Genomic DNA, 57,671 nt, shown 5'->3' with positions numbered 1-57,671 from the left:
GCAGGGGGCTCAGCACCGTGAGCAACTTGCGGTTCATCTCGGCGAGTTCGTCCAGGCTGAGCCAGAGCGTGCCCTGGCGGTAGGCGACCGCGTCGGCGACCGGGTCGGCGCCAGCGCACCAGCTTCAAGCACTGGATCGACGCCGACCGGGACGGCTGCTCCACCCGCGCCGAGGTACTGATCGCCGAATCCCGGAAGCGCCCGGAGGTCGGGCCGAAGTGCACGGTCATCTCGGGCCGCTGGTTCTCGTACTACGACGGCGTGACCGTGACGAACCCCAAGGGCCTGGACATCGATCATATGGTGCCCCTCGCGGAGGTGTGGGACTCCGGGGCCTCCCAGTGGACCGCGGCGCGCCGCGAGGCGTACGCCAACGACCTCGGCGCCGACCGGTCGCTGGTGGCGGTTACCGCGAAGACCAACCGGTCCAAGGCCGACCAGGATCCGGCGACCTGGCTGCCGCCGCTTGCCGACGCGCGCTGTACGTACGCCGCCGACTGGATCAGCACCAAGCTCCGCTGGGCGCTCACTATCGACCGTGCCGAGCGGGACGCCCTGCGCCGTCTGGCCGCGGGCTGCGGCCACACCACCGTCGAATACCAGCGCGTGTAGAGACGGTCCGCCTGCCGGCGCTGCTGGCCGGGGTAGCGGTCCTTCGCACGTCCGCGCCGTTCGGGTTGTGCCTGCACCAGCGGCGCCCCTGCTCGGCCTTGTACGCCCGCCGCGCCTCCGCTTCGGCCAAGACTGATTGGGAGGCGCACCTCGCCCACGTCACCGCGGCCGAGCCCCCGCGCAGCGTCGCCGAGGAGAGAGACGATCTGCTCTCGCGACTCTGTCTGCCTGGGATCCGGACTCTGTCGTGTGTGTAACCGAGCGGGCGAGCTCCCTGTCTCAACATCGTCGGCAGCGAGGCTCTGAGTGCGTAACCTCCGTCTACGCTCGAACGCTCATTGTGATCTAGGAATAGAAGGGTGACCCGAAGTGAAGGACAGGCGAGTCGTCATCGTGACCGGTGGGGGCACGGGCATTGGGGCAGCCACTGCCCGGTTGCTTCGCGAGGGTGGACACCGCGTGGTCGTCTCGGGACGGCGACCGGAACCGCTAGGGCGCCTGGAACGGGAGACCGGGGTGCTGGCATATCCGTCCGATGTGGGTGACCCGGAGGCCGCCGACGGTCTCGTCCACACCGCCTTGGACGCCTACGGGCGACTCGACGGGCTTGTGCTGAATGCGGGCATCGGGCGCGGCGGAGCGGTCGGCGACCTGTCGATGGAGGATTGGGAGGACGTGATGCGCACGAACGTCACCGGTCCGCTTTTTCTCCTGCGCGCGGCGATCCCGCACCTGTTGGAGGCACATGGGTCGGTGGTTGCCGTGGCGTCGGTGTCCGCACTCCGCAACGGCGCGAGCAACGCCGTGTACGCCACATCCAAGGCAGCCTTGCTGCAGCTGTGCCGTTCCCTTGCCGTCGACTACGGACGTCAGGGGCTGCGTGCCAACACCGTATGTCCCAGCTGGGTACGAACCGAGATGGCCGATCGACGTATGGAGCGCTTTGCCGTGGAAGCGAAGTTGAGGGAGGGCAGTGTGGAGTCTGCGTATGAGGAGGCAACCAAACTCTTGCCCATGGGTCGGCCGGGCGACCCGCGTGAAGTGGCGGAGGCGATCAGCTGGCTGCTCTCTCCAGCAGCATCCTATGTCAATGGCGCAGTACTCACCGTAGACGGTGGGGCCACAGCACTTGATCCGGGAACTCTCGCGTTCGACTTCCATATCGCACCACGCGGCGATGCAGCACTCTGATAGTCCCGGGCATTAGCCTTATTCTGGTCTGCTGTGCCCGAGTGCCGCTGGTCAGGAGCGATGGGCCGGAGGCGGCTGACAGCAGGAAGGGCCGTACCAGATCGCGGCCGTCTACGCGCAGGCTGTACACCAGGCAGTCCTCGTCGGTGACGGTGTCACCGACGAGATGGCTGGCCAGCTTCGAGGGCTCGTCGTGCGGCAGTTTGACGCGGCCTGCATAGGTCACAGGCCGTCGGAGCTGGATGCATGCTGCGAGTACCGAACTGCAACGGCTAGGCCGTTTCGTTTGGATCACCTGATCGTTGGTCTGGGGGTGCCGTTGACTGACGTGCAGTGGGCGTGGATCGAGCCGTTGTTGCCAAACCGGACACCGCAGCGGGGCGGCCGGTGGCGGGATCACCGTGAGGTGATCGATGCGATCGCCTGGAAATTCCAGACCGGATCGCAGTGGGTCCACCTGCCCGAGAAGTACGGGAACTGGAGGGGCGTCTACAACAGGCTGCGGATGTGGGCCATCGACGGCACCTGGGAGCGGGTGTTCACCGCGCTCATCGCGCAGGCCGACGCCGAGGAAGACCTCAGCTGGGCCGTCTCGGTCGACTCCACTGTCGTGCGCGCTCACCAGCACGCAGCCGGGGCCCGCAAAAAGGGGCCCCGACCGGCGAGCCCGATGACAATGCCATTGGCCGGTCTCGCGGCGGACTGACCACGAAGATCCACCTCGCCTCCGATGCCCACTGTCGGCCACTGGCCTTCGTGCTCACCGCCGGACAGGCCGGTGACGCGCCCGTCTTCGATCACGTCATGGCCCGCCTCCGCGTCCCTCGGCAGCGAGGACGTCCCCGCACGAGGCCGGACGTGGTCCTGGCCGACAAGGCGTACTCCTCCCGCGCGATCCGTGAGCACCTGCGCAAGCGCGGAATCCGCGCTGTGATCCCGGTTCCGGCGGATCAACTCGGCCACCGGCTGCGGCGCGGCAGTCAAGGCGGCAGGCCACCCGCCTTCGACCGCGAGGCATACAAGCAGTGCAACACCGTCGAACGCTGCATCAACCGTCTGAAGCAGTGGCGGGGCATCGCCACCCGTTACGAGAAGACCGCAACCATCTACCTGGCCGGACTGCACATCGCGGGCATCTTTCTTTGGTCTGCCAGGCCAACGGCTCAGGAGCAGGAGTGAAGCGCATCGTCCCAGGCACCAGGGCTGCGGTAGTGGTTCTTGTGCCCGGCGGCGAGTACGTGGCGCAGTTCGGCAAGGTGCTGAGTGTCCGTGGGGAGATCCAGCTGGCAAAGGAAGGTCAGTGCGGCAGCCGGCTCCAGGTCGCCGTAGACGTCGTGGAAACTTGCCAGGAGGCCGCGGAAGACAGCCGAGTGCAGGGCAGGAAGCCGTATGGCGGTGCGGTATGTCAGCTCCTTCACCGTCCAGCGCACCGGCCCCGAACACTGCAGAACCCGACGGGCTCGGCGGAGCAGGGCTTCCGATCGCTCGGTCACCACCCGATCGATGTCGTTACCGAGAACTTCGGCGAAGGCCGTCGCGGACGTGGCGTGGTCCTTGAACCAGTCCACCCACAGCGAGTAGGTGATGGCCCCGGCGTCCCGGTCTGCCTCCAGCCGCTGACGGTAGCCGTCCCACAGCACGTCAGCCGGCAGGGGGCCCTCCGTGTCCTCATTCGCGAACCGGATCTCGCACGTGACCCAGTACTCGTCGAGGAGGTCCAGCAGCCCGAAAGCCAACCTCACCTGGTCGGCCGCATCCAGATTTTCGGCAAACACATCACCGGCCCAAGCGTGCGCTACCTCGTTGGCGGTGAGCAACGCGTCCGGCTTCTCGTCGCTCACCCACCCGTCGCGCACCTGGCTGACACCCTGATCAGCCAGCCAACGCTGCGCTGCCTCCTCGGCTTGCATCTCCACTCGGGAAGTATGACAAGCCTCGCAAGATCCAAACGAAACGGCCTAGGTCCGAGCGCCGCGCGTCGGGCATGCTGCCTATGCCTCCCACAGACAGCCAAAGTGTGGAGGCATTGGGCTATCTGGAAGAATTTGCCAAGTCGAAGTCGCTACAGCAACCGGCCAACGGTCCTGGTGGGCGTGATGCCTGGTTTCGAGGCAAGGCGGGTGGCCAGAGCCTGGACAAGGTCATCAGCGCGCTGATCCCCCAGGTCGCAGAAGTGCTGCTTTGCCTCATGCCCCAGTCAAAGTTCGCGCCTGGCGGATGCCGCAAGCGCTCTGCCCTCATCGGTACGGACCTCCGCTTGGGCGAGGACGTTCGCAGTGGGTGTGACACCGCGTAGTGCGGCGATGCTCGGGAACGTCGCGCTGCCTGTAGGGCCACATGTAGTGGCTGAGACGACCGCCACGTCATGTGCGGCATGGTTCCCGGCATGGCCAATGGCGCGGATCGCGCCATCCAGGCAGCGTCCAGTGCGGCCGCCTGTGACCAGGAGCCCAAGGCCCAACTGCGAGGCAGATGGGCCTGCTGAAAAGGTATTGATTCGCGCCAACTCCGCCCGTCCTCCTTTGCTTCTGTTGACGCACGACGCAGACGCCAGCGTATGCTCACCGATCAGTTCATCCGCTTCAGCGAATACTCCTGGTCGAGGAAGCCATGTCTCACACTCAAGAGTTATGCATCGTGGCCGTCGGTGACGTCTTCGTGCACCGGGAAGAGCCGCAGGAGGCGTTTCAGCACGTCAGCCAGTCCTTTCGCAGTGCAGACGTAGCGTTCGCGAACCTGGAGGGGGTCTACAGCAAGACACCGGAGCGGGCGCCCAGCGCGGGCGTCCCTGTCATCGCCGACCCACTGCACGCCTCCAGCATCGCCAGCAGTGGCATCAATGTGGTCTCCCTGGCAAACAACCACAGCGTCGACGGAGGCACGCTGGCTTTGCTTGAGACCCGCAGTCTCATGCAGGCCAGCGGGGTCGCCACCGCGGGCGCCGGAGAGGACAGCGCCGCAGCACACGCCCCCGCGGTCATCGATACCGACAGGGGCCGGGTGGCCGTCCTCGCGTACGCCTCGGTCTTTCCCCACGGTTACGAAGCCCGTCCCGGAGCACCCGGGCTGGCTCCCCTCAGGGCGCACACGCTGTACTCCCCCTGGGAAACGAACGAATGGAACCCAGGGCTGATGCCCCGGGTCAGCACCGTTCCCGACGACGAGGACATGGCGGACCTGCGGGGAGACATCGCGAGGGCCCGCGAACAGGCGGACCTGGTCATCGCGAGCTTCCACTGGGGCGACTTCACCCGGCCGTTCGTCCTTACCGACCACGAAACACGCACTGCCCGTGCCGCCGTGGACGCCGGCGCCGACGCGGTACTCGGACATCACCACCACCTTTTGCGCGGCATCGAATTCCACCGCGGAAAGCCCATCTTCTACGGTCTCGGCCACTTCGCGTTCGACCTGCCGGACCTGGAAGAACGGCTTCAGAAGTCGGCCTATCTCGGTCGCGGAAGCGCGCGGCTGCGGCGGGAGAGCTCCCGACGCTTCGGCGAGCACCGCATCGGCGCACGCGAGGGGTACCCCCTCCTGCCCTTCCATCCCGACGGCAGGCTCACCGGGTTCGCAGTCATGTCGTACGGCGAGGGCGGACTGCAGGCCGGTTTCGCCCCCTGTGTCCTCGGCCCGGACAACAACCCGCGGCCCGTGGCCGCCTCGACTCCCGAGGGCAAGGAGGTCGTGGACTATCTCGAGCGCGCCTGTGCCGTCGAGGAACTCTCCACTCGCTTCCAGCGCGATGCCTTCACGATCGAAGACATCGCGGTCACCGCGGTCACGCCCGGCTCCTGAACCTTTCGCCACCGAAGACCGTCGGCGGACAGCCCCATGTCGGCCAACGCCCCCTCACACCCACGTACCCAACGAACACCAGAAAGGTCGTGCCATGTCGGAACGCAAGCGTTACGTCGCGACGGAAACCGATGAGCAGTACTACTGGCAGCGGGTGCATCGCAACCTTGGCTGGCTGGGCAACACTCTCGAGGAGCAGAAGGCGCGTCAGCTCAAGCTGAAAAACGCCGTCATCGGAATCGCCGGCGTCGGCGGCATCGGCGGCGCGACCGCCGAGCGACTCGTCCGAATGGGCGTGCAGAACCTCAAGCTCGCCGACCCGGACACCTTCGAGATCTCCAACATCAACCGCCAGTTCGGTGCCACCATCGACACGGTGGGCCGCAACAAGGCTGAGGTCGTCGCCGAGGCCGTGTACAACACCACGCGGGACGTGAACATCGAGGTGTACCCCGAGGGCATCACCGAGAAGGTGGTGGACGAGTTCTTCGAAGGGTGCGACTACGTCCTGGACAAGATCGAACTGTACGAGATCAAGGCGCGGTACACCCTGCACCGTGCCTTCCGGCGCTCCGAGCGCTGCCAGTTCATGATGCTGACGCCGGTCTTCGGCCACCGCACATTCTTCTTCAAGTGGACCCGCGACTCGATGACGGCCGAGGAGTACTTCGGTGTCCCCGAGGATGAGGAGATGAACGAGAAGAACGCCGAGCAACTCATCAGCCGGTTCATTCCGGAGATGCCCGATTACCCGGATCGGCCCATTCTCAACGAGTGGTTCATCAAGAACCGTGAGTGCCCCATCTTCGCGGGCACCCCGCCGCTGGCCCAGGGCATGCTGGCGTCGCGCCTCGGTCAGGCCATCACCGGCCTGGACCAGCTGCCCGGCGCCGTGCCGCTGCCCGTGACACCCGGGTACGCCATGCTCGACACCCAGAAGTGGGTGGCCAAAACCGTGGTGGGCCAGTGGTGGTAGCCAACGGCCTCGTTGTCCCGCAGGCCCGGGCGGAACGGCGTGACGACACGGCACGGCCGCGCTTGCCCCGGCACGCCGTCTCGCTGCGGAACTGGCGGCGCTCCGACTACGAGAGCGTCTGGGGACGAGCAGAGTGGATGCTGGGCCAGTCACCCGAGCGCGTGGCCAAGTCGGCTCCCGGCATGCTGCTCGGTGTCCTCTTCTACCAGAACAGCACCCGCACGCGGCTCAGTTTCGAGGCGGCGGCGCACCGCATCGGCGGTGCGGTCATCGGCTTCTCCGACGTGACAAGTACCAGGGCCGGGGATTTCTACCGGGAGTCCCTGGAGGACACGGTGCGGGTCGTGGGCGGCTACGCCGACGTCCTGGTGCTGCGCCACACGGACGACGATGCGGCGGAACGGGCGGCTGCCATCTCGCAGGTCCCCGTCGTCAGTGCGGGCACAGGTGACCGCGAACACCCCACACAGGCCATGTTGGATCTGTGGGTGCTGCGGTCGAAGCTGGGCCAGCTCTCGGGCGTGACCCTCGGCTACGTCGGTGATCCCGCCTGCCGGCACGCGCGTTCCCTGGTGTACGGGCTCGCCGCCTTCGGTGCGTCCGGGATCGTCTTCCTGGCCCCGGACGGCGCTCGGATCCCCGACGACATCCAGCGCACGTTGTCGGCCGCCGGAATGTCCTCGCACCGGGCGGAATCCGCGACCGAGGTGATGCACAAGGTCGACGCGGTCAGCATCATCCCGTTCGAGCTCTCAGACTTTCACGAGAGTGCCGTGCGTTCTCACACCCGGTCCGCCGAGCTCGACCGGCGGTTCGTCTTCGACAGTGCGCTGCTCAGCCGGACCGGCACCGGAGTACCTGTGGTCCACACGGGGCCTCGCGGTCCCGAGCTGCCGCCCGACACGGACGACGTGCCCAACGTGCACTATTTCGAAGGCGTGACCAAGGGCGTCTATCTGCGGGCTGCCCTGTTGGCAGAGCTACAGGCCCACCGACGGCGTAGCTAGCGTTCCTTGTCGGGCCCGGTGCGTCGCTCACAGCTGTGGTTCGTATCGGGCCCCACACCCGATACGAACCACCAGGCGTGCCCGTCCTTCTTCCGCCGTGGCCGGCCCCGCGCCGCCCGCCCTTCGAGTTCCTTCCTCAGCGTTCTTCCTCTGTCGTCAGGAGACCGTTCGTGCGCCACGACCCTTTGGTTCAAGCCCTCCGGGCCGGTACACCGCGCGCCCGCGTCCTGGCACGGGAGGACATTCCGAGCGGTCTTCTGCACGACGAGGCCGCCGGAGCACGTCATGGGCAGGCTCGCGCGCTCGTGCTGCCGACGGAGACACCTGAGGTGCGCGAAACCGTCCGCACGTGCGCGCAGTTCGGCGTGCCGGTCGTGGCCCGCGGGGCGGGCACGGGGCTGTCTGGCGGCGCCAATGCCGTCGACGGATGCGTGCTGATCGGCACCGAGCGGATGAACCGGGTCCTTGAGGTGGACACCGACAATCAGACGGCCATCGTGCAACCCGGAGTCGTCAACGACGACCTCAAAGGCCTGTGCGCCGAGCGAGGACTGTGGTACCCGCCCGACCCCGCGAGCTCTGCCTGGTCGACTATCGGCGGCAACGTGGCCACCAACGCGGGCGGTATTTGCTGTGTGAAGTACGGAGTCACCCGCGATTATGTGCTGGGCATCGAGGCCGTCGTGGGTGACGGAACGGTGGTGCGGCTCGGCGGCCGTACCGTTAAAGGTGTGGCCGGGTACGACCTGCTCGGGCTGTTCGTCGGTTCGGAAGGCACACTCGGGGTGATCACCGAGGTCACCGTGCGGCTCCGCAGCCGCAACAGCAGGCCACCGGTAACGGTGGTCGGCTTCTTCGACAGCCTGACCGCCGCCGGCGAAGCGGTCGTTTCGGTGACCGCCTCCGCAGCGACGCCCGCTGCCCTGGAACTCGTCGATCGGCACTGCCTCAGGGCCGTCGAGGCGTGGAAGCGGATGGGCATGGACCCCAACGCCGCGGTTCTCCTGCTGGCTCGCAGCGATGCACCGGCCGACGCCGCGGAGGAAGAAGCAAGGGTACTGCTCGACTGCTTCAGGAGCGCTGGCGCCTCCTGGGCCGAGAGGTCCACCGATCCCGTGGAGGCCGAAGCGCTCTTCGAGGCCCGTCGACTCGCCTACCCGGCGCTGGCCCGCCTCGGGCCCGTGCTGACGGAAGACGTCTGCGTGCCACGCGGCCACGTGCCCGAGATGCTGGCTCACATCGAAGAGATCTCAGCCGCATGGGGCACGCCGGTCGCCAACATCGCCCATGCGGGCGACGGCAATCTGCATCCGTTGATCATGACGCCCGGTTCAGACGCCGTGGCCATGGACCGCGTGCATCACGTCTTCGACGCGATCATGGACGCGGCCATCGCCCTCGGCGGAACCGTAACCGGCGAACACGGGATCGGCCTGCTCAAACGAGACGGAATGCGGCGCGAGATGAGCAGTGCCGTCCTGTCACTGCAGCGGAGTGTGAAACAGGCGCTGGATCCCCAGAGCCGGTTCAATCCGGGGAAGCTCGTGCCCTGACGCGCCCTGCGCAGCAATCGCCCCACTCAATCAGTTGTCGTGGAGGAAGAGTTGCAACCGCACCTGGACACGCTCCCGCTCCGGACCATCGCGGTGGTCGGAGCAGGGCCACGTGGGCTGTCGGTCGTCGAGAGAATCTGTGCCAACGCGGCTGCGGTGGCTTCGGAAAGGCGCATTCGCGTGCACGTTGTCGACCCGTTCCCGGCGGGTGCAGGCCGCGTGTGGCGCACGGATCAGGCCCGGGAACTGCTGATGAACACAGTGGCCTCCCAGATCACCGTCTTCACGGACGATTCGGTCGCCTGTGAAGGACCGGTGGCCGAAGGACCGAGCCTCTACGAATGGGCGCGCTTTTTCTCCTTCACCGGTCAGCTCGATCACGACCTCGGCCTGCACCAGGAAGCCAAGCGTCTCGGGCCCAACTCGTATCCGAGCCGGGCCTTCTACGGCGCCTACCTGCGCTGGGCCTTCAAACATATCGTCAGTACGGCACCGAAGCAGGTACAGGTCACTGTCTGGCGGACCACTGCCACGCGGGTCATGGACGGGCTCGACAGTAGCCAGACCCTGGAGCTCGCCGAGGGCGGTCCCTTGACCGGGCTGGATGCGGTGATCCTTGCCCAAGGACATCTGGACTGCGAACCGACCGAGGACGAGGCACACCTGGCCGGCTTCGCACAGGAGTGCGGAAGCCTGTACCTGCCACCGCAGAACCCGGCCGAGGCCGACCTCTCCGCCGTCTTCCCGGGTGCCGTTGTGGCGTTGCGCGGGCTCGGACTGAACTTTTTCGACTACATGGCGCTGCTGACCGAAGGACGGGGCGGCACCTACCGGTCGCGGGGCGGCCATCTGGTCTACGAGCCCTCCGGTGAGGAGCCGGTATTGATCGCCGGCTCGCGCCGCGGCATCCCGTACCACGCACGTGGTGAGAACCAGAAGGGGGTATCCGAGCGTCACGTTCCGCTCTTCCTGACCCCCGACGTGATCGGCTCCTTCCAGCGGCGGGCCAATCAGGGCGATGGGGTGATCTTCCTGCGCGACGTATGGCCGCTGATAGACAAAGAAGTGCGGGCGGCCTATTACGCCGCGCTGCTTGCCCAGCGCAGATGTGGGTGTGCGGCGGCGAGGTTCCTCGAGCAGTACGCCAAGGTCGCCGGAACCGAGGACGAGCGGCTCGTCCTGCGTGAGCACGGCATCGGAGCCGGGGACCAGTGGGATTGGCGCCAGGTGAACCTTCCGCACTCCGGTCTGTCCTTCGACGGCGTCAAGGAGTTCAACCGGTGGCTCGTCGGCCATCTGCGCCTCGATGCCGCCCAGGCAGCGCAGGGCAATGTGTCCAATCCGCTCAAAGCAGCTCTCGACGTGCTGCGCGACCTGCGCAACGAGATCCGGCTCATCGTCGACCACCAAGGCATCACCGGCCCGTCGTACCGGGACGACCTCGACCGCTGGTACACGCCCATGAACGCTTTCCTCTCCATCGGCCCACCTCGTACGCGCATCCTTGAAATGGCCGCGCTGGTAGAGGCAGGAATCCTGTCACTGGTGGGGCCAGGCATGCGCATCAGTGCCAACTCCGCCACCGGCCGCTTCGACATCACGTCCGATCTGACAGGCGACCGCCCGGTGTCTACCTCCGTCATCATCGAAGCGCGTCTGCCGGCAACCGACCTCCGGCGCACCCGGGATCCCCTCTTACGTGAGCTACTCGACTCGGGCGGCTGCCGCCCTTACCACATCGGTGAGCCGTCCGGGCCCGGCTACCTCACGGGCGCGGTCGCGGTTGGGCCACGTCCCTATCCCCTGCTGGACGCAGCCGGCCAGCCGCACCCGGCCCGGTACGCCTTCGGCGTGCCGACGGAGCAGGTGCACTGGGTTACGGCAGCGGGCATCCGCCCCGGCGTCAACTCGGTCACGCTCGCCGATGCGGACGCCATCGCGCGTGCGGCGTTGCGCAGCGAGGACCGGCAGCCGGTTGGCCATGCCCCAGTTCCGTTCTCGCCCGGTGTGCCCGGGGGCGCGCTGTGATGCCGGAGGAGCGTAAGGAGACACCGGAGCACCCGGGGCCGGGGGCCGGCGGGCCGGCCGGCGCCAGGGACGCCGGGCTGATGTCACCTATACGGGCAGGAACACCGGTCGAGGCCGCGCTGACGGACGAGGCGTGGCTGTCCGCCATGCTTGACGCCGAGGTCGCGCTCGCCTGCGCCCAGGCACGGATCGGGATGATTCCCTGGAGTTCGGCCGATGCGATCGCGGCCTCGGCGCGCGGGTGGCGGTGCGATCCGGTGATGCTGGCCCGCCGGGCCCGTGAGGCCGCCAACCCGGTGGTCGCGTTGGTGCAGGAGCTCACCCGCGAGGTGGCCGGGCGGTATCCGGACGCCGCGGACGACGTGCACCTCGGCAGTACGAGCCAGGACATCCTTGACACTGCGACCATGCTGCTCGCAGCACATGCCCTGGACCTGATTTCGGACGATCTCGACCGTGTCTGCTCGGCGCTGGAAGGGCTTGCGGAACGTCATCGGGATACCCCTATGGCGGCTCGTACGCTCACCCAGCATGCGGTGCCCACGACTTTCGGTTTGAAGGCCGCCGGTTGGCTGCACGCAGCGGACGGGGCCCGACAGCGGCTCAAGGCGCTACGGACCGAGCTGCCCGTCCAACTGGGAGGGGCAGCCGGCACGTTGGCGGCCTATCACGAGTACGCCACGCTGGATGGAGTGAAGGGGCGCAACGGCGAATCGGCCGCCCTGGAGCTGATGTCGGTATTTGCCGAGGAGGTGGGGCTGGCGGAACCCGTCCTGCCGTGGCACTCCGCCCGAGAGCCCGTGGCCCGGGTGTGCTGTGAACTCGCCGTGATGGCAGGGGTATTGGGCAAGTTCGGCACAGACGTACAGAACCTCGTGCGGACCGAAGTGGCGGAGGCAGTCGAACCCGGTGCCGAAGGGCGGGGGGCGTCTTCGGCGATGCCGCAGAAGAGGAACCCGGTCCTGTCGGCACTCCTGGTGTCAGCCGCACTGCAACTGCCCTCCCATGCGACTGTGTTGTTGCACTGCATGGCAGCCGAGGGGGAGCGTTCGGCAGGCGCGTGGCACGCGGAATGGCAGCCGCTGCGCGAGGCGCTCCGGATCGCGGGGGGCGCGGCATACACGGCCGCCGAACTCGCCGAGGGGCTTGTACCGCTGTCCGGTGCCATGGCACGCAACCTTGCACTCACCCAGGGACAGATCGTCGCCGAACGGCTTGTCGTGCATCTCCGGAGCGCTGTTGGCAAAGCCGAGGCCAAGCGGCATCTGGGCAGGATCGCCGCCTCGTCGGCGGGGGGTGAGTCCTTCGCCTGCGCGGTCAGGGCCGACCCGGTCGTGCGAGAGAGCCTCTCTCCCGATCTGCTCGACGAGATCCTCGACCCGGCCGGTTATCAAGGCGCCGCCGGCGAACTCGTGGACCGGGCATTGACGCATCACCGCCTGCACACCCGCTCCGCCAGCGAAGCGGCCGCCGAGCGTGGCGGCACCAGGCCCGAACCCTGCGAGAGGACACCACAGTGATCGACAGAATCGACGCAACGCAGGCCGTACGCGCGGCCAAGGCGCGACGACCCGATGTCAGTTGGCAGGACATCGCCGACGCAATGGGCCGGCCCCTGGTATGGACCACGGCCGCACTGCTGGGATCTCACCCCCTGGCACCCGCCGAGGCCGAAGCCGCCGGAGCTCTGCTGGACCTGGAGCCGAGCGTCATCGAAGCCCTGCGACTGCCCCCGATCCGCGACACCGGCCGGTCCGGCAGTTCCCCGGTGGATCCCACGGTCTACCGGTTCCACGAAGCCATTGGCCTTTACGGCTCCGCTCTGCGGGAGCTCATACACGAGCAGTTCGGAGACGGGATCATGAGTGCGGTCGACTTCCGCCTCGACCTGCGGCGGGTGCCCAACCCGGAAGGCGACCGCGTCGTCATCGTCCTCGACGGCAAGTTCCTCGCCTACCGGTGGTGAGGTGACGCGCGGCGGCGCGCGTCACCGTTGATCCTGACCTTGCGCAGTATGGATCATGCGGCGGCGCGCGTGCGCAGGTCGTCCATCTCTACGCCCAGCCACTCGCGCAATCCCTGGGCTCCCTCGTCCGGTACCTGGATCACCCTGCTGCTCCGCGCCCGCACGACCCATCCGATCTCCACCAGCCGGTCGAGCAGCGCGGCGCCCACGGCACCGGCCAGATGATGGCGTTGTTCCGTCCAGTCGACGCAGTAGCGCACGAGCGGACGATCCGTACGCGGGGGCTCGACGCCCACGTCAGCCAGCACCGTCCAGCCGTGTTCGGTGACCTCGTAGGTCAGGTCCCAGCCGGGCGCGGACAGCCGGTCCCGCACCGATCGATCCGGGTCGTGCACCCCGTCCCCGCCCGCCAGAACTTTCCGGTCGATCAGCGCGCGCATCACGCTGACCCCCAGGTGGCCGGCGAGATGGTCGTAGCACGTGCGCGCCAGGCGCAGGGCGCGGGCCCGGGTGCCGGAGCGCAAGGATCGGGGGGTGAACGGCGGGGCCAGCCTGGCGAGCGACTCGAGCGCGGTGGCGACCTCGACCGATGCGAGGCTGTAGTAGCGGTGGCGGCCCTGGCGCCGGACTGTGAGCAGGCCTCCCTCCACCAGTTGCGACAGGTGACTGCTGACTGTGGAGGGCGCCACACCAGACTCCGCCGCGAGCATCGTCATCGGAAGCGCCCGGTGGTCCAGCAAGGCGAGCAGGATGCGCGCCCGAGTCTGGTCTCCGATCAGGGCGGCCGGGGTAAGGAAATTGGCGTCTCCCGCTAACTCGCGCATAGCTCTCCAAGAAATTGACAACCGTCTGTTCCCGATGCTGCCACGGTTCCGTGTACGCCGCACCCACTGGGCCGGCCGGTTCTGGGCGGCAGCACATTTCGACCTGGCTCGAAGTCTTCCGGGGCTACGTTGGGACCCGTCGCTCTCCCGCTTCACCCGCAGGGCGTGTCCCGGCGCGCGTACTGCGGTGCGGGAGGGCGGGGATTCATGCCCATGGCAGTTATGGAGGTAATGGTGGGACGCGAGCTGATCACCCGAGGAAAGCTTCCCGGCTATCGCTACTCACCCGGCGTGGTGGTGGGTGACACCGCCTACCTTGCCGGTCATTTCGGCGTCGACACGGACGGAAAGCTTATCGCGGAGGACATTGCGTCCCAGGGCCGACAGGCGCTTGCGAACGTGCGTGCGACTCTCAAGGCCGCGGGAATGACACTTGAGGATGTGGTGAGCATGCGGGTATGGCTCACCACCTATGATGACATGCCTGCGTTCGACGAAGTATACGGCGCTTTCTACCCGGTTGATCCGCCTGCCCGTACGGCGTTCATGGTGGAAAGGCTTCCTCTGGGCGCGGCAGTCGAGCTCGATGCGATCGCGGTCCGCGACTCGTCGGAAGTGAAGGCGCGGCTGGCCTGATGTCACACATGGAACGAAGTGGCGAAGCACCCACGTCCCTGCAAGAGTTAGGGAGTCCGAATGGTGCGGCCACCACTGCCCGGGCCCGACCGGACGTCACCTCGCGGCTTCCCCTGATCGCGTTGTGCCTGGGCTTCTTCATGGTGATGCTGGACGCGACGGTGGTCACGGTCGCACTGCCGCCCATCGGCCAGGACTTCGGGACCGGTGGCGACCTGGCGGGCGCCCAGTGGGTCGCGGACGGTTACACCATCGTCTTCGCCGGGCTGCTCCTGTCGGCCGGCTCGCTCGGCGACCGGTTGGGCGGCAAGTCCGTCTTCCAGGCAGGGCTGGGGCTGTTCGTCGGCACCTCGCTGGGGTGTGGCCTTGCCCCGTCCTTGTGGTTCCTGATCCTGATGCGTCTGTTGCAGGGCCTTGCCGCCGCGCTGGTGGTGCCCACCTCACTGGCGCTGATCCGCGCCTCGTACACCAACAAGGAGGACCGTGCCCGGGCCATTGGCGTCTGGGGCGGCATCGGCGGCATCGCAGCCGCTTCGGGCCCCGTGCTCGGCGGGCTGCTCGTCTCCGCACTCGGCTGGCGCTCCGTGTTTTGGGTGAACCTGCCGTTCGGATTGCTCGGCATAGCCCTGACGGCCCGGCACGTGCTCGCACCGAGACCGCAGACGGTACGCGGCGCGGACCTGCCCGGGCAGCTCCTCGGCATCCTGACACTCGCCGCCGGGACGTACGCCGTCATCGAAGGCGGCCATCGGGGCTGGACCTCATCGGTGGTCATGGCCGCCACCGCGCTCTTCGCGTTGTGCGGGGTGGCCTTCGTCCTCGTCGAGCGGCGCAGGGAGCACGCGATGCTGCCGCTGTCGCTGTTTCGGCACCCGACATTCTCCAGCGCCACCGCCGTCGGGTTACTGCTCAACATCGGCTTTTACGGACAGCTGTTCGTCGTCACCTTCTACTTCCAGCAGTACCGCCACTACGCGGTGCTGTGGGCCGGCCTGGCGATCCTGCCGCAGACGGCGATGGCCGGACTGGCCTCCGCCCTGGGTGGGCGGATGACCGCGCGTACCGGCCCCCGGACACCCATGACACTGGGTCTGCTGATCGGCGCCGCCGGCTTCCTGGCTCTGCTGGTTGCTGGGCGCTCGACCCCGTACTGGGCGCTGGTACTGCCGCTGGCTGCCATCGGTTTCGGTACGGCGTTCACGATGCCCGCGGCCGTGGCAGCCGTGGTCGAGTCGGCACCGCCGAACCGGTCGGGGATCGCGTCGGGAGCGCTCAACGCCAGCCGACAGGTAGGGAGCGCGGTGGGAGTGGCCCTGCTCGGTGCGCTGGTCGCCGGCACCGCAGACTTCGAGTCGGGCATGCGCATCGGTTCGCTGGTCAGCGGCGGCTGCTTCGTTGTGGGCGCACTGATCGCCCAGGCGGTGGGCCGGGGCCAAGGAGAGCGGCTCCTGGCCTGACACAGGCACCACGCAGATCTCAAGCTCTTCGGCACCCGTCCGCACAAGCGGACGGGTGCCGGGTAGATACCGGTAGCATCGGCCAACACAGCGGACGGCCCGGTGGCGGGCCGAGTCTCCAGCAGAGGACGGCTGATGAACGAGAGCGAACTCCCACGCGGTCAGGGAGGCCGGCGTCTGATCGCCAGGTTCAGCCAGCGGCTCAACGAACTGATCGCCGCTCTCTACCCGGACGAGCGACACCGCCCGGGCTACGCGAAACTGGCCGCGCAGATCAGAGAGACCACGGGTGGCACGATCTCGGCGACCTACCTGTGGGAGCTGGCAACCGGCAAGAAGCGCAATGTGACCCTGGAGCAACTCGACGTGCTCGCCGAGTTCTTCGGGGTCCCACCGGAGTACTTCTTCGACGATGACGCCGCGGAACGCATCGCCTCGGAACTCAAGCTGGCGACCGCGCTGCGAGACGTGCGGGTACGCAACCTCGCCCTGCGCGCCGACGGCCTGTCTTCCGAAGCGCTTGACGCACTGCTGACCATGGTGAACGAAGCCCGACGAATTCAACACCTTCCGGACGCCGCCCCACCTGCCGAACAGGTCGCGGGGGACAGTCCGAGCCCATAGAAATGCCTGCCCGCCGAACCTCGCCGTGGCGGGAAAGCAGAAGATCTTGGCCGGATCGCGTCGGCGCAGCCGGTAAATGGTTGACGCGGCACGCGGCATACCGAACCATTCTCAGGGTCTTATACGAGCCACGACAGTGACACGTCGGACAGTGCGCGACTGTACCACTGGCGCCAAGTCAATGAGAATGAAGGCACCCGCATGCCCCTTCGCTTCAAAGAACTTCACCGGCGCTGCCGGCTGATAGTGGACAGGCTGGATCTGCCCCAGGACTTCTCGGTGGAGTCCTTATGCAAGCACCTCTCGCAACAGCGTAAGCGCCCTATACACTTGCACCCGCTCCCATCCACCGCCATTGGTAAATCGACCTGCGGAGTGTGGATCTCCACGGACAGTGACGACCACATATTCTTCGAATCACAGACGACAAGGCTCCATCAGGAGCACATTATCCTCCACGAAATCGGCCATCTCCTCTGCAATCACTATTCACTTCGATCGCCACGCACCCCCGATCTGACCGTACTGTTCTCCGGCCTCACCCCGCGGACAGTACGACGGCTGCTCGCCCGGACGAGCTACACCACAGTCCAGGAGCAGGAAGCGGAGATGCTGGCGAGCCTCATCAAAACGGAGACCGCCCATCGACGGACGGCTCCGTCGGCGGGTGTCCTCGGCGAACTGCAAGCCGCTTGGGGAGTCGGAGGTCCGCATGCTCTTTGAGCTCACGGAATGCAGTGGGTTCATTGAGGACATGGGAACGGGGGCTATCTGGATCGCGGTGCTGCTGCGCATACCGGCGGCCCGCCGAGACCGGCGCCAGCGCGGGCTGTGCATCGCAGTTGCGGCGGCAGCGGCAGCCATGACCCTTCGTCTCCGTCCGGTCGACGGGGCCCTCGATGTCGTGACCCGTGATCCGCACATGACCCAGCTGGCCATGCATCTGTTCGGGGCCTTCTCCGCCGTCGTGGTGCTCGACTTCCTCCGCGTCGTCACGGGCAGCGGACCACCGAGGAAACGCCTGCACCTGCTCGGCGCGGCACTGCTGCTCTCGCTCGTGGTTCTCGACGCGATGGCACCCCCCCACGCGCAGGACACGATCGCCCCGCACGGCGCGCCGCTGCCGTCCCTGGAGTTCTGGCTCACTCTGCAGGGCATGCACCTCGCAGCCGACACCACATGCGCCGTCGTGTGCTGGCGCCATAGCCGACGCAGCGTCAAGGGCCCCCTACGGACAAGCCTGGCGCTCTTCGGCCTGGGAACCGCCTTCGCCGCACTTTTCTGGGTCGGGTACCTCCTTTACATACCGCTGCGGGCGCCGTGGATCCCGCCGCTTCTGTCCCTCGCCATGGGCCTGCACGGTCTGCTCCGGGCGGCCTCGATCGCCATCCCGACCCTGCTCGACACCCGGCGAGCCCTCGACGACGCCAGAAAACTGCATCAGTTGTGGCCACTGTGGCGCGACCTCGTCGATGCCGTGCCCTCCGTCGCGCTGTGCAAGCCGCGCAACTACCTAGGAGAGATCCTGCGGCCGCAGGGACCGCGGGACCTGATCATCTACCGCAGGCTCGTGGAGATCCGTGACGCGATCCTCGTCCTGCGCGAGTACGTGCCGGCGGACCGCGCCGCCACCCGCGCACCGGGGTCATCCGGCTCCTTCCCTGGGGATGCCCACGCGCTCGCCCGTATGCTCAAAGAAGCCCGCCAGGCCAAACTGGCGGGCGTAGCGCCCCACACGGACCCGGCCAGGCTGACCCACTCAGGAGGCCCGGACCTAGCCGCGGAGACCGCGTTCCTCATCCGGGTGGCCACCGCGTACCGCAGCCCCACGACTCCGTGCACATCCCGCAGGCATATGGTGACGCCTTCCGGATCCGGCTGAACTCCCGGTTTGATCCGCTTCGACGGACATCTGAGAAGGGGTTCTGTCTCGGATGGGTGTAGCTCTGCTGTAGTGACAGTGCTGATCAGGCCATAAGTCTGTATCGGTTTTGGTCGTCGGCTAGGTGGATGCGGTGGTGATCTTGGGTGAGGTGGTAGCGCCAGTAGGTATCGAAGTCGCCATTGTTGATCAGCGCGGAGTTTCAGTACGGCTTCGGCGCCGTTGATATCGAGTCAGTCAACAGTCAGGCGCCGGCAGGCGCCTTCGATGACGCCGGTCGCGAGCGCATGGTCGTAGCGGAGGAAGGGTTCTTTGCTGGTGAGGTAGCGGATGCAGGCATCCACCCTCGGCGAGCGGGGCTCGTCGCTCGTGATGCTCATGGCGAAGTCGCGGCACAAGAAGCCGGAAAACGTCTGCCGCTACTTCAAGCCGTCCCCGGAGGCGATCTCCGAGCTCACGAGCCTGCTCGCTCCCGGCGATAGCAGCCGATGAGCCTCATTCCTTGATCGTTTTCAGCGCTGCCTGTGCCGACCCCATTCCCCTCGCGGGGCTGGTCCCTTGACACCGCTGCGCCTTTTTGGCCTTTTCGCCCCTCGGTCATAGTCGGCGCCATGGACTATGACGACTATGACGTAGTGGTGGCCGGAGGCGGCCCGGTCGGCCTGATGCTGGCCTGCGAACTGCGGCTCGAAGGCGCGCGGGTGGCCGTCCTGGAGCGCCGCACCGAAATGGACTCGACGATCAAGGGCGGGGCGATCACCACACCCAGCGCCGAGGCGCTCTACCGCCGTGGCATGCTGCCCGCGCTGGCCGAGGTACAGCGGCAGGCGATGAACCGCTTCCAGGCGTTCATACGCGAACGGAACAGCAGGGACGCAGGCGGGGCCGCGGGCCAAGGGCTCGGGATCGTCGGGCACTTCTCCGGAATCATGCTGCGCGCCGACCTGGTCGACCGTACGGAGCCGGGCCTCGGCGACGCCGGACCCGCCGCCGAGATCGCTTTCGTCGCGCAGCAGGACATCGAGCGGCTGCTCGGCGGGCGGGCGGACGAGCTCGGCGTCGACGTGCGCCGGGGAGTGGAGCTGACCGGCTTCGACGCGGACGACGAGGCCGTCATCGTGCGGACCAGCCACGGGGCCATACGCGCCGGCTGGCTCGTGGGCTGCGACGGCGGCCGCAGCACGGTCCGCAAGCTCGCGGGGTTCGACTTTCCCGGGACGGAACCGGAGGTCACCTGTCACCAGGCGGTCGTGGAGCTGACCGGCGCCGAGGACCTGAAGATCGGCTGGACCGCCACGGACACCGGGGTGTACGCCTACGGGCCGATGCCGGGCCGCGTCGTCACCGTGGAGTTCGACGGCCCGCCGACCGACCGGGACGCGCCGGTCACCGCCGAGGACCTCCAGGCGCGGCTGCGCCGCCTCTCCGGCGTGGACGTCACGATCACCGGTGTGCGGACAGCGACCCGCTTCACCGACCACGCCCGCCAGGCCACCGACTACCGCAAAGGCCGGGTGCTGCTGGCGGGCGACGCGGCACACGTGCACTCCGCGTTCGGCAGCCAGGGGCTGAGCCTGGGCATCGGGGACGCGATGAACCTCGGCTGGAAGCTCGCCGCGGTGATCGGCGGCCGGGCACCGGAAAGGCTGCTGGGCACCTACACCTCCGAGCGGCACCCGGTCGGTGCGTGGGTCCTGGACTGGACCCGGTCCCAGGTCGCAGCCATGCGCCCGGATGCACAGTCCCGGGCCCTGCGCGAGATCGTCAGCGACCTGGCGGGAACGGTCGCGGGCACCACGTACCTCACCGCGCGACTCAACGGCGGCGGGGTGCGCTACGAGCTGCCGGGCGAGCACCCGCTGACCGGCCGCAGCACCCCGGACCTCGAACTCACCGACGGCAGCCGCCTCGCGGACCACCTCCACAGCGGCCGGGCACTCCTGCTCGACCTCACCGACGACCCAGAGCTCCGGGCCCTGGCTGCGGGATATGCCGGCCGCGTCGACACCCTGACGGCCGGCTGCCCGTCCCGCCCGGAACTGGCGGCGGTCCTCGTCCGTCCGGACGGTTTCACGGCCTGGGCAGCCGATGCGAGGGCGAAGGCGCCGACGTCGACGGCCGGGCTGGCGGAAGCGCTGGAGGAGTGGTTCGGAGTGCCTGAGGGTGCAGTGACGCCGGGCTGATCCGCCGCTCTGCTGACTGACTCGAACCACGAGCCGATGCCACCCACGGCCGCCGCACCCACCCGGTGTGGCGGCCGCCCGCACCCCTGCCCGGTCCCGCAGCAGCCCGGAACCCTCGCCGGCCGCCTACCGCCCTCGCCGCTACGCATAGCCGCCACGCCCTCCACCGGCGTTACTGCTCCCGGCACCCTACGAGCCGGTGACCAGTGCAAACGCCACCGCCGGGACAGCCCTGGCAGTGGCGGTCACCCGCACCGGGGTGACACCTCTTCGGCCGAGCCCGGGTCGCGCAGCGGTCGCAGGCCGCCCGTCAGTTCGGGGAGCTGGAACGAGTACCGGCCGAGCATGTTGACGTGGTGCCGTACGAACGGGGAGAGGCGGGCCACCTCATTGTTCCTCCCGGTGAACCTACCCGACCACAGCAGATGTGCTGTCTCATATCGGTTGGTGCCGCCTCAGCGGCGAGCGACAGCCCGTCGGCAGACGGGAATGTCGTCGTCCAGCAGGCACGCGGCGAGCTCGGGCAGCCGGTACTCCCACAGCGCGGCCGCGGCCGTCTCGGCCCAGACTGCGGCCTGCTCGGTCTTGTACACCCGCTGCGCCTTCCGCCTTGGCTTCCTCGGTCCGGCCCTGGCGCGCGAGAGCGCTGCTGCGGTACCCCGGCAGGACCTGCTGCACGACATGGAGGGCGCTGAAGGCGAGCGCGAATGCCGCCGCTGCCGGGGCCGCCTCCAGCTCGCCCGGCTCCTCCAACTCCAGGAGCTGCTGGCGAGCGGCCTCAATGCTGGTGCTCAGCGACACGCGGCCCTGATCAGTGACGGCAACGACATTGCCCGGGTCGGTCAGGCCGGCGGATCAGGTGGCCGCAACCAGCTCGGCTTCGGTGATCACGACGTCGGACCGGCGCCGGTAGCCGCACGCCTCGCACAGCCCGCCCGCCCGCCACCGTCGATGTGGTCCCCGCGCGTGCGGGTTGTTCAAGCGCGGTCGCGACCTCTACCCGGCATTTGCGTCAGGCCCCGCTCACGAACCCCTCCTCCAGTCGGTGGTGACTGGTGCAGCTTCGTCCCGCCACGATGGACCTGCACACAGACGCCGCTCCACGGTCGCACGGGCGCGTACCGTACGACCACAGTCCTCAGCTCACACAGCGGGTCGCCGGCCTCGTCACCACGACCGCATTCGCACCCCACCCGCCCATGCCGGCCAGGGCAGCCAGCCACGCCGCCCGGCTGACTGGTGCGGGATCTGACGGACGAAGAACGGAGACCGCCATGCCCCACCGCTTCCCCTACCAGGCGCTGATCCTGGACTTCGGCGGCGTGCTGACCGACGGCATCCGCGAAGCCCACGATGCCTGGTGCCTGGCCGAGGGGCTTTCCGCCCGCGCCTGGGAACACACCCTCGAACAGCACCCCGAGGGACGTCGCCTGTACCGCGCCCTGGAGATCGGCGAGATAGCCCAGCACGAGTGGAACCGGCGCACCGCGCGCCTCCTCGGCCTGGCCGAGGACCACGACCTGATGGGCCGGGCCTGGGGAGCCGTCCGCCCGGCCACCGCCCTGCTCAGTCTCGCCCACTCCGCCCGCGCGGCCGGGCTGAAGCTGGCACTGCTGTCCAACAGCTTCGGCCTCGACCCGTTCGATCCCTACCGGCACTACGGCGTATGGGACCTGTTCGACGTGCACGTCATCAGCGAACAAGAAGGCCTGGCCAAGCCCGACCCCAGGATCTACCAGCGCACCCTGGACCGCCTTGACCTGCCAGCCCAGCACTGCCTGTTCGTCGACGACAACCCGGTCAACCTCCCTCCGGCCAGAGAACTGGGCATCACCGCTCTACAGGCCACCACCCAGAACGAAACCGTCACCCGCCTCATCGCCGCCCTCGCACTCCCCCTATCTCCACAACCGCCCAACGCCGCCACCTGATGGGTGGTCCCCGCGCGCGGGGACCACCTTCGGACGAGCTCCGACACCTCCCGGCCGTACGCAACAAGGCGGCGCGGCGCGCACGCGGGGCAGGCCGGAATACGGGGCGGCCGACGACGCTGACGACACAGACTCTCAAGGGGTTATCGTCCAGGCTGTGCGCTGCTGTCGTGTGTCCTGCTGTCCAGGTAGTCGAGCAACGCGGTCTCGCTTCGCTGCAGGTGCTCGCATCGGTCACGGGGCAGCGAGGCGAGGGCGTCCTCGAGGACCGTCTCGCGGGAGACGTGCACCATCGATCCGCAGTAGACCCGGCAGCCCGCACACCAGGCCAGCCCGATGCACCGCTCGAACAGCGAGGATTCGGGTGGGTGGAAACGGTACTGGTAGGAATGCACGCGTGTGCCACAGATCGTGCAGAGACGCTGCCCGCCTTCGGTGATCGTGCCGAAAGTCCCCACCTTGCGCCACTGCTCCGCCGCCCGTGCTTCCCGCATCCCCATGCCGAGCATTCTTCCCAACCCGAGCATCTGCCGTCGACTGGCACCGCCCTGAGCGGAAGAGCACCGGCTCCGTCCAAACCGCTTGCCACCCGCCTAGGGCGTTTCTGACGGCTCTTGCCGTCAGAAACGCTCTAGTGGCCATGGTTCTTCGTAGCGCCCAGCCTGCCGCAAGACGGGACGACGCGGCGTGCCAGACCGAAGGTTGCTCCACCCGGGCCAGCCGCGCCCGCCAGCGTGAGCGGCCTGATCCTGGGGCCCGGCGTCCATGGCCAAGGGAAGGTGGGCGAGGCGCGGCGGGCCCGGCCAACGGCGTCCAGATGCCGGTGCCGACACCAGCACGGCACGCCTACCTCGGACCGTCGTACTCGTCCTCATCGAACTCCGGCATCGGCAAGGGCTCGGCATCTCCCATCCGCTCCGCCGTCCAGAACCGCTCCACCGCGGCGGGATCGTGCACCACCGGAGAGGCCACCGTGGACTCAGCTGCCCCAGCTTCCTCCGCCTGCTCAGCAGGGACTCGGGAGCCGTGCGGCCAACTGCCGGCGAAGCGCCGCAGGGCGCGCCGCCGTTCGGCTTCCCGCGCGATCTGGCGGGCCAGGGCTGTGCGGTCGATGTGGGGTGCGGCGGCGGCGAGGACCAGGCGCTTGAGTTCCTGTGGGTCCAGGGCTTCGACCTCCCACTGCACCGGGCGGGCGGGGTCGAGGCCGTGGCGGCGGGCGAAGGCCGGCCAGCGCGGATCGCCGCGTTTGCCCTCCGCCGGAGGCAGGTCGTAGGCGAGGACCTGCCCGTAGGTGAGGGCGACGCGTTCGACCGTGGACCAGCAGCCGGTGCGGGCGACGAAGTCGCGCTCGATGTCCTCCCCCGACGCATGGCAGTCGCCGACGAACAGCAGCCGGTGTTCCCGCACGTCGCCGGCTGCGCGGGCCCGGACGACGTCGACGGAGGACTGGGAGCCGAAGCCGCGCACCACCAGCACCGAAATGCCCAGCTCCCCGACCCAGCCGGTCATCAGCGAGCGCAGCGTGTCCTTCTCGGCCGCGAGGTAGAGCGCGCACGGCTGGCCTTGCGTACGGTCCAGGCCGAACCGGTCTGCCACCTCGCGCAGGAAAGTCCCGGCGTCCGGCCAGGCGGACGGGACGTGGACCTCGCGCAGGGTGTCGACCAGGTCCGGGAAGTCGCCCCGGCGCCGGGCCTCGGCGCACCGCGCCGACAGCCGGCGGTACATCGGCGGCGAATGCGCGATCACGCCCTCGGCGACCAGACGGTAGTGCAGCTGGCGCAGCGTGCAGTTGCCCTCCCCGTAGCCGACCGCGATCTGCCGTGCTCGCGCCACCACCGCGGCCCACCGAACCCGCCGTAAGCCCATGCCGGTACATGTACCGCGCCGCACCGCTCGACACCATGGCGCCTCGGGCAGGCCCGCCGCAGCTGATGCGTACGTGCCGGACAGCAGCCCGGTGTTCAGGGGATGTCGCCGCCCCAGTCCCACCGGCCCGCGTCTGCCGGCCGGGGATCGTACAGCGCCCGGCCGCCGGCGCCGAACTGCCCGAGCTCCGTCATCAGCGCGGCGCCTGTAGCAAGCTCGTCCGGCGTCCAGCCGGTGACGTCGAGCAGCAGACTGTCCAGCGGCCCACCGGCCAGTTCGGCATACGTACGGCCCGGCCGCTGGCCCGGGCGCGGATCGTCGGGCCCGGCCCGAAGAACCGGCGCCCTGCCACCCGCCCCGACGTGGACACAACCGTCAGACGACCCGAAGCCCTCCCCGAACGCAACGGGACACCTCAAGAACAAACTCAGGGCCGGGTGCCCGGCTGGCCGAATGGAATGACGGTTCGGTACTTGCCGCCGGCCGTCTTCCGGGGTGGTTCCTCGGCACGCTGGACCGAGACGTGCTCGAGTGCGTTGTCGGCGAGGAGGCGGGTCAGCTCCAGGTGGGCGCTCTGCCACACGCGGTCCGGGTCGGCGTCGGCGGCCGGCAGCAGACGTACCCGCAGGGCCGACGGGGCGGTCTGCTCGACCTGGAACAGCTCGATGCCGGGAGTGCGGTCGAAGAGGGTGCCGAAGGCCAGGGGGGCGAGCTGTACGGGGGCGCCGCAGCGGGTGGGGAAGGTGAGGATGTCGCCTGCGCGCCCTCGCACGCGGATCGCGGGCAGCGGGTTGCCGCACGGGCACGGGTCGGGCCGCAGCAGAACGCTGTCACCGAGGTCGTAGCGCAGGAACGGCTGTACGCGGTTGGCGAGGTTGCTGATCAGCACGGTGTGCGAGAACTGACCGGGCGGGGTGGGCCGGTGATCGGCATCGACCGGTTCGAGCACGGCCCAGTCGCTGTTGACGTGATACCAGCCGTGAGCGCAGCTGTGACTGAGGTAGGTGCATTCGGTGGCGCTGTACATCGCACGGACCGTGGTGCGGAAGGCACGGGCGATCCTGTCGGTGTCGTCCGTGGTCATCGTCTCGCCGGCCGGCTGGATGAGCACCGGGTCGATACGCAGGCGGCCGGCTTCCTGCTCGGCGGTGAGCAGCTTGATCGTGCTGGCGTAGCCGATGACGAAGGCGGGGCGGTAGTCGTTGAGTGCGGCCACCAGCTGCGCCATCGGCGTGTGCACCGGGAAGGCCCTGATCAGCTTGCTGCGCCACCCGCCCGCTTGGAGCGTGCGGGAATACGCGGCGAAGCCGACGTAGTGCCCGCCGGTGGCCACGAGTTGGGCGAAGCGACCGCTGCGCGCGGCTGCCCGGAGGAGGCCGGCGGGCCCCAGCCACGTGGCGAGCGCGCGGGAGGTCAGTGCGGCTCCCACGTCCATGTACCGGTCGTCGAGGACGAAGAGGCCGCGTCGGCCGCTGGTGCCCGAGGTGGTGGCCACCATGTACTTCCCGTGGAAGCGCTGTCCGATCCGGTCGGGGTCGTCGCTGAAGGCGCGCACCTTGTCGTACGTGATGGCGCGGTCGGCCACCCAGTCGTCGAAGTGACCCATCAGTTGCTTCTTGTCGGTGACCGGCAGCAGCGTCGGGTCCTCCACCCGCTCGGGCAGCCCGCGGTAGAGGTCGCGGTAGTACGGGGAGGCGGCCCGGGCATGGGCGACCATGTCGGCCAACCGGTCGCGCTGCCGCCGTATGACGGCGGGCATGCCTGCCTTGCGAGCCCTGCGGGCGTCGCGTCCCAGCCACGTTAAGGTCTCGGTCATCGTGCGGTACTCCCTTGGTGTATGGGGGTCGACAGCCCGACCTGTCCCAGGACGGCGAGGAAGTACGCTTTGACCTCTTGCGCGCCGGTGGTGTCGGGGTGCGCGGCGAGGTGCTGCAAAGCCGCGCCGCTGAGCAGTTGCTGAAGGATTTCCGGGTCACTGTCCGGGGGAAGCTGCCCGGCCGCGCGGGCCCGCTCCAGGGTGGTGCGTACCGCAAGGCTGCGGTGACTGCCGTAGGCCTTGTGGTAGGCGCGCAGCAGTTCGGGCAGGTCGTCGACCGTGCCGTAGAGGCGGCGCATCAGCCTTCGGGCGCGGGGCGTGCCGAGGTGCTCGGCCCAGGCCGTCACCATGCTGTCGATGTCCGGCCAGTCCATCGAGCCGGAGTTCACGTCCCGGTACTCCCATTCGACCGCGCGCACCAGCAGCTCGGTCAGGGTCGCAAAGCGCCGGTAGACGGTGGCACGGGTGACTTCGGCGCGGCGCGCCACCTGCTCGATGCTGGCCAAGCCGGCGCCCCGCTCGATGAGCAGATCGAGCGCTGCCGCGAGGATTGCCTCGTCCGCCTCCCGGCTGCGTGGCCGGCCGGGGGCCTTCGGAGCCGGGGGCGAGACGGCCGGGACGCGTCCTTCGGGACCGTTGTCAGGGTTCACAACAATAGAATACAGCACAGCTCTGTATTCTATTGAGAGGATCACGCCGCGTCAGCACTGCTGCCAGCGCACCTCCTGCACCCGCCCCGGGGCGCACCGGCGTCCGGCAAGGCTTGCAGGACGGGGACGCCCAGGAGGGGCTGGCCGAGGTGGAGGTTGGCGCGCAGGACCGTGGGCCGGCGGGTGAACTCCTGCGGCACGCGCCCGACCCGGGACCCCCACTGTGCGGGTCCGCCGTCGCCAGGTCGGTGCCGTTTCAGATGACCGTGCCTGTGCCCGCGAGACGCAGCCCGGTGAACAGAGCGGCGAGGATGGTCTTGCCCGAGCCGTGCTCCCACCGACCAGGGTGACCAGTTCGCCGCGCCGCAGGGTGCGGCCAGCGCCGTCGACCGCCCGGGGGGCGGCGCTGGGGTAGGTACAGATGACGTTGTCCGCGCGGATCTCGGCAGGGGCATCGGCCGGACCTGCGTGGTGCCGCGTACGGCGCGCAGGTCCTTCGCGCGGCGCACGAACGCCTGCCAGCCGTCCAGGTACAGCGACGGGCGGGACAGTTGCGCGGCCATGACCAGGAAGGTCAGGGCGCCGGTGGAGGTGCGCACGGCAATGACGGCGGTGGCGGCGACAGGCAGGTGTCCACCCGCCCACGTTGTGGACCGCTCGACGACTACGGACACCGCCTCACGGCAAGACCCGGACCTTTCGATCCGGGCCTTTCCATCAACTTCGACATCCCCTGCTGTCCCGCCTCCGCCGACGGCTGCTCAGGCAGTGGAAGAAGGCGCGGACCGAGGCCGTGACACAGACCTCAGCTCAGTGCCCGCTCGCATCATGAAAGGCGTGAGCGCGCAGATCGACGCACCCGAGCAGGTCCGCCGTGGCGGCCCGAGGACGGACCCGCGCCGCGGGTGTGGTGCTGACCGCCCGGCGACCGGCCGGCCCTGTATGCCTACGACGGCGGCACCTGGAAGTACGCGCCCGTCATGGCGCCACGCCTGGACCGCACCGACGGCCGCACCGAATACCAGGTCACCCTCCAGACCAATGGCCACGACAGTCCAGCCAGATCGCCTGCGGCGCGTAGGGTTGGTGGCCGAGGCCAGGCTGTTCAGCGCCGGTACTACCGCCAGATCCACCCACAGCGGCAGCACCGCCAGCCGTTCCACCGTGCTCCCGCGTCGCCGCAGCATCCCGGGAGGGCAGTCGCGCAGCAGACCGTGTCGTAGTCGTTCAGTAATGAGGCAGGGGCTGGTTCGCCCATCGGCAGCTTCAGCAGCGCATTCAACGCCCACAGCTCGTCCACCGAGCCCGCCTGCGACCGGATGCGGCGTTCGTGCTCGGCCTCATCAAGACGATAGGACAGCACCACCCGGACACCCCACAAGTCCACCTCCGCGAGCTGCGTCCCGGAGCGCAGCCCACCACCGGCCGCAGCGCACACCACCTGCTGCGTCCGGTCATCCACTTTCGTCAAGATTTCTGGCATCACACACCTCTTCACGCGTTGGCAGCACCTCAGCACGGCCCACGCCGCGCGGAGGCCGATTCCACCGTTCCTGCGCCGTCCGGACTGCCCATGCTCTACGGGCCACACGACGGCGCCGGGTGTACCACCGCAGATGAGAGCCCCCGGCGCTGCCCTCACCGTCGGACGCGCCCCGTCTTCGTGACACCCGGCGTCCACACCGCCAAGGCGACCGGGGAACGTTCCCCGCGCCGGTTGACTGCCGTACCGCGGTGGTGTGAGCGGCCAGGGCAAGCCGGTAGCCGGCCGAGGCGGTCTCCCGGGTCCGCACGGGAGCGTCAGCAGCCGGTGCGGGCCGGGGCGCCTGCTGTGCGACGCGTACCCGTGCCGCGGCCGCCGCGTACGCGTCCGGTGCCGGCCGCTGGCCCGGGAGCCGCCCGGACCGCGCCTGCCTACTGGCGCAGGACCTGGGTACGGGTCTTGAACAGGCGGCGCGCGGTGGCGTGCCGGGCCTGCTGGGCAGCCTGAACCGCGTCAGCTTTCGTGGCCTCGCGGGTCGGGTAGCGGTGCCGGGCACGCAGCGTCGCCTCGTAAGCCATGCGAACCTCGGCGTCGGCCTCGGGGATGCGGGCGAGCAGGACGGGGCCGAGGCGTGGTGGATCTCCTTCCGGACTTCGGCACCCATCTGGGCGCGTAGGGCATCGACGTCGGCCGGATCGTCAAGGTCGGCGGTGGCGGCGGCCGCGCAGAGCATCGCATCATCCAGGTGGTCGTGTCTCTCCGCGCGAGCGGAGGTGAGCCGTGTGGCTTCGTTCACGTGAAGTAGCAGCCTTTGATCGGTGGTCCGGGCAGCAGTTGGCTGCCTTGATTGCTGTGGATGCTCATGAGAAATGACGTCGCCGTGGTGTGGTGCCACCGGAGTGCGACAGCGGCGGACCGCGCTCTTGATCACTGGTCGTTAGACTCCCGGGGTTCGGGTGGTGTCGGTGAACCGGAAGGCCAAACCATGGATGATGAGCGCTGGGCCAGATGGCCCGAGCCGTGGGCAGGCACGGATGCCGACATGCGGACGGTCATGGGCGCGATCCCGCGGGAGGCCAAGGACGGGTTCAAATACGACGAGATTCCCTGGCAGCGGTTCCCGCACTTCCACGGACCGGGCGAGGAAGTCCCCGGTCGCCTCGGGATGCTCGCCTCAGGAGACGCCGAAGCCGCCGGCCGCGCCTTGGGGGAACTGTGGGAAAATCTCCATCATCAGGGCAGCACGATCGCGGTGGGAGCGCTGGCAGTACCGTTCCTGCTCCGGATCGCGGCCACCGGGCTTCCCGGGCTCCGGGCGAGCACCCTTCGCTTGGTCGCTGAGATCGGGCGATGCCAGCACTTCGGGGACGGAACACGCGAAGGTCTTCTCCAAGTCACCGAGGATCCGTTGGAGGCGGAGGGCACCACGATGTGTCCGACGAACTGGACGATTCAGGCTGCTCGCGATGCCATTACGGATGACCTGCACCTTCTGTTCCCTCTTCTGCCCGATGCCGATCCCGATGTTCGCTCCGCGACCGCCTTCGTCCTGGCGGCGGTGACCAGCGAGATTCAGCGCGTCTCCTCAGCCCTGCACCGCAGGCTGGCGGTGGAAGACGATCCGGTGGTCCGTGTGAGCTTGATCCTGGCGATCGCCCAGCTCGCCCGCGAACACCAGGATGAAAATGCTCCGGCGTGGACCCGGGAGCTGTGGTCGGATCCCGACCGATCGTCCGAGATCCGCATCGGCGCCGGCCTCGCCTGGCTGTGCCTGGTCGGCGACCCCGTCCCCGATGAGCTCCGAGCCCTCCTGGCCGACCCGAGTACCGACCGATGCACCGATCTGTTCCAGCGGGTGCCGTGGCTAGAGCCGGTCGACTACTACGGCAGCGGGCTGCGTCGCTGCATCCACGAGATGCTCACGCCGGATGTCCCCTACCGACCTGAACTGGCCGAGCGAGGTGTCACCGCCCATGTCCTCGCTCTGGATGCCTCGCTGAAAGCCGATGCTCCCTCGGATCAGAACCTGGGATGAGCGGGCCACGTTCACATGATCACCGAGCCTTAGCTGGCGGCCGGATGCGCCAGCGAGCAGCCACATCACCTCGCCGGCGCATGCGCTCATGCCAAGGCCCTGGCCGAGGAGAACCTTTCACCGTGTCCTGCAGCGCGTAGCGGTAGCCGAAGCGTTGTGGGAGGTGTCCCGCACTCCGAGTCGGTGCTGGGACTGCTGGACACGCAGGAGCGGGAAGGCAGACGAGTTCGATGGCCAAGGAGCAGTTCACTGCTACGCGCTACGGCTGATGCCGTCGTCCCCACGTCTGATGAGCGTGTGCGGGCTGGAGAACGTTTGAGATGCAGGGCTGCCCGTGGGGTCGTGGGTGCGCCGAAGACTGATCCGGTCTCGGCTGCGGGCAGCGTGACTCGCCAGCGAGGCGGTCAGGCCTGTCTGCACTCCCGCGCTCGTCGCACGTGTATGCCGGCTCGTGCGTTTCGGCTCCAGATCACGCCCGACAGCGATGCGACGTCATTCTGAGATCTCGACGCGCGGCCGGGTGTGGCCACACTCGCACTCCTTCACCTCCGCTGGAACCACTGTCCCGCAGTTCAGACAGGTCCACTGCTGAGCTGGCACGGTCAGAGCCTCCTTGAGCACGGGCAGCTCGGGCGTGGGGATGTCGGTGAGGCCGCGGACGGTCTGCTCACGGACGAGGAGATCGGGGTCGGAGAGCAGCAGGTGAGCGTCACGGTGTCGCAGACTGTCGGCGAGGGCTGCGGCGCGAGCACGTGCTGCTCCGGCCCGGACGAGGACGTCGTCGGGGAGGGAAAGATCGGGCCAGCGGCAGGCGAGGAACTGGGCCGTGCGCAGCCGGGTGCGCGGGCCGAGGGTGGGCAGTTCCGTCACCAGACGTGTGCCGAGGTGGCTGGGCACTTGGGCGGTCGCAGCCAGCGCCAAGGCGAGAGTGACGAGCCAGGTGTTGCCCTGCCGCAGAGCTCGGAGGAGCAAGTCGTCGTCGATGAGGACGGCGGCGTGTCCGGGTGCGGGGGCGCGGGTGCTGGGATGGTACAGGAGGCTCCAGTTGGTTCTTTCGGGGTTCTCCTGGCTGAGGCTGCGCAGTTGGGCGCTGATGAGGGTGCTGTCGTAGCCGCAGGCTTTGATGGTGAGGCGGAGAAGGCTTCGGGTCAGGTCCGGCTGCTGTCGTACCGCTGCCGCCGAGATTCTCAATGCCCCGACGGTTCTCAATCCGAGGACGCCGATGAACGCGGCTGCCTCATCGAGGTGCCAGGCCTGCGCCGGCGCGAGCATGACGGGTTCCTCGTCGAGGGTGGTCAGGAGATGGAAGGTCACTGTCATGTCCAGAGCCGACTCAGCCAGCCATGTCAGTGCATTCGAGCTGCCGAGCTGTCGGATGGCCTTGAGGGTGACCGTGTGGCCCAGTCTTGGGAGCTCCGCCTCCAGCCACTCCAGTGTGTCCAGGGTGATGCTGGTGGCGATGTCTGCGACGGATGAGGCGGTCTCCGGCCGTCGAGGCACCAGGTGGGTGACAGCGGCGCGTATGAGCTCGTCGGAGCCGTGGACGCGTCCCAGGTCCTCCTCGGCGTCATCGTCGGCGAGGTCTTCCAGGGCTGCCTGAAGGACGTCGAGTTCACCGTCTGTGAGTTTTCTGCCGTTGCGGTGGGCCTGCTGCTGTAGGCACAGAGCTGTGACGACGGCTCTCAGCCGAGGGCTCATCGCGGCCGCGGCGGCGCATAGCTGTTCGCTCTGTGAGGTGTCGAGGTTCTCGCTGGCCAGACCGGAATCCGGCCGTTCGAGGGCGGCCTCGTCCATCCACTCGCTCAGGGCTGCTGCGTTCCGCACAGCCCAGCGTGCCTCCCCGATCTCGGCGAACAGGCGAGTGCGGGCGGTGAGGGTGCCCTGGGGGATGTCGGAGATGAACACCCCGGCGGTGGCATCCCAGTGCTCCAGGATGTGCCGTGCGGCGGCAGCGGCTGTACCGGCCGCTTTGCCCCAGTGCTGCTGGAGGCGGTCGCTGACCGCGCTATGGGCGTGACGCCATGGGGTGCGTGGGCGGCCACCAGCCGGGCGATGTCGTCAAAGCAGTCCAGGAGGACATCTGCAGTCAGTTCGGGGGCGGTATCCGGCACAGTCAGGGTGGTTCGGCGCATCTCCCATAGGCGGACGCTGCTGTCGATCACCTCCTGGAGCACGCTGCCGCGTCCCGAGGGGACAACTCGCGTCGGCTGCTGGGCGATGAGCAGCACCATCAGTGTGGCCAGCAGCGGAACACGCCACAGGTCGGGCTCGGCGTGCCGGGAGTGTGCGACAAGCGCTCTGCGCTCCGCCTTCCACCCGGCGTCCGCTGCTTCATCGCCCAGCTGCTCGGCCACGGCGACCAGGAGCCGGTCGAGGGTGTCGGCCAGATGGCAGGGGTCCTGCAACCGGTATACGGGCAGCCGTAGCAGCCCGGCAGAGTGGAGGCAGGAGTGCCGGGAGGTAACCAGGACGTCCAGGTCCGCGGGTAGGCGGTCGAGGAGGTCAGCGACGGCCTCCACGACAGGATCCCGGCGCCCTAGGGTCTCGTCGAGCGCATCCAGGACGAGGAGGGCTTGGCCATGTTCGACGCGGGCTAGCAGCGCTTCGGTCAGTAGAGGCTGGGCGTCGCCGAGCGCGGCACCGATGAGATCACGAACCTCCAGCCGGTAGGGGCCGGTGGCGGGCAGGCGTGGGATCAGGTCGCGGAGGCGCAGCCATACGGGGACAGGCGCGCGATCGTTCGCGGCCCAGCGCGCTGCGATGAGCCGGGAAGCCACGGTCTTTCCCGCTCCCGGCCGTCCCACCAGAAAGAGTCGTCCCTGGCGGCGTACCGCGTCGATCAGCCTGTCTTCGTTGTTCTCGCGACTGGGCGGTGTTGCGCGAAGGTTCTTGGTCATGCCCGGCACGATCATCGACGTGAGTCCCAGCCCGAGGTCAGCGAGAGGCAGGACATCCTGGGTCTGCGCCCATTCCGTGCGGTAGTGCTTGATGGCCTGCTCCCGGGCTTCCAGCCGGGCCGCGGCAGAACCGGAGGCGTCGGCGGTGAGCGGCAGGTGGGCGTCTGTGAGCCAGCTCCGCCAGATGCCCTGGTCAGAGGAGGCACGTTGCTCGGCCTGGGTGCGGGCTGCGGCGCGCAGGGCGCGGAAGGCAGCCTGTCCGTGTCCTGCCGGAACGATGGCCGCGTTCAGGCACGCGGTGCCCAGCGCCTCGTCGGGGCCGTCGTCCCGGGCATCCACGACGCGGATCGCCGCGGCGTCCAGCAGACGTTGTATGCCCGAGGCGTCGAGGCCGTGTCCGGCGGCCAGTTGCCGCAGCCGGTCAAGATGCCGAGCCGCAGGAGCGGTCGGGGAGGCGCCGCCGCGTCGGGCCACCAGAGCATCGCCCAGGCTCTGACAGGGCCCGGTGGTTCGGGCGACGACGAGGAGCAGTTCGTCACCCGGCTTGCACTCGCCGGAGGCGATCGCACGGCACCACTGGTCGACTGTGTCCTCGAACGCCTTGCGCCCGGCGCTGAGTTTCGCCTGCATGAAGGCCCGCGTGCCATCGCCGAGGTCGACAACGACGTCGTCGACGTGCAGGTCCGCCTCCATCCGCAGCAGGACCGGAGGCGCACCGGAACGCAGCCATGGGACCGGCTCCGCCAGCAGCCCGTAGACGGCGAGTAGAGCCGCCACGCCGGCCCGGTGGCTGGCACCCCCCTCGTTGCTCGCCCCGCCGAGCGCACCTCGCTTCGCTATCCGCATCAACCGCATTCCTCCCGGCACCGAGCCCTTCCCCGGCTGTGCCCAGGACCGACCCGTTCTTGGCGTTGATGCTATGCCGGACCGGTGCCTGTCGATGCCGGAGAGGCTCGGCGCCTCCATGACGGCTACCTGGTAGCAGATAAGACCGAGCATCGGCCGTAGAACCTCGGCGGCGAGTCGCTGCTCGTCGACGCGGACGGCATCCTGCGGCCGCAGATCGAACTGGTCTGGGTGGCCGATGCCTATCGGCAGCAGGGTGTGGGCGCCCGCTCGTCCAAGCGCTCGCCGACGGCCTCGGCTGCCCTGTCGCCGAGATGTCCTGGTTATCGCTCCGATCAGCCGGTCAGGGCGGCACCTCGCACCCTGGCTCTCGCCCAGTGGCACTGGGCGAGCGCAGCGCTCGGAGCGCCGCGGTGGCGCAGAGAAGGCACCGGCAGGGCCGTGTACGAAGCGCTTCACCGTCACTGACTCGCCGAGGAGCGCCGGGCCTGGGAGGTGGCGGGTGCGTCTTGCCCCCGCTGATGCCGCCTGGTTAGGCTGCCGACGGCCATGCGGATCCCGGGCTGAAGCGCCGGGTCTGACAGCTCCTCACCTCCGACCCATGCGGACGAGCCGGTAGCTCGTGCGACACGTCGGTTGCCGGGTCCCCCCGTTCTTCTGCGGTCCAGGCACATGTTCGTACCGGCGACCGCTCCTGCAGATGTGATGTGAGACAGGAAATGATTCATTCCTTCATCGTGCACACCAGCCCTGGCCGGAGCAGGGTGTTCGCCCTCGTGAAGAGTCCTGGGGACGAGCTGGAGGCGGTGGCCACACTGGGAGCCGGTGAGCTCCACTTGACCGGCGAACTAGTCAGTGCACTGAACTCCTTTCTGTACGACCGGGACGACCATGCCCTTGGAGAGGTGCTCGACCGTGTGCCCAAGGCCGTGCGCATGGCCGTGCAGCAGTACCTCAAGGACAAGTGCGCTCCGGTCATGGGGGCCTTCACCGAGCGCGGGCCGGTCGAGGTCGTTCGCAAGGCTGTGTTCTTCGGACAGATCGACGAGGAACTCGAGGAGTACCTTGAGGGGGCTTATATGATCGGGCTTGGTATCCGCATGTCGAATGAGCAGCGCGCCGGGGGCATCGGGTGGGTCATCCGCCTGCTCAACGACGAGGTTTCCGTACCGGCCAGTGCCGAGCCGCGCACCTGGGCCATCCCTGAGGGGGCGAAGCTCGCGCGGACCTGGACGAGCAAGGAGAAGGCAGGCAAGGCCGGTCCTGTTCGCGGCGCGCTCCAGGTGGCGGCGGATGCAACGGTCGAGGGACGGTGGGTGAGAATCCATACGCTGCTGCACAGCCACTACGACGTCGACTTCGAAGGCAGCGGAACTTCGGAGTTCGTCGTCGACGTCTTCGACGCCCCCATACCGCTGAGCAAGCGGGGCGAGTAGGCCCGGGGGGCTTCAGCCCGGCTTGATCACCGGACCGCCCAGAACGGCGCACGAGGGATTGCTTGCAGCCGTTGCCGCCACGGACGTGGACGAGGCGGCAACGGTCGGCCGGTCCTCCCGGCCTTGTCGGTTTCTCAGGGCCTCCGTCCTGCTGCTGCCCACCACCGATCAGGGCAGTGGCAAGCCTCCCGTACGCCTTCGGCCTGCCCGCCTGGTGCCTCCCACAAACGACCTCGCTGCCGATTCCCTACAGTGCGATCATTCGCAATTCCTCATGGGCAGCCGAGTCGTCGTGGGGTGCCGGGCGGCCAATCCGGAACAGCCACAAGCGGCAGAAGCGTGAGAGCCACACCCGACACCCCCGGGCGGGTCAACCATACGAAGGGCTCGCCACATCCCGCGTAACAACGCAGGGAAGCCTGACGCTTGCGCGCACGCTTTGCCGGGACCGGCGTCAGGCAGCAGACTCACCTTCACGGCCTTCGTCTCGATGGGTGCACCTCGGCCGGAGCACATGATCAGACGAAGGCCGTCTACCGTCTCCGCGTCCGGCGCATGCCAGGTGAGCGGTGTAAGGCGAGACCATTTCGGCCTCGCATCCTGAAGAACAAGCTGAGTGAGGCACACCCCACGGTGCAGCCGGCCAGGCCTACTCGCGCGCCGCCGTCCTCCGCCTGGCCCGCACCGTCGAAGCCCGCACGCCGGCGGCGGCCTCGACAGCGCGCACCAGACCATGGACCACCGCGCAGGCGTCACCTTTGCCCAGGGCACCGCCCCCCTTACCGGCCTGCGCACCCGGCCCGCCACCCCGGCCGGTGCCCGCCGCCCGCGACTTCCCGGCCCTCACCGGATGAGAACGGGCTCTCTGTACCGCGGCTCTCCTGCCCGGTACCACGTCAGATGGCGCGGGAGCGCAGGCCCCGCGCGGACGGGTGTGCAGTTCAGCCGCGGATGGGTATGCGGTTCAGCCCCGGTCCGCCTCCTCGTCGCCCTGTTCTCGTATCGCAACGCGCAGTGCCTACGGTTGAGCCGTGTGGCTGTGTCCGCGACCGGGACCGGGGGCCAGCCCCCGGCGCCCCCGGCCCCCGCCACCTCGACGGGTGTATCCAACCCCCTGGCCGATCGGGGGGCTCAGTGGATGGTCCGGGGCGCCCCGCGCGGCGAGAGTTGGGCCATGAACATGCACAAGGCCCTGCTCGCCGCCCTGCTCATCCCGCTCGGTGCCACCCTGGCCGTCGCCCCGGCCGCCTTTTCCGCCACCCCGCCCGCCCCCGCCGTCGCACCGGCCTCCGCCGACACCGCGGCGCCGACCGGCCCGCAGGACGCCGCCGCGGCCGCCGCGTTCGGCTTCCCCGAGGCGGCCCTCGGCCGGGTGGCCCACCCGCTGCGCACCACCGAACCCCGCGGCGGCCTGGCCGACCTCCGCCCCTTCGGCCGGATGGTCGGCGACGCCCGGGTGGTGGGCCTGGGCGAGGCCACCCACAGCTCGCACGAGTTCTTCACCGTCAAGCACCGCATCCTGCGGTACCTGGTCGAGGAGAAGGGCTTCCGGGCCTTCGCCCTCGAAGCCCCGTGGAGCACCGGACTGCGGCTCAACACCTACCTCCTCGGCGGCCAGGGCGACCTGAAGCAGATCATGGACGAGGAGTTCCAGGGCACCTACCGGTGGTGGAACAACGCCGAGTACCGCGATCTGCTCCAGTGGATGCGCGCGTACAACGTCAAGCACCCGAAGGACCCGGTCCGTTTCGTCGGCGACGACGGCGGCTTCGCCGGTGCCGAGCTGTACGACAGGGTGAGCGCCTACGCGGCCGCGGCCCGCCCCGAACTCGCCCCGCAGCTCACCGAGCTGTACCGGGGCCTGCGGCCCGCCACCGACGCCGAAACATACGTCAACGACTACCTGGCGAAGCCGATGGCCGAACGCAAGAAGCTCGCCGAGCGGACCGGCCGGGCGGTCGACCTGCTCAAACAGCGGCCCGGCACGGGCGCCGACGCCGACGCGCACGCCTGGGCCGTCCAGCACGCCACCGCGATCCACCAGATGACCACGCTGTACGCCTTCGACTGGGACGACCCCCGCAGCATCCCCGACGCCATGCTCCACCGCGACCGGATCATGGCGGAGAACGTCGCCTGGTGGCAGCAGCGGACCGGCGACAAGATCGTGCTCGCCGCCCACAACGGCCACATCGCCCTCAGAACCTACGTCCCCGGCAGCTATCCGAAGGTCCAGGGCGGCTTCCTCCGCGACAAGCTGGGCGGCGGCTACCTGAGTGTCGGCCTCACCTTCGACCGGGGCTCGTTCAATGCCTTCGGCCCGGACGGCGGCGTGCGCCGCTTCACCGCCGGCCCGGCCGCACCCGGCACCGCCGAGCACACCCTCGACCGGGTACGGCACCGCGACTTCATGGTGGACCTGCGCCACACCCCGGCGGCGGCCCGCGCCTGGCTCGCCGCGCCGCACACCGTCAAGAACATCGGCGCCACCTACCCCGGGATCGCGGACGCCCCGCAGATCCGCCTCGCGCAGTCGCACGACGTCGTCATCCACCTCCAGCAGGTGAAGGCGGCCCGCCTCCTCAAGTAGCTGGCACCGAGCCCGCACGACGCGACGGCAGCGCGGCAGGCCGGTCGGCCGGTCCGACATCCCGCGCCGCCGGGGCGCTCCCCGCCGCGTCGATGAACCGGCAGCGGACCCCGGGCACGCGGCCGGGACACCGAGCATGCAGCCCCGGCCACGCCGTAACCGAGCATGCCCGCTTGGCCAGCTCAAGATCGGCGGCGCGGAGAAAACCGGCGGCCCTGTGCGGCACATCACCGGTGACCGGCAGCTCCAGGGCCGAGGCGTTTCCGGCACCCGCGGCGGTGCGTTGGGGTATGAGGCGGTGCGGACGATGCCGGGGCTGACGTCCGTATCCGCGGGCGAGGGCGGCGATGGACCGGCCACCCGGACAGGCAGCGCGCACGGTGTTGTCTCTCAGGCCGCGACAGCGGAACACCAGCCCGTGGTGCTGGTGGTCTTGGCGGCCTCCCTTTGGCCTCGGCGGCCCGCAGCCCCTCGCAGGCGGGCTCCTGCAGCCCGTCCGTAGGCAGGTTCGTGCTGGGGGCCGCCGGCGGCCGGGCCGACGGAGGCGACCGGAGCGGCCCGCGCACCATGGCCATGGTGCGCGGGCCCAGAACAGACCGGAACTGTCAGAGCCAGACATCCGGCTCCCAGTAACTGGCGGGCCTGTTCCAGATGATGCGCCGGACAGCAGCGAGCATGTCATTCACCTCCCTTCGTCAACGCGGCCTGGGCGGGGGCCTTGAGAGTGCGGCACAGGGTGAAGGGGCGGGGCAGGACGGAGCCGGACACCAGAGGCCGGGCATCACCGCCACTCACAGCCAGGCGGGCATCCTGTGCCAGGGCAGTGACCGCCTCGCTGGTCAGGCTGTGGGCGACGGCCGCACCGGCGCAGGTGAACGGGCCGGCGCTGAAGGGGAGGTAGGGGCCCTGCCCACCTGGTTCGTTCCAGCGTTCGGGCCGGAACATCTCAGGACGGTCCCAGCGCTGCGGGTCGTGGTGCAGCAGGTACGGGCTGACCGACAAAACCGTGCCCGCTGCGAACGGCAGGCCACCGAATTCGAGGGGGTGGGGGACGGGGCGGCCGACCATCCAGACGAACGGACGGTGGCGCGCAGCCTCACGCACCAGCCAATCGGCGGGCCACGGCCACGACCGGCCGGGCCCGTGGTGAAGACAGGCCAGCAGCAGCGACCACGCCACCGCGTAGCCGATGTTGCCCACAATCGACTGGAACAGCAGAAGGTAAAGATCGGCCACTGTCCGGTCGGTGAATTCCTCAGGGCCGGCTCCGATCACGGCGTCCAGCACGTCTCGCGGCTCGTCTGCTGCGGGGCCCTGCGTCCGGCGGCTGCGGACATGTTCGGTGATCGCGGACAGCAGCCTGGGACGCAGCATCTCCGCTCGTGCCCGCTGCCGCATGGTCGGCTGACGGGCGGTCAGGCCGGCCGCCACAGCCTGCGCCATCTGCTGCCGTAGCGCCGACGGGGCGCCGGGATGCAGCAGTACGTCCGCCGTGCACCGGTACACCAGCAACGGCCCTGCTTGGGGCCATTGGCTGACCGGGCCCAGCCCGGCCGCCGCCCCGGCCACACACTGACGGTAAGCGGGCAAGTGCGCCCGCATCAGGTCCCGGACGGCGCGGCCGAGGGCGACCTGGGCGGTTCGCGAAGGCAGCATGCTTCCGAAAAACGTGGACATGCCGCTGTGGAAGACGGGGTCACGCAGCACCGTGAGCGCCAGTTCGGTGTCCCTCACACACCAGGCGCCCCAGGGAAGCCGGAACACCTCCGCACCACTTTGGAGCGCACAGTCTTCGATGTATCCCAGCGGATCACGCCTGAATCGGCGCATCTCTCTCACACTCACCGCACGCCCTTCCGAAGGGCCGGTCCGGGACACCTAATTCGTCACCCGTGCCGGGGACTTGCCCATCGACAACCCTCCCCAATGCCGCGAGGGCGGCACTTCACCCGGAAAGGTGAACACACCGGACACTCCGCGTTGTCAGCCGCTGATGCGTCCGCTCAAGCTGCCGCTTGCCTGCAGCACGAGCCCGCCGCCGCCATCATCGGGTGAGTCCTTGCCGAACGCCGACGGCCCGGAGGACCGTTGAGGCCCGGAGGCACCAGCGCCACAGATGCCGCCCGGGCGTCTCGGTCTTCCGGATCCGCCGGTCTTGCCAGGTCATCCGCGATGGTTCAGTGCGCGCGTCAGGTCCCGGTGCGCTGCCAGCGCCGCATCGAGGTTCGCGGCCCGCGCCGCATCGCGTTCGGCTTGCCGTTACTCCAGAAGGCGAGCCAGTTCGGTGCTGCACTGTCCGTGGCGGGTGATCATGGTCTGCAGTACGGCGACACCGCCGGGCGGGCCGAGCCCGGCCTCGCGCCAGGCCCGGGCACCGGCTTCACTGCACCGTCCAGAACCGCTCCGCCGCGGCAATGGCCTGCTGCACCGGGAGTCCGCGGCGGGCCCGCGACTCACCCCCGCCTGCTTTGCGTTGCGCTCGATGACCCCGGCACCTGCGGCGCGCCCGCCGTAACCACGCGTTGCTGTGCCCAGGCTGTCCGGTATTTCACCATGGCGAGAACCATGGTCAGGGTGAGGAGGAGCGCACCGCCGTCCGTCACCGCGCTCGGGACGATGCCCCAGGTGCCGTACAGGTCCGTGGCGGCGTCCCACATCGAAGGCGGGATGACCCAGAACCCCAGCCCCTGCGTGCAGTTCACGGCGAACACCAGCCACCACACGGCACACGACCGGCTGCGCAGTGCCAGGACGCCTGCCGCGTTGCCGAGAATGAAAAGACACCCGACGATCCGCAGCCCCAGGGTAAAGCCCGGCGCGGAAGCCGTCGGATCGGCGCTTCCGCTGGCCCGCATCATCATCTCCACCAGCTCGTTGTTGATGATGACGAAGTTGTGCACAGCGGTGCCGATGGTGAACACCAACGAGCACATGCCCACAGCGATCTGCAGCTTCCTTGTGACGGGTGTGACAACCAGGTACGTTGCAGTGTTCATGGCGCCCTTTCGGTAGACCGGCTTCGTACCCATCACCCCCAAGGACGCACCCCGGCGCTGACTACCTGCCAACCAGTACCCCGCCTGGAAGCTGGTGCCCGCCGGGCCCTGCCACCCGATCGCACCGCGCGCCACTCTCGCCACATGATTCGCACGGGAGCACCCTTCCGGGACGTGACCGACAACTTCCCCGACGACCTGATCACCGCCCAGCGCGACCTCCAGCAAACCACCGCCCACCGCCGACCTCCACGCCCTCTACCGGCGCCTGCCCCACTCCCCCGAACCCACCGAAAGTTTCACGACGTCCGGGAGACCGGGTACTGGCGGGAACAGCAGCACACTGTCTCCCCTGGCTGGACGGACGAGGATAGAGCCGAGGAAGCCAAGCTCCGGGAACGCCGGCTCGAGATGGTCGCGACAGTCGCCACGTACGACTACTGGTCCACGCTCGCCGCAGCCGACCGGCCGGAAGCCCGTAGCGCCCTCAAGCACGTGGACGACCCGACGGACGATGCCTGACCCGCGTACATCGTCCCCGTGCCTGCTCGTCACCGCGGCCGTCGGCCGCCTCGATCGCGGTTCCCCGCCACAGGCCCAGCACATGAATCTCTCTTCAGGGCAAGCGACGCGACCGGGCGCGCCAGCGGCGGCACGGCGACAAGGTCAGGCGCCGGCACGCGGTGAATGAAGCCCCCCGCCTGAAGACCGACAACGCCCGCCTGCGCCGCGACAAGCGAGACCTCACCGGAGAGCTCGAACTCGCCATCGCCACCATCCAGCGCCTCAGCATGGACAACGACCGCCTGCGAACTGTGCCGCACGAGGCACGACCCGTCGCCCCGCTTCCGCGCCGACCATACTGAGCGGCGCCTTGACCAGCAGCAACGGAGTGATGTGCCACTACCGAAGATGCCGCGAAACCGGCGACTGGCACGCCGCTGGCCCCGCAACCGCTCCACCAAGCTGCTCGGCCAGCTTCGTCACTGCCTCACTATCCACGCCACTACAACGAAGATCTGCCTCGACTCAGACGGGCATGAGCCCGCCACCGGCACTGCGGTCCGCAGCCTGAACGGCACCTGTGCCGCTCATCTCTGCGGTCTCGTCAGTAGCGGGCCTAGCCACAGTCAACCAGCCTGCCGCTGCCGCTGGCATATGCACCCCTTTGGCACCAGAAGCTCGCGAATCTGCCCACGAGAGGTCTTCATGAACCACCGCCGGCGCATAGCCAGCACCATCATCGCCACCATCAGCGCGGCCACACTCACACTCGGGGCCGCCCCGCTGTCTTCGCCAAGGACAGCCCCTCCCCGGACGAGCGAACCGCAGCCGTGATCGAAAAGGCCACCGGCACCACCGACATCGCCCCGGCCCCGGGCACCACGATCCCCCAGCGTGCCAGCGGGGACGCCCAGGCCAACACCGCGACGGCTGACGCCGTATCCATCGTCCCTCCCTGCAGCAAAAACGTCACCGGCACCAAGGCCGGCAAGAACACCACCGTCTACCCCACCGCAGCCAAAGCCACCGACCTCGCCGTCCAGCCCACCACCGACGGCGCATCCGCGCCCTGACCGTCCTCAAGGACGCCACCGCCCCGCGCGAACAGCGCTACGGCATCGGCCTGCCCGACGGCGCCCACCTGGTCAAGCTCGACAACGACGCCGTCGCCGCCCTCGCCGATAGCGGCAGATTCCTCGGCGGCTTCGACGCCCTCTGGGCCGTGGACGCCAATGGCAACCCCGTACCGACCAGCTACCGCGTCGACGGCAACACCCTCATCCAATCGGTACAGATCGCGGACTCCACAGCTTTCCCCGTCGTCACCGACCCCAAGTGGCTGGACGATGCAGCCAAGGGAGTCACCACCGGTATGGACGCCGGATGTGTGGGTGGTGCCATCGCCGGGAGAGCCGGATGCCTTCCCGGAGCTGTCGTAACAGGCGTGGCCGGGGGCGTCGCCAGGGCGATCAGCGACCTTTGCAGCCGGCAGTCGACGCCATTCTTCCTTCCGTCCCAGATGACATGACCTATGAAACGACATGACCTATGAGGAGTACCGCAATGACAGACGACTGGGAAAGGCGTTCCTCCAGCATCGAACGGACCGTCTCGCTCGCGGTGCTGGGCGGACTGGGGGTGGTCCTTTCACACGCTGACACCATCGAGACCGGTCCACGCCTCACACCCGCCGAGGCCGATCAAGAGTGGACCGGTTCCGATGGACGCCTCGACATGATCCTCCGCCCATCCCGTGAAGCACCGACCAGCCGCCTTCATAGCGCCGAACGGTCAACTGGTCAGTGACAAAACCTGGCAACAACACCCCTTCGACACCACCGAGCCCGCCCACCCGGCTCAGCACCTCCTCGATGACAGTCGTGTCCGGCACCGGGCGGATCTGCGGCGGGCCGCCCTCCAGCAATTCGAGCAAGGTGGCGCGGCGCTCCTCGTACCGGCGTGGGCGGCAGTCCGTACGCTCACCGATGGCCAGGACGTCGAACGCGGAACCACGTGGGTTCCCATATTCCCGACCCGCGGATTGACAGAATCTGCCGCTTCGCCGTGACCGTTCTGGCGGAGCGCACGGGTTCTCGGGTCGGGGCCCAGTACCTTCCAGGATCCGGACGCCGCCGAAGACAGGACGGCGAGGACGGGGATGGCTGAGGGCCCAGGTTCCGGCCGACGTCGCGGCCGGACCCTGGGAGCGGCTCAGTCGGCCTGGTCGTTGGCCTGCTTGGGCAGGCAGAACATCAGGGCCCACATCAGGGCGAGGAGGCTGCCGACCCACCACAGCACGGTGATGAACGCGTCGCGGTTGAGTGCGGCGTCAGGTGAGCCGCCGGTGGTGGCGAAGAACACCAGGGCGGTCAGCGCGGTACCGAGGGCGATGCCCAGGTGGATGGCGGTATTGAACAGGCCCGAGGCGGACCCGGCGTCCTTGTGCGGGACCTTGGCCAGCGACAGGTCGGCGAGCGGGCCGCCGACCATGCCGAGGCCGAAGCCGATCAGTACCACTGGAGCGGTCATCGCCACGAGGGTCACATCCGCCTGGCCTGTGTCGCCCTGGAGCCCGTAGGCGGCCGTCGAGGCGAGCGTGATGAGGGCTCCGGTCTGCGGCAACCTGCGGGCGAAGCGCCCGCCGCTCTTCGCCGCGAGCGTCGCGCCGGCCAGCTCTCCGAGGGACAGCAGCACGAAGGCCAGGGCCGCGTGGAAGGGGCTCATGCCCAGTCCGTGCTGGAGGTAGAGGGTCCAGGTCATGAAGAACAGCCCGCACAGCAGGCCGTGCATCAGCTGCGCGGCCATGCCGCCGGAGAACTGCCGGCTCCGGAAGAGGGACAGGGGCACGAGCGGGGCGTTGCCCTGCTTGCGCTGCTGGTGGCGCAGGAAGACGCCGAGGACGAGCAGGCCCGCGGCGAGCAGGGCGAAGCACCACAGCGGCCAGTGATGGAGGTGCCCCTCGGTGAGCGGGAAGATGATCAGGACGATGGCCGGCGCGGACAGCAGCATCCCGGTCAGGTCGAGCCGGTCGGCCTTCTTCACGGTCGACTCGGGGATGAATTTGCGTCCCAGGAGGATCACGGCGAGGCCGACGGGCACGTTGACCAGGAAGATCGGCCGCCAGGACAGCCCGAACAGGTCCGCCTCGGTCAGCAGGCCGCCCAGCACCGGGCCCAGGACATTGGCGAGCGACATGACGGCCCCGTACAGACCGAACACTTTGCTGCGGTTCTGTCCCGCGAAAGTGACATGGAGGGTGGCCAGGATCTGCGGGATCATCAGGGCCACTCCCAGGCCCTGGAGCCCGCGGGCGCCGATCAGCATGCCCGGCCCGGCAGCGACGCCGCACAGCAGCGAGGCCGTGGTGAACACGACGGTGCCGACAAGGAGGATCCTGCGCCGGCCGTAGAGGTCGCCGAGGCGTCCGCCGGTGATCAGTCCTACGGCGATGGGCAGTGAGTAGCCGGTGGTGAGCCACTGCACCGTATCCGGTCCGGCGCCAGTGGACTCCTGGATCGCGGGCAGGGCGGTCAGGACGACCGACTGGTCGATCATGTCCATCAGCTCGGCGCCCAGCAGCACCAAGAGGGCGATCCAGGCAGCCAAGCCCATCGTCGACAGCCCGGGGGCTGGGTGGGTTGGGGGCTGGGTGGTCTGGTGTGGCTCGCTGTCGAGCGCGGAGGAAGACACGACGGGAACTCCTGATCCAAAGGAATCGGGGAGCCCTGCCGACAGCCGCACCGGGGCGAGAGAACACGAAACCCGGGGCAGACGGCAGAGCTGCACCCGGGAAAGAAAACTGCGGGGAAGGGTGACGCAACTCAGGCCAGCGCGACGTCCGCCCCCGGACACGTGCGACAAAACAGCACGTGGGGAACGCGGACGGCTACATGGCCTGGTTAATAGGTCGCCACCTCAAGATCGATACAGAAGAAACAGGGAATTCAGTCGCTGCCGCCGAAAACTCGGCACAGGAACCGGTCCACGGTACACCGTCCCCGGACCCTGCCGCACACCAGATAGTGGTCCCGCCCCTGTCGGCCCGACCGGTGGCCGCCTCACCCCCACGGCCTGGTCCCGCTGCCGCTCGCCGTGGATGAGATCGACCACGGCGGGCGGGACAGCCCCGCCACAGGCCAGAACGAGCTTGTCGGGCAGCGTGGCCGGCACCGCGCGGAGCGGGTCTTTCGCGCTCGCCGCGGTCTGGCACCTCGCACTGGTCTCGGGTCCGGGAACGGGGGAAGTAGGTGCGAGTCCACTTGCGGGGGCGGTCCTTTCGCTTTGGTGGTCCTTTCGCTTTTCGGGCTCGACATGTGTGACGCCGGAGGCGTGGTCGGGGCGCGGCGGCAGCGGCCCGGAACGGGTGCGGCAGCGGTTTGGGTACGTGCAGCAGCACTCACACTCACTAATCGCCGCACCAGGCGGGTCATGGGGGGGGACAGCGATCTGACGTGCCGGGTCCGTAGGCCCGAGCTCGGCGAGGCACGGCTTCTGCCAAGGTTCACGCACAAAGAGTGTCGATTCGGATACTGTCTGTGCATGTCGTCGAACGGGTGGGACTGCCGCCGTGAACCGGTTATCGCCCGTGGAAAGGAGTTGCCGTGGCGGATGGCAAGCGCATTCTCATCACCGGCGCGGGTTCCGGCTTCGGCCGTGACGCCGCCCTGCGTCTCGCCGGGCGCGGCCACCACGTCATCGCGGCGGCCGAGAACCGTCCGCAGATGACCGCGCTGATCGAGGAAGCGGACCGGCGCGGTATCGGGCTCCGGGTGGAGAACCTGGACGTCACCGACGCGCTGCACCGCCGCCAGGCACACACCTGGGACGTGGACGTGCTGTTCAACAACGCGGCCGTCGGAGAAATGGGCCCGCTGACCGAGATTCCCCTGGAATTGGTCCGGCGGGTCTTCGAAGTGAACGTGTTCGGCCATCTCGCCCTGGCCCAGGGATTTGCCCGGCAGATGGCAGAACGTGGCAACGGCCGCATCGTCTGGCTGTCGTCCATTGCGGGTCTGACGACCAATCCGTATCTGGGCCCGTACTGCGCGTCCAAGTACGCCATCGAGTCGATCGCCCAGGCGATGCACGACGAACTGAAACCGCTGGGCGTCCAGGTGTGCACCATCAATCCGGGCCCGTACCAGACCGGTTTCAACGACCGGATGGGGGACGCGCTACGCGTCTGGTTCGACCGGGAGAAGTCCATCAGCGCCGAGCACTTCACCACCGATCTCGGCGTCGAGGTCCGGCTCACCGACGACTACGGCGAGATGACCGGGGAGAGCCAGAAGGATCCCGAGGAGATCGTGGAGCTCTTCGTGAAAGTCGCGGAGGGAAAGTCCGACCTCTTTCGCAATTTCCTTCCGGCAGACCGCATCGAAGAGGTGAAGCGGCAACAGGCCGCGATCTGGGACCTTCGGCAATGAAGCCGGAAGATGCCGGACACCGAGTCGGCCGTCCGCGCGGGTAGCGGCCGGGGCCAGGGCCAGGCCTGCCGTCGGGCCGGGGCGTGCGGTCATCCCGCTCCCGTACGGGCCCGGCGCGGCATGTCCTGCAGCACGACTGCCCGGCGGCGGCTGCGCACCGCAAGAGCCGCGGTCGGCATGGTCAGGAGCCTGATTGGATGACGCCGCTCAGCTCGGTCGTCACGCGATGCCCGCCCAAGCCGTGACGCCATCGGGGGCGCGGCCGGCGAGCTCGGGCAGCCGGCCGTGATGAGGGCCGTCGACGCGGCTCTGGAGCGCACGGTCGAGTAGCTGCTCGCAGTGCGGCTGAAGCAGCTGCGCGAAGCGAACCGCGACGGCGTCCGCGCCGTCCTGGTTGTGCCTGTATCGGCGGCGCCTCTGCTCCGTCTGGTATGCCCGCCGCGCCTCGGCTTCCCGGTGCGGCCCAGCCATGCGAGGGCGCTGCTGCGGTACTCCGGCAGTGCCTGCTCCGCGGTCTGGAGCGCGGAGCAGGTGAGCACGCACGCCGCCGGGTCGCTCAGGTCGGCGGACCAGGTGGCCGCGACCAGCCCGGCCTCCGCAACCAGCCCAGCCTCCACGACCAGCCCGGCCTCCGCGATCGCCGTCTCGGTCCGGCGCCGGTAGCCGTACGCCTCGCACCGCCCGGCCACCCGCTTCCGCCCGCAGCCCTCGTACGCCGGCGCCTGCCGGACCGCATCGGCGCCAGCCGCGGCCTGACGCCCACGCTCGCTGCGCCGCCTGGTCACGGGCTGCGGCCACACCCCCGTCGAATACCAGCGCGTACAGGGACGATCGCCCCAGCCTGCGATTGCTGGCCGGGGGCAGCGGCCCTTCGCGCGCCCGGCGCGAAGGGCCGCTGTCGGTACCGGGTCAGCCGACGAGCTCGGTCAGGAACTTCTCCGGGATCAGAACGGCTCCCTGCCTGCGGGTGTCGACCTCGGTGACGCAGTCGCCGAGTCGTGTCTCAAGTTCCTCGGCGCGGGTGTCGGGCCCTCTCAGGCTGCTCTCGTCGTCCTGTTCGCACAGGAAGGCTCCCGCGTCGTAATGCCGGAAGCAGTACACGGCCTCACCGAGGTCACCGCGGACCAGGCCTTCCAGGAAGAGGCAGTAGGCCGCCTGGGTATTCTCCGCTCCGGCCGCGTAGCGCCACCAGAAGCGTGCGGTGTCGGCGTGCCCTCCGAGGTAGAGCAGGCAGCCGAAGACCAGCGCTCCCCGGTAGTCGGTACTGCGGACATCGCCCACGACGAAGTTCGTCAGGCGGTCGGTGGCGCCGGGGGCCCGGAGGGCCAGGTTGCACAAGGCGGTCAGGTCGTCGCGGGCGCGGGACCGGACCGCTTCGCCGGCCGGGGCGTCCCCCTGGATGATCAGCCCGGCCAGTTCCGGCGAGTCCGGGCCGAGCCAGGTGGACGCGCCCATCAGCACGGCAAGTTCCTTGCGCCGCACGACGGCGTTGATGCGCTCGCGCAGCAGGCGGTCGTCTTCAGCCTGCTGGGCCGGGGTGTAGGCGGGGGTGCGGATCTGCGCACCGCGCAGGATGTCCTCAATCATCAATGATCACCTTTCTCATGGTCGGGCACGGTGCCCTCTTCCCCCATCGCCTTGGCCAGTGCGGTACGGGCCGAGGACAGGTGAGAGTGGACCGTTGACACCGCCAGGCCGGTGACGTGCGCGACCTCCGTCACCGGGCAGCCGAGCAGGTAGTGCAAGGTGACGCACTTCTGCTGCTGCTGGGACAGTTCGCTGATCGCCTTGTGCAGTTCCATACGCAGGGGCACCTGGTCGATCTCCCGGTCCGGAATTCCCGCGATGGGCCGTACGTGCGGCTCGAAGGCGAGTCCCCCGCCGCTGCACGGGTTGCGGTCGCGGGTGCGCAGGGCGTCCACGACTGTGTCGTGCAGGATTTTCCAGGCGTAGGCATCCGTGCTGGCGCTGGCCAACGCGTCGTTCCAGCGGCGGTACAGCCGCAGGAACGCCTCGTTGACCGCGTCGCGGCTGTCCTCGAGGGAACCGAGTCGGGTGTAGGCCCACCTGACGTAGGCGGTCCGGTTCTTGGCGACGAACGAGTCGAAGACCATGGGCGGCTGTCCGTTGGCTGCCGTGTGTGTCACGGCCCGGCTCGCCGTCACCACGTGTCCACGGGGCGAAGCTTCGACGGAGTCGGGTTCGCCCGCCGCGTGGCGGCGCCCCCCGAAGGACAGGATGGCGTTGGAACGCCGGTCATGTGTGGACCTACTTTCCTCGAAAAGGCTGGCTCCCCCACGGCTGAGACCGCCTGAGCACTCTCATCCCTTATGCCGTCGCAGACCGTGCAGGTGTCCAGCCACTCACCCGAGAAAATGCACTGCGAGTCATTCCATGATCACCTAAAGTTACCGACCGTTAACCTTGATGCCGGTACTGCCCTCGGCCCGACCGGCCGGCACCCGCCGCCTCGCCGCGCAGGCTCGGCACCGATCACGTGGATCCCTACCAGGCCCACCGCTTCGACTCACGTGGATCCCTACCAGGACCAGGCTCGCCGCCTCGACGCGCGGACACCGCTGGAGGAGACCAGGGGGCGTTCGCCGATGCGATGTATGGCGGCAAGACGCTCGGGGTATCACCCAGTCCTCCAGGGCCCGCAGCGGGCGGATGAAACCATTCCCCCCCCTTGAGCCGGATCAGGCAGTGATCGAGTGCCGGCACCCAGCCGTGTTCACCGATTGGCGGCCAGCACTGCCGCGAGACCCTCTTGCAGGTCTTTGACGAAGTACTCGGGAACCTCCAGCGACGGGAAATGCCCCCCGCTTTCGGGCGACCTCCATCGGACGATGTGCCGGTACCGCTCCTGCGCCCAGGTGTGCGGACATTTCTCGATGTCCCGGGGGTACATACTGATGGCTGACGGGACGTCGACCCGAAGCTCGGGGTCGAGCGAATTGTGGCTCTCGTAGTAGATGCGGGCCGCCGATGCGCCGGTCCGCGTCAGCCAATACAGGGTGACGTCGTCGAGAATTCTGTCCATGGAAATCGTCTCGAACGGACTGTCCTCGGTGTCCGACCACTCGGCGAACTTGTCAAGGATCCAGGCAAGAAGCCCAACCGGTGAGTCGACGAGCGAGTAGCCGATGGTCTGCGGCCGGGTCGCCTGCTGCTTCGCGTACGCCGCGCGGTGGCGCCAGAAATTGCGGGTTTCCTCGGTCCACTTGCGCTCGACCGCCGTCAGCCCGTCCGTGGTCAACCCGGGCGGCGCCTCCGCGAACGTCGTGTGGATGCCGAGCACGTGCGCCGGGAACCTGCCGCCGAGAACCGTGGTGATATTACCTCCCCAGTCGCCGCCGTGGGCGGCGAACTTGCTGTAGCCGAGCCTTCCCATCAGTTCCACCCAGGCGGCCGCGATCTTTTCGGTCCCCCACCCGGTGGCGGCCGGCTTGTCGCTGTAACCAAAGCCCGGCAGCGACGGGACGACGACATGGAACGCCGGCGTGTCTGCGTCATTCGGGTCTGCCAGCTCATCCACTACATCGATGAACTCGGCAATGCTGCCTGGCCAGCCGTGCGTCAAGATCAGCGGAGTGGCATCTGCGCGCCCGGATCGGCGGTGCAGGAAGTGGATTCCCAGTTCATCAATGGTCGTACGGAACTGGCCGATCCGGTTGAGACGCCCTTCGAACGTCCGCCAGTCGTACCCGGTGCGCCAGTAGTTCACGACACCGACGAGGTCGGCGAGAGGAACACCCTGTTCCCATCGGCGAGGGCCGGGCGCGGCACGGTCAACCGTCTCGGCCTCCGGCAGCCGCGCCGCGGCCAGTCGCGCACGCAGATCGTCGAGGTCGGCGTCCGTCGCGTGGGCTTCAAATGTTTGAACGTCGCTGGTTGGGCGGGGCATGAGACCTCCTGACCATCGCGGAGCCGGCCGCGATCCACCGCGAACCGGCTATGGCGGTTCTAGCAGTTCTCCGGACCACACGGCAACCAGCTAAGGTGGTTCCATGCGTGCTGGGTTCCCCGACTTCCGTCTTGGCAAGGTGCTGGCGACCAGCTTCACGGCGACTCTGTCGGAGCGTCATGGTGAAGCCGTGGAGCGCATTCCCGTGCCGCACCGACTCGTCGACTGGCTGGCAGTGAACGGCCTCGCCGTTGACTCCTGCACCGTCGCCCAGCTCGACCTCGCTCGGGAACTGAGGGAGTCGATTCATGCCGCCGCGACAGCAGCCGCCATCCAGGACTCTCTCCCCGCCCCTGCTGTCCAGGTCATCAATGACTGCAGCGCTCAGGGGCGGGCCGCGGCCATCCTGACGCCCGAGGGTGAGCGGCGATGGCAGCTCAGCCCGGCCTCCTGCGTGGAAGATGCCCTCAGCGTGATCGCCGCCGATGCGATCAGTATCATCGCAGGCGAGCGAGACGGAAAACTGGCTTTGTGCGCGTCACCCACCTGCCAAGCCGCCTTCTTCGACACCAGCCAAAGCCGCACCCGCAAATGGTGCGACATGAACACGTGCGGGAATCGTCAGAAGAAAGCGCGTTTCAAAGCCAACCAGCGCAACAATTCTTGATCAGCGGAGTGATCGTTGCTCCGGTACACCTAAGCGGGGCCCCACGCCTGCGACTCATCTGTGGCGTTGGGTGTACCCAACGGCGTCACTGACATCCATCCGTCGCCTTCGAACAGCGTCCGCCGTCAGGACGTCTATGTTTACTGATCGGCGACATTCAGCCGAACGTGCGGCACTTCAAGACGGTCAGCTCGGTGCAGTGCAGGGGTCTCGGACAGGTGCGGGCCTTCTGCGTTACGCCGTAGCCTGACCGCTGGAGTGCTGAAGTGCTGAAGTGCTAGGCACCGCCCAGTGCGGATACCAGGCTTGCGACCGTGACGGTGTTGAAGACGAAGGCGATGACGGTGTTCGCCGCCACCGTTCGCCGCATGTCCCGAGACGTCACGTTGACGTCGGTGGTGCCGAACGTCGTCATTGCCGCCAAAGCGAAATAGACGTAGTCGGCCCAGGCCGGAGACTCTTCTCCGGGGAATTCGAGTGCCCGCTCGTCCTCCACGAGATTGTCGGCCTGGAAGGTGACCGCGAAAGCCACGACCACGCAGATCCATGCGACGACGACCAGAGCAAGAGCCACCAGCGTGCGCGGAAGGGCGGAGAAAGCGGTGCTGAGATGGCCGGGAAGCCACACCACCGCCACCACCAGCGCGGCAGCCGCGATGAACAGCGACGCTCCCGGTCCGGGTGCGGTCCCGAGGACGTAACGCTGCATGAACGTGCCGCGAGCTTCGCGCTGCGCCCAGGCGCGGACCTGCTCCGGAACAACGCTCAAGAAGGCCGTCAAGGTGAGCGCGAGGTAGGGAAGCAAGTAGGAGAAAAGTACGAACACGCCGACATCTATTGCCGAAATGCGTACGACGCCGTCGTTGGGCAGAATCACTGCCGCGCACACCGCGACGGCCAGGCTCACCGCCGATCGACGCCCCTCGGACAGCCAGCGATGCACGGACGGGCCTTTCTGGACGTTCATCGTGTATGACGGGACGGCGCTGAAGGGGACAGACTTTGCTGATGTTAAGGGCTTCGGCTTCCCGGAGGCGGCTTTGAGGGCGTGTGCAGCGCGTTCGCTTTCGGGAGCGCTTGGAAGCTGATCCACGCGCCTGCCGAGAACTCGCCGGTCCAGGGCAGGTACGCGGTGGCCTGGTGCCGGGCGGGATACGGGACGCGTGATGGCCCAAACGAGCGGCGATTATCCGTCCGCCACCGACGTCAAGGTCCGGCCCGGCCCCGCACCCCCGTGTCGGGGCTGGGCCGGACCCTTCCGTCACACCCCCGGGACGGCCGGGATGCCGAACACGGCCTCCAGAGCCCGGAAGAGGATCTGCCAGGTCTTGAGCTCGGTGTTGGTGTGGACGACGATCGTCTGCTCACCGTCAGGGGTGCCCACGGCGAAGAGGTGGGAGCCCTGCATGCTGCCGCCCATGCCGCGCAGGTGCAGGCCGCCGGTCACCGCACGGTCCAGTTCGAACACGCCGAGGCCGTACGTGGAGTGGGGCATCCAGTTGGCGCCCTCGGTGGACAGCATGGTCCACATTTCACGGTGCTGGGCCGGCGGCAGCAGGCTGCCGGACGCGAAGGCATTGAACACCTGGATCATCTCACCGGTCGTGGAGACGACGTTCCCGGCCGACCAGGCCCACGAGCTGTTGTACTCGGTGACGTCCAGGGGCGGGAGGCCGGGCCCCTCGAACATCGTCTGCCAGTTGTCCGCGGTGATGTCCGCGGGGTCGACGCCGTCCTTCATGAACAGTCCCGAGTACGCCCTCGGGTGCGGCTCCCGGTAGCCGGTCTCGTCGGCGGGACGTACGTAGGTGCGGCTCAGGCCGAGGGGCTCGGTGATGGTGCGCGCGACCTCTTCGGCGTAGGTGTTGCCGCTGACCTTCTCGATGATCATGCCGGCGAGGTAGAAGCCGCCGTTGGAGTAGGCGAAGGCCGTGCCCGGCTCGTGGATCGGGGGCTGGGAGACCGTGAGTTCGAGCAGCTGGTCCGTGGTCCAGGCGTCGAAGCGGTGCTCGGCGAACGCGGAACGGGTGGCGTAGCGGCGCGAGATCTCCGGCGCCAGGCCGGTGATGAACAGGCCGCCGGTGTTGCTGAGCAGGTGCCTGATGGTGATTTCGCTGCCGTCGTAACCGTTGACGTCCAGGGCGCCGGGCAGCCACTTCTCGACCGTGTCCTCGATGCTCAGCCGGCCCTCGGCCTCCAGCGCCAGCACGGCGGCGGCCGTGAACGCCTTGCCGGCGCTGCCGACGTGCACGTGCTCGCCCTCCTGGCGCGGTCGGCCCGTCTCGATGTCGGCGACTCCCGCCGTCGCGAACCAGCTCCCGCCGGTATCGCGGACCTCGGCGACGATGCCGGGCACGTCCACCTCAGCCACCGCCCAGTCGAGCATCTGCTGGACCTTCTCGCGTCCGGTGTGCCCAGAGACAGGGTGCGTCATGTCGTTTCCTCTCCTGCGGGCGCCACGGTCCCTGGTCGGGATCCGGTTGTCCGCCCGTTTTTTGGTACGAGGACGACAGTGCCGATCGGTGATGACACAGCTCTGATCATGTACTGACAGTGCGGGCCGGCCGCTGTCAGCGGCTGTCGCGGCCGAACCGCCGGTCGCCACCGGTCGCCACCGGTGACCGAACCACCGGTGGCCGAACCACCGGTGAATGAACCGCCGGTGTTCGAACCGCCAGTGGCCGTCAGCCGCTGTCAGCCGCCGAACACAGGTGATCGAGTGCCGCCTGCCGCGGCATGGCGGCGCCCCGGCCGTACGCCGCGTCGTACTCCGCGCGGCCGAGCCGCCGCACGAGTTCGGCGGCGAGTTCGCGCAGTTCGGGGTCGCCCTCGTCGAAGGCACCGCGGATGGCCCGGCTCATGCCGAGCGCGGTGGCCGCGCCCGCCGGGTCGTTCTCCGCCAGCAGCAGCCCGGCCAGGTGCTGGGCGGCCGGAGCGATGTCCCGGTGGGCGAAGGCCGCTCGTACGGCCCGGGGCAGCAGCTCACGTGCCCGTACGGTGTCGCCGGCCGCCAGGTGGGCCGCCATCCGCGCCGGTACGGTCCAGTCCGCCACCGCCTCATCGGGCAGCGACGTCTCCCTGCCGATCGCCTCCATGCGACTGAGCCGGCGACAGGCCTGTTCCAGTCTTCCGGCACGTCGGTGCAGGTCGGCCCAGCAGGCCAGGGTCCCGAGCCGGAGGAGGTCGTCACCGCGCTCCCGGGCCGCCTGCTCGGCCCGGTCGATGTCGTGCCCCGCGCCCGTCAGGTCGCCGCCGCGCATCCGTTCGGCGGCGAGCCCGAGCCGGTGCTGGGTCTCATCCTGGGGTACGAGGGCGAGCCCGCGCTGATAGCAGGCGACCGCCTCATCGTGCTCACCCCGCACGGAATGCACCTGCGCCATGCCTGCCAGCGCCATCGCCGTACACAAGTGGTCGCCTGCCGCCTCGAACTCCCGGAGAGCCCCGGCCGTCGCGCTCGCGCGGCCCTCCCAGTCGCCGCGATCGTGGCAGGTGAAGGCTTCCACGAGGTACGTACAGGCGGTGGCCCACCGGTCCGGGCGCCCGCGCACCTCGCCCACCAGGCGTGCGACCAGATCGTCCAGGCCGAGCAGACCGCCCGCCGGAAGCGTCACCAGCAGCAGCATCGGATAGCGCTCCAGCGCCCCGGTGCGCGCGCAGTCCTCGATCACGGCACGCGCCCGCTCGGCGTCGGGGGCCGGACCACCGTTTCCGGTCAGCAGGTGGATCGCGGTGAAAGCGGCGCGGGCGTCTTCGGGCAGCGCGTCGCCCAGCTCGCACACTCCGGCCACCAGGGCGTCGGCCCGCGCGTCGTGGCGCAGCACGCTCCAGTACCAGTACAGCGGACCGAGGAGCCGGGCCGCGGCGCCCGCGTCCCGACCGTCGACAGCGGTCCGCAGCGCGAACACCAGGTTGTCGTACTCGGCCGCGAAGAGCGCGAACGCGTCCTGCTGCCGGGCGGAGCGCAGCAGCGGCTCGTGCTGCTCGGCCGCATCGGTGAAGTGGCGGACGAGACGGTCCCGTACCGTTTCCCGTTCACCCGCCTCGAAGAGCCGCTCCCCCGCGTACGCCCGTACGGTCTCCAGCATCCGGTAGGCGTCCCCGGTCCGCTCCACGAGGGACTTGTCGACCAGCGAGCCGAGTGCATACGGAATGTCGCCGGCCGGCAGGGCCCCGTCCGAGCAGACCGCCTCGATGGCCTCGGCCCCGGTCGGCGCCGGGAAGAGTGCCATACGCCGTGCCAGCGCCTTCTCCTGACCGGTCAGCAGCTCCCAACTCCACTCGATCACCGCGTGCAGGGTGCGCTGGCGCGGCTGCGCCGCCCTGTTGCCCGTGGACAGCAGGCGGAACCTGTCGTCCAGCCGCCGCGCGATCTGCTCGGCGCTCATCGACCGCAGCCGCGCCGCGGCCAGTTCGAGGGCGAGCGGCAGACCGTCCAGCCTGCGCACCACCTCGTCCACCGCCCTCATCGTGGATGCGTCGGGCGTAAAGCCGGGCCGTACGGCCGCTGCCCGGTCGACGAAGAGCCGTACGGCGGCCGACGTGGCGGCCTCGACCGGATCCGCACCGCGGGGCGGGAGGGGCAGCGGGCCGAGGCGGCAGAGCGACTCGCCCATGACCTCCAGCGGTTCCCTGCTGGTGGCCAGGACGGTGAGCCGCGGGCGCCGTTCCAGGAGCTGCTCCGCGAACACCGCCACCGCGTCGACGGCCTGCTCGCAGTTGTCCAGGACGAGCACGGCCTCTCCCCCGCCGAGCAGGTCCGCCACCCGGTCCACCGGATCCGTACGGCTGTCGCCGGGCGACCGTGGCACGTTCGGGGCACTGAGCACACCCAGGACGGCGTCGATCACCCCTTCGGCACCACGCGTTCCGGCCAACGGGACGAGCCACAGCCGGCCCTGCCGGTGGGCCCGGTGCCTGGAAGCCGCCTCCACGGCGAGCCGTGTCTTGCCCACACCGCCGGTGCCGACGACCGTGACCAGCCGGGAGGACTCCATCAGCCCGTCGAGCAGCGCCAGCTCACGCTCCCGGCCGACGAACGAGGTCAGCCGCGCGGGCAGGCGGCCGGGTGCCGACGCGGGCCGTACGGCGGGCGGCTCCGCGTCGCCGCGCAGCACGGCAAGGTGGGCTTCGCGGAGCCCGGACGGGGGGTCGACCCCCAGCTCGTCGGCGAGTCTGCCGCGTACGGTCTCGAACACCGCCAGCGCATCGGACTGCCGGCCCGCCATGTGCAGGGCGCGCATGCGCAGCGCGGCCAGTCGTTCCCGCAGCGGGTGGTCTGCCGACGCCGCCTCCAGATCGGCCAGGACCTCGGTATGGCGGCCGAGCCGCAGCTCCGCCTCACAGCGGTTCTCGAACGCCGCCAGGCGCAGTTCCTCCAGCCGGGCCGCGGCCGGACCGGCGAACGGGGCCTGCCGTATATCGGCCAGTGCCGGGCCCTGCCACAGCGCCAGTGCCTCCCCCAGCAGGGAAGCCGCCTCTTCGTGGGCCTCCGCGGCGAGCTCCCGACTGCCCCGCGCCGCCAGCTCTTCGAAACGGGCTGCGTCCAGATGCGCTTTCGGCACCGCGAGCCGGTAGCCCGCTCCCGACGACTCCAGCAGCTCGCTGTCGGGCAGGGACTTGCGCAGCCGGTACACCAGCGCGTGCAGCGAATTGAGCGCGCCTGCGGGAGGTTTCGTTCCCCACAGGCCGTCGATGAGCGCGTCGGACGACACGGTTTCGCCTCCTGCCAGCGCCAGCCGGCTCAGCAGCATCCGCGGTCGCGCGCCCCCGATGTCGACCAGCACCCCGTCCCCGTCGACAACCCGCACCGGCCCGAGCACCGCTATCCGCATTCCCACCTGCTCAGTATCGCGGACCGGGGGGTTGGCGGTGGGTGGGAGGGAGG

At 68.9% G+C, this 57,671-nt stretch carries 46 protein-coding genes and 2 pseudogenes; 25 read left to right on the top strand and 23 right to left on the bottom strand.

The genetic code is table 11. The features are described 5' to 3' along the window. Positions 1 to 111 precede the first annotated feature (111 nt). The 3 genes and pseudogenes from IH45_RS0120490 to IH45_RS1000000146675 form a co-directional block, all read left to right on the top strand. Positions 112 to 612: pseudogene (locus tag IH45_RS0120490) on the top strand (HNH endonuclease family protein); the annotation flags it as partial. A gap of 369 nt (positions 613 to 981) precedes the next feature. Then, positions 982 to 1,803 (top strand): SDR family NAD(P)-dependent oxidoreductase, encoded by an 822-nt coding sequence (locus IH45_RS0120485; protein ID WP_030670105.1) that lies wholly within the window; start codon positions 982 to 984, stop codon positions 1,801 to 1,803. Positions 1,804 to 2,101: 298 nt separating this feature from the next. Beyond that, positions 2,102 to 2,982, top strand: a protein-coding gene (locus tag IH45_RS1000000146675; protein ID WP_394298690.1) for an IS5 family transposase whose coding sequence is annotated in 2 segments (ribosomal slippage) — positions 2,102 to 2,473 and positions 2,476 to 2,982 — 879 coding nt in all. Because the reading frame shifts where the segments join, the coding sequence is not laid out codon by codon here. On the opposite strand, the gene IH45_RS0120470 is transcribed toward IH45_RS1000000146675, so the two are convergent. After that, positions 2,967 to 3,713 (bottom strand): hypothetical protein, encoded by a 747-nt coding sequence (locus IH45_RS0120470; protein ID WP_030670094.1) that lies wholly within the window; start codon positions 3,711 to 3,713, stop codon positions 2,967 to 2,969. The genes IH45_RS1000000146675 and IH45_RS0120470 overlap by 16 nt on opposite strands. A 727-nt stretch (positions 3,714 to 4,440) precedes the next feature. Here IH45_RS0120470 and IH45_RS0120465 point away from each other — a divergent pair. From IH45_RS0120465 to cynS, 7 genes are all read left to right on the top strand, one after another. Continuing rightward, a complete protein-coding gene (locus IH45_RS0120465; protein WP_199810695.1) occupies positions 4,441 to 5,601 on the top strand; it encodes a CapA family protein in 1,161 nt (386 codons plus the stop codon). Between the two features lie 94 nt (positions 5,602 to 5,695). Further along, on the top strand, positions 5,696 to 6,577 hold the full coding sequence (locus IH45_RS0120460) for a ThiF family adenylyltransferase (protein ID WP_030670088.1): 882 nt from the start codon (positions 5,696 to 5,698) through the stop codon (positions 6,575 to 6,577). After that, a complete protein-coding gene (locus IH45_RS0120455) occupies positions 6,541 to 7,584 on the top strand; it encodes a hypothetical protein (protein ID WP_078897678.1) in 1,044 nt (347 codons plus the stop codon). The genes IH45_RS0120460 and IH45_RS0120455 overlap by 37 nt, the downstream gene beginning before the upstream one ends. A gap of 170 nt (positions 7,585 to 7,754) precedes the next feature. Beyond that, positions 7,755 to 9,137 carry an FAD-binding oxidoreductase gene (locus tag IH45_RS0120450; RefSeq protein ID WP_030670084.1) on the top strand — a complete coding sequence of 461 codons (1,383 nt, stop codon included), beginning with the start codon at positions 7,755 to 7,757 and terminating at the stop codon, positions 9,135 to 9,137. A 39-nt stretch (positions 9,138 to 9,176) separates the two neighbouring features. Continuing rightward, on the top strand, positions 9,177 to 11,165 hold the full coding sequence (locus IH45_RS0120445) for an FAD/NAD(P)-binding protein (RefSeq protein ID WP_234440608.1): 1,989 nt from the start codon (positions 9,177 to 9,179) through the stop codon (positions 11,163 to 11,165). A gap of 80 nt (positions 11,166 to 11,245) precedes the next feature. After that, positions 11,246 to 12,685 (top strand): class-II fumarase/aspartase family protein, encoded by a 1,440-nt coding sequence (locus IH45_RS0120440; protein ID WP_050515017.1) that lies wholly within the window; start codon positions 11,246 to 11,248, stop codon positions 12,683 to 12,685. Further along, positions 12,682 to 13,131, top strand: coding sequence for a cyanase (gene cynS, locus IH45_RS0120435; RefSeq protein ID WP_199810694.1), 450 nt, complete (start codon positions 12,682 to 12,684; stop codon positions 13,129 to 13,131). Before IH45_RS0120440 ends, cynS begins: the two co-directional genes overlap by 4 nt. Before the next feature lie 53 nt (positions 13,132 to 13,184). On the opposite strand, the gene IH45_RS0120430 is transcribed toward cynS, so the two are convergent. Next, a complete protein-coding gene (locus IH45_RS0120430; RefSeq protein ID WP_030670073.1) occupies positions 13,185 to 13,955 on the bottom strand; it encodes an ArsR/SmtB family transcription factor in 771 nt (256 codons plus the stop codon). A 213-nt stretch (positions 13,956 to 14,168) separates the two neighbouring features. Here IH45_RS0120430 and IH45_RS0120425 point away from each other — a divergent pair, with 213 nt between their 5' ends. From IH45_RS0120425 to IH45_RS0120410, 4 genes are all read left to right on the top strand, one after another. Next, positions 14,169 to 14,591 carry a RidA family protein gene (locus IH45_RS0120425; protein ID WP_158813174.1) on the top strand — a complete coding sequence of 141 codons (423 nt, stop codon included), beginning with the start codon at positions 14,169 to 14,171 and terminating at the stop codon, positions 14,589 to 14,591. A gap of 8 nt (positions 14,592 to 14,599) precedes the next feature. After that, positions 14,600 to 16,048 (top strand): MFS transporter, encoded by a 1,449-nt coding sequence (locus IH45_RS0120420; protein ID WP_078897683.1) that lies wholly within the window; start codon positions 14,600 to 14,602, stop codon positions 16,046 to 16,048. Between the two features lie 135 nt (positions 16,049 to 16,183). Further along, entirely contained in the window at positions 16,184 to 16,672 is a 489-nt protein-coding gene (locus tag IH45_RS0120415) for a hypothetical protein (protein WP_030670063.1), read from the top strand. Between the two features lie 754 nt (positions 16,673 to 17,426). After that, entirely contained in the window at positions 17,427 to 18,554 is a 1,128-nt protein-coding gene (locus IH45_RS0120410; RefSeq protein ID WP_158813172.1) for an MAB_1171c family putative transporter, read from the top strand. A 233-nt stretch (positions 18,555 to 18,787) separates the two neighbouring features. On the opposite strand, the gene IH45_RS1000000151050 is transcribed toward IH45_RS0120410, so the two are convergent. After that, positions 18,788 to 18,934, bottom strand: a complete 147-nt coding sequence (locus tag IH45_RS1000000151050; protein ID WP_199810693.1) for a hypothetical protein — start codon at positions 18,932 to 18,934, stop codon at positions 18,788 to 18,790. Between IH45_RS1000000151050 and IH45_RS1000000150820 the strand changes: the two are divergent. Continuing rightward, positions 18,900 to 19,046, top strand: a pseudogene (locus tag IH45_RS1000000150820) (site-specific integrase); the annotation flags it as partial. The gene IH45_RS1000000151050 and the pseudogene IH45_RS1000000150820 sit on opposite strands and share 35 nt — an antisense overlap. A gap of 119 nt (positions 19,047 to 19,165) precedes the next feature. Beyond that, entirely contained in the window at positions 19,166 to 20,737 is a 1,572-nt protein-coding gene (locus IH45_RS0120400; RefSeq protein WP_030670056.1) for an FAD-dependent oxidoreductase, read from the top strand. A 245-nt stretch (positions 20,738 to 20,982) separates the two neighbouring features. On the opposite strand, the gene IH45_RS1000000148800 is transcribed toward IH45_RS0120400, so the two are convergent. Together IH45_RS1000000148800 and IH45_RS1000000148795 are read right to left on the bottom strand one after the other, a co-directional pair. After that, the gene (locus IH45_RS1000000148800; RefSeq protein WP_158813170.1) at positions 20,983 to 21,123 is read right to left on the bottom strand and encodes a hypothetical protein; all 141 of its coding nucleotides are present in this window, start codon (positions 21,121 to 21,123) and stop codon (positions 20,983 to 20,985) included. 69 nt (positions 21,124 to 21,192) lie between these two features. Beyond that, on the bottom strand, positions 21,193 to 21,330 hold the full coding sequence (locus tag IH45_RS1000000148795) for a hypothetical protein (RefSeq protein WP_158813168.1): 138 nt from the start codon (positions 21,328 to 21,330) through the stop codon (positions 21,193 to 21,195). 681 nt (positions 21,331 to 22,011) lie between these two features. On the opposite strand from IH45_RS1000000148795, the gene IH45_RS0120385 reads away from it, so the two are divergent. Next, the gene (locus tag IH45_RS0120385; RefSeq protein ID WP_030670050.1) at positions 22,012 to 22,668 is read left to right on the top strand and encodes an HAD family hydrolase; all 657 of its coding nucleotides are present in this window, start codon (positions 22,012 to 22,014) and stop codon (positions 22,666 to 22,668) included. A 143-nt stretch (positions 22,669 to 22,811) separates the two neighbouring features. On the opposite strand, the gene IH45_RS0120380 is transcribed toward IH45_RS0120385, so the two are convergent. The 7 genes from IH45_RS0120380 to IH45_RS1000000148790 form a co-directional block, all read right to left on the bottom strand. Continuing rightward, positions 22,812 to 23,168: a hypothetical protein gene (locus IH45_RS0120380; protein WP_158813166.1), complete on the bottom strand. Its 357-nt coding sequence runs from the start codon at positions 23,166 to 23,168 to the stop codon at positions 22,812 to 22,814. 346 nt (positions 23,169 to 23,514) lie between these two features. Continuing rightward, positions 23,515 to 24,501, bottom strand: a complete 987-nt coding sequence (locus IH45_RS1000000149380) for a hypothetical protein (protein ID WP_199810696.1) — start codon at positions 24,499 to 24,501, stop codon at positions 23,515 to 23,517. 128 nt (positions 24,502 to 24,629) lie between these two features. Next, the gene (locus IH45_RS0120370) at positions 24,630 to 24,953 is read right to left on the bottom strand and encodes a hypothetical protein (RefSeq protein ID WP_234440607.1); all 324 of its coding nucleotides are present in this window, start codon (positions 24,951 to 24,953) and stop codon (positions 24,630 to 24,632) included. A gap of 8 nt (positions 24,954 to 24,961) precedes the next feature. Continuing rightward, a complete protein-coding gene (locus tag IH45_RS1000000149375; protein ID WP_030670039.1) occupies positions 24,962 to 26,350 on the bottom strand; it encodes a coenzyme F390 synthetase in 1,389 nt (462 codons plus the stop codon). Beyond that, positions 26,347 to 27,000, bottom strand: a complete 654-nt coding sequence (locus tag IH45_RS1000000149370; protein ID WP_199810692.1) for a TetR/AcrR family transcriptional regulator — start codon at positions 26,998 to 27,000, stop codon at positions 26,347 to 26,349. The genes IH45_RS1000000149375 and IH45_RS1000000149370 overlap by 4 nt, the downstream gene beginning before the upstream one ends. Before the next feature lie 1,117 nt (positions 27,001 to 28,117). Beyond that, the gene (locus tag IH45_RS0120355; protein WP_158813164.1) at positions 28,118 to 28,471 is read right to left on the bottom strand and encodes a hypothetical protein; all 354 of its coding nucleotides are present in this window, start codon (positions 28,469 to 28,471) and stop codon (positions 28,118 to 28,120) included. A 443-nt stretch (positions 28,472 to 28,914) separates the two neighbouring features. Further along, entirely contained in the window at positions 28,915 to 29,061 is a 147-nt protein-coding gene (locus tag IH45_RS1000000148790; protein WP_158813162.1) for a hypothetical protein, read from the bottom strand. 407 nt (positions 29,062 to 29,468) lie between these two features. On the opposite strand from IH45_RS1000000148790, the gene IH45_RS1000000149995 reads away from it, so the two are divergent. Continuing rightward, positions 29,469 to 30,518: a hypothetical protein gene (locus tag IH45_RS1000000149995; RefSeq protein WP_234440606.1), complete on the top strand. Its 1,050-nt coding sequence runs from the start codon at positions 29,469 to 29,471 to the stop codon at positions 30,516 to 30,518. Positions 30,519 to 31,010: 492 nt separating this feature from the next. On the opposite strand, the gene IH45_RS0120335 is transcribed toward IH45_RS1000000149995, so the two are convergent. Continuing rightward, positions 31,011 to 32,342, bottom strand: a complete 1,332-nt coding sequence (locus tag IH45_RS0120335) for a hypothetical protein (RefSeq protein WP_158813160.1) — start codon at positions 32,340 to 32,342, stop codon at positions 31,011 to 31,013. After that, positions 32,321 to 34,261, bottom strand: a complete 1,941-nt coding sequence (locus IH45_RS0120330; protein WP_158813158.1) for an NACHT domain-containing protein — start codon at positions 34,259 to 34,261, stop codon at positions 32,321 to 32,323. Before IH45_RS0120330 ends, IH45_RS0120335 begins: the two co-directional genes overlap by 22 nt. A 719-nt stretch (positions 34,262 to 34,980) precedes the next feature. Here IH45_RS0120330 and IH45_RS0120325 point away from each other — a divergent pair. Beyond that, positions 34,981 to 35,697: a hypothetical protein gene (locus tag IH45_RS0120325; RefSeq protein ID WP_030670024.1), complete on the top strand. Its 717-nt coding sequence runs from the start codon at positions 34,981 to 34,983 to the stop codon at positions 35,695 to 35,697. 1,174 nt (positions 35,698 to 36,871) lie between these two features. After that, positions 36,872 to 38,287 carry an erythromycin esterase family protein gene (locus IH45_RS0120320; RefSeq protein ID WP_030670021.1) on the top strand — a complete coding sequence of 472 codons (1,416 nt, stop codon included), beginning with the start codon at positions 36,872 to 36,874 and terminating at the stop codon, positions 38,285 to 38,287. Positions 38,288 to 38,965: 678 nt separating this feature from the next. Here IH45_RS0120320 and IH45_RS0120315 read toward each other — a convergent pair. Then, positions 38,966 to 39,943: a cytochrome P450 gene (locus tag IH45_RS0120315; RefSeq protein ID WP_234440605.1), complete on the bottom strand. Its 978-nt coding sequence runs from the start codon at positions 39,941 to 39,943 to the stop codon at positions 38,966 to 38,968. A 797-nt stretch (positions 39,944 to 40,740) separates the two neighbouring features. Next, positions 40,741 to 41,283 carry a hypothetical protein gene (locus tag IH45_RS0120310; RefSeq protein ID WP_030670015.1) on the bottom strand — a complete coding sequence of 181 codons (543 nt, stop codon included), beginning with the start codon at positions 41,281 to 41,283 and terminating at the stop codon, positions 40,741 to 40,743. A gap of 683 nt (positions 41,284 to 41,966) precedes the next feature. On the opposite strand from IH45_RS0120310, the gene IH45_RS0120300 reads away from it, so the two are divergent. The 3 genes from IH45_RS0120300 to IH45_RS1000000148785 all read left to right on the top strand — a co-directional run bounded on the left by IH45_RS0120300 (position 41,967) and on the right by IH45_RS1000000148785 (position 43,593). After that, complete coding sequence (locus IH45_RS0120300) at positions 41,967 to 42,149, top strand: hypothetical protein (RefSeq protein ID WP_030670010.1); 183 nt, start codon at positions 41,967 to 41,969, stop codon at positions 42,147 to 42,149. A gap of 468 nt (positions 42,150 to 42,617) precedes the next feature. Further along, complete coding sequence (locus tag IH45_RS0120290; protein ID WP_030670007.1) at positions 42,618 to 42,860, top strand: hypothetical protein; 243 nt, start codon at positions 42,618 to 42,620, stop codon at positions 42,858 to 42,860. A gap of 490 nt (positions 42,861 to 43,350) precedes the next feature. Further along, entirely contained in the window at positions 43,351 to 43,593 is a 243-nt protein-coding gene (locus IH45_RS1000000148785; RefSeq protein ID WP_158813156.1) for a hypothetical protein, read from the top strand. Positions 43,594 to 43,998: 405 nt separating this feature from the next. On the opposite strand, the gene IH45_RS0120285 is transcribed toward IH45_RS1000000148785, so the two are convergent. Continuing rightward, positions 43,999 to 45,477, bottom strand: coding sequence for an MFS transporter (locus IH45_RS0120285; RefSeq protein ID WP_030670005.1), 1,479 nt, complete (start codon positions 45,475 to 45,477; stop codon positions 43,999 to 44,001). Between the two features lie 911 nt (positions 45,478 to 46,388). Between IH45_RS0120285 and IH45_RS0120280 the strand changes: the two genes are divergently transcribed. Then, entirely contained in the window at positions 46,389 to 47,213 is an 825-nt protein-coding gene (locus IH45_RS0120280; RefSeq protein ID WP_030670002.1) for an SDR family oxidoreductase, read from the top strand. Between the two features lie 909 nt (positions 47,214 to 48,122). Here the strand turns inward: IH45_RS0120280 and IH45_RS1000000145320 are convergent. The 3 genes from IH45_RS1000000145320 to IH45_RS0120255 form a co-directional block, all read right to left on the bottom strand. Then, positions 48,123 to 48,800, bottom strand: a complete 678-nt coding sequence (locus tag IH45_RS1000000145320; protein WP_030669994.1) for a hypothetical protein — start codon at positions 48,798 to 48,800, stop codon at positions 48,123 to 48,125. Further along, positions 48,800 to 49,360, bottom strand: coding sequence for an RNA polymerase sigma factor (locus tag IH45_RS0120260; RefSeq protein ID WP_158813154.1), 561 nt, complete (start codon positions 49,358 to 49,360; stop codon positions 48,800 to 48,802). Before IH45_RS0120260 ends, IH45_RS1000000145320 begins: the two co-directional genes overlap by 1 nt. A gap of 587 nt (positions 49,361 to 49,947) precedes the next feature. Next, entirely contained in the window at positions 49,948 to 51,120 is a 1,173-nt protein-coding gene (locus tag IH45_RS0120255) for an epoxide hydrolase family protein (protein ID WP_030669992.1), read from the bottom strand. Between the two features lie 103 nt (positions 51,121 to 51,223). On the opposite strand from IH45_RS0120255, the gene IH45_RS0120250 reads away from it, so the two are divergent. Beyond that, entirely contained in the window at positions 51,224 to 51,787 is a 564-nt protein-coding gene (locus tag IH45_RS0120250; RefSeq protein WP_030669990.1) for a CGNR zinc finger domain-containing protein, read from the top strand. A gap of 277 nt (positions 51,788 to 52,064) precedes the next feature. Here IH45_RS0120250 and IH45_RS0120245 read toward each other — a convergent pair whose 3' ends face one another. The 3 genes from IH45_RS0120245 to IH45_RS0120235 form a co-directional block, all read right to left on the bottom strand. Further along, positions 52,065 to 52,754 carry a DUF1345 domain-containing protein gene (locus tag IH45_RS0120245; RefSeq protein ID WP_030669988.1) on the bottom strand — a complete coding sequence of 230 codons (690 nt, stop codon included), beginning with the start codon at positions 52,752 to 52,754 and terminating at the stop codon, positions 52,065 to 52,067. 294 nt (positions 52,755 to 53,048) lie between these two features. Continuing rightward, positions 53,049 to 54,221 carry a serine hydrolase domain-containing protein gene (locus tag IH45_RS0120240; protein WP_030669986.1) on the bottom strand — a complete coding sequence of 391 codons (1,173 nt, stop codon included), beginning with the start codon at positions 54,219 to 54,221 and terminating at the stop codon, positions 53,049 to 53,051. 250 nt (positions 54,222 to 54,471) lie between these two features. Beyond that, complete coding sequence (locus IH45_RS0120235) at positions 54,472 to 57,618, bottom strand: AfsR/SARP family transcriptional regulator (RefSeq protein ID WP_030669983.1); 3,147 nt, start codon at positions 57,616 to 57,618, stop codon at positions 54,472 to 54,474. Positions 57,619 to 57,671 lie beyond the last annotated feature (53 nt).

The organism is Streptomyces rimosus subsp. rimosus (genome assembly GCF_000720725.1).
Classification (GTDB): Bacteria; Actinomycetota; Actinomycetes; order Streptomycetales; family Streptomycetaceae; genus Streptomyces; species Streptomyces rimosus_A.
This window is presented reverse-complemented; position numbering and strand designations above follow the sequence as displayed.

Coding starts and splice junctions, on each gene's coding strand:
- IH45_RS0120245 (WP_030669988.1), bottom strand. CDS start 52,754: ATGAACGTCCAGAAAGGCCCGTCCGTGCATCGCTGGCTGTCCGAGGGG.
- IH45_RS0120460 (WP_030670088.1), top strand. CDS start 5,696: ATGTCGGAACGCAAGCGTTACGTCGCGACGGAAACCGATGAGCAGTAC.
- IH45_RS0120320 (WP_030670021.1), top strand. CDS start 36,872: ATGAACATGCACAAGGCCCTGCTCGCCGCCCTGCTCATCCCGCTCGGT.
- IH45_RS0120235 (WP_030669983.1), bottom strand. CDS start 57,618: ATGCGGATAGCGGTGCTCGGGCCGGTGCGGGTTGTCGACGGGGACGGG.
- IH45_RS0120430 (WP_030670073.1), bottom strand. CDS start 13,955: ATGCGCGAGTTAGCGGGAGACGCCAATTTCCTTACCCCGGCCGCCCTG.
- IH45_RS0120310 (WP_030670015.1), bottom strand. CDS start 41,283: ATGAACACTGCAACGTACCTGGTTGTCACACCCGTCACAAGGAAGCTG.
- IH45_RS0120470 (WP_030670094.1), bottom strand. CDS start 3,713: ATGCAAGCCGAGGAGGCAGCGCAGCGTTGGCTGGCTGATCAGGGTGTC.
- IH45_RS0120420 (WP_078897683.1), top strand. CDS start 14,600: ATGGAACGAAGTGGCGAAGCACCCACGTCCCTGCAAGAGTTAGGGAGT.
- IH45_RS1000000145320 (WP_030669994.1), bottom strand. CDS start 48,800: ATGATTGAGGACATCCTGCGCGGTGCGCAGATCCGCACCCCCGCCTAC.
- IH45_RS0120400 (WP_030670056.1), top strand. CDS start 19,166: ATGGACTATGACGACTATGACGTAGTGGTGGCCGGAGGCGGCCCGGTC.
- IH45_RS0120240 (WP_030669986.1), bottom strand. CDS start 54,221: ATGACGCACCCTGTCTCTGGGCACACCGGACGCGAGAAGGTCCAGCAG.
- IH45_RS0120380 (WP_158813166.1), bottom strand. CDS start 23,168: ATGGGGATGCGGGAAGCACGGGCGGCGGAGCAGTGGCGCAAGGTGGGG.
- IH45_RS1000000149995 (WP_234440606.1), top strand. CDS start 29,469: ATGGATGATGAGCGCTGGGCCAGATGGCCCGAGCCGTGGGCAGGCACG.
- IH45_RS0120410 (WP_158813172.1), top strand. CDS start 17,427: ATGGGAACGGGGGCTATCTGGATCGCGGTGCTGCTGCGCATACCGGCG.
- IH45_RS0120325 (WP_030670024.1), top strand. CDS start 34,981: ATGATTCATTCCTTCATCGTGCACACCAGCCCTGGCCGGAGCAGGGTG.
- IH45_RS0120425 (WP_158813174.1), top strand. CDS start 14,169: ATGGCAGTTATGGAGGTAATGGTGGGACGCGAGCTGATCACCCGAGGA.
- IH45_RS1000000148785 (WP_158813156.1), top strand. CDS start 43,351: ATGACAGACGACTGGGAAAGGCGTTCCTCCAGCATCGAACGGACCGTC.
- IH45_RS0120385 (WP_030670050.1), top strand. CDS start 22,012: ATGCCCCACCGCTTCCCCTACCAGGCGCTGATCCTGGACTTCGGCGGC.
- IH45_RS0120440 (WP_050515017.1), top strand. CDS start 11,246: ATGTCACCTATACGGGCAGGAACACCGGTCGAGGCCGCGCTGACGGAC.
- IH45_RS0120330 (WP_158813158.1), bottom strand. CDS start 34,261: ATGCGGATAGCGAAGCGAGGTGCGCTCGGCGGGGCGAGCAACGAGGGG.
- IH45_RS1000000148790 (WP_158813162.1), bottom strand. CDS start 29,061: ATGGCTTACGAGGCGACGCTGCGTGCCCGGCACCGCTACCCGACCCGC.
- IH45_RS1000000151050 (WP_199810693.1), bottom strand. CDS start 18,934: ATGAGCATCACGAGCGACGAGCCCCGCTCGCCGAGGGTGGATGCCTGC.
- IH45_RS0120315 (WP_234440605.1), bottom strand. CDS start 39,943: ATGCTGCCTTCGCGAACCGCCCAGGTCGCCCTCGGCCGCGCCGTCCGG.
- IH45_RS0120415 (WP_030670063.1), top strand. CDS start 16,184: ATGAACGAGAGCGAACTCCCACGCGGTCAGGGAGGCCGGCGTCTGATC.
- IH45_RS0120250 (WP_030669990.1), top strand. CDS start 51,224: ATGCGTGCTGGGTTCCCCGACTTCCGTCTTGGCAAGGTGCTGGCGACC.
- IH45_RS1000000149375 (WP_030670039.1), bottom strand. CDS start 26,350: ATGACCGAGACCTTAACGTGGCTGGGACGCGACGCCCGCAGGGCTCGC.
- IH45_RS0120255 (WP_030669992.1), bottom strand. CDS start 51,120: ATGCCCCGCCCAACCAGCGACGTTCAAACATTTGAAGCCCACGCGACG.